We start from the raw sequence: 57,671 nt of genomic DNA, 5'->3' as shown, positions 1-57,671 counted from the left end.
TTTATTCGCATTCGATCGGGTATCTGATGAATCAGGATGATGCCGCAGTATGGCGTGGCCCGATGGCTTCCAAAGCGTTTCAGCAGTTGCTCAATGAAACTGAATGGCCGTCGCTGGACTATTTGGTGGTGGATATGCCACCGGGCACCGGAGACATTCAACTCACCTTGTCACAACAGATGCCACTGACCGGTGCGGTGGTGGTTACCACGCCTCAGGATTTGGCTCTTGCAGATGCACGGAAGGGGGTGGCGATGTTCGAAAAGGTTAATGTCCCTGTCGTCGGATTGGTGGAAAATATGAGTTATCACATCTGTAGTCAGTGTGGTCACCGGGAAGACCTCTTCGGCACCGGTGGCGCTGAGAAAATGGCGCAGGAGTACGGGTTGAGCCTGTTGGCGCAAATTCCGTTGCACCGACAGGTTCGTGAAGATATTGATACCGGTTGTCCGACGGTTGTGGCGCGACCCGAAAGTGAACATTCTCGTCTTTATCTGGCGATGGCTGAACGGATTGCCAGCCATTTGTACTGGCATGGTCAGGTGATCCCGGATGCAATCCCCTTCACTAATCTGAACTGAGTTTTGTATTGATTGGACAGAGATTGTCTGCGGTGCAGGCTACTTTGATGAAAGACAAGATAAATTATGCTTTTTTGCCTCTGTGAATCTGGTATCCGGCGGAGCTTGTCTCTATAATCACGCCGGCTTATCTGGTTTCTTTGTCAAATGTATCGAGTGAACAATCATGTCTGATCACAATCAATGCGTCATTATAGGAATTGCTGGCGCTTCTGCCTCAGGGAAAAGTCTTATCGCGAGTACCATATATCGTGAATTGCGAGCCAAAGTCGGGGATCACCAAATCGGGGTGATTACCGAAGATCGCTACTATAAGGATCAAAGTCATCTGAGTATGGAGCAGCGGGTCAAAACCAACTATGACCATCCCAGTGCGTTGGATCATGATCTGCTATGCGAGCATTTACAGCAATTGGTTCGGGGGGAGTCCGTCGATGTTCCCGAATATAGCTACACAGAGCATACCCGGACAGAAAATACCCATCATATGAATCCGAAAAAGGTCATTATTCTGGAAGGGATTCTGTTGTTGACTGAGCCGCGTCTGAGAGAATTAATGCACGCGACTATTTTTATGGACACCCCGTTAGATATTTGTCTGCTGCGTCGTGTGAAACGTGATGTTGAAGAACGGGGACGGACACTGGATTCAGTATTGAAACAGTATCAGGAAACGGTCAGACCGATGTTTTTGCAGTTTATCGAGCCGTCTAAACAGTATGCCGATATTATTGTTCCGCGTGGCGGGAAAAACCGGATTGCCATCGATGTATTGAAAGCACACATCGCTAAGTTGCTCAAATCCTAAGCTGAGCATCGTCACTGACTTTCTGTTGATACCGGAAATGGCACCAGACAGCGTGCCATTTTTTATTCCCTATCATGCATTTTTATTTCAAGATGATTTTATAATCGTGCATACGTGTCGATTGTGAAGCGTCATTGAGTCATGAATCTTTATTTCTTAACATGGCGCTGACATTGAGCGGAGAGGGACAGGGTGCATATAGTTGTTATTTGATTATAAAATACCTATCTTAAGAAACATTCTTATCTGTCAATGGTCTTAATTTTCTCTAAGTGATTAGAAAAATAAGTGTTCAGGAAAATGCCAATGAAAAAATTGTTCCTTGTGATTGTGATAATTTGTGCTGTGATTGCTGTCGGCATCGTCACATTAGTCACTGTTGTTGACCCGAATCAGTTCAAACCGTTGATTGTCGAACAAACGAAAAAAGCAACAGGGATGGATGTGGTAATTGGCGGCGATATCAGCTGGCAGTTTTTCCCCGCGATTGGTTTTCAGATTGACGATGTCTCCCTCAGAAACCCCTCTGGCTTTCAACGACAAAACTTACTGCATGTGTCGCATCTTTCTATTGATGTGGCGGTGATGCCGTTGCTGGATAAAGAGCTGGACATCGGCAGTATCAATCTTGATGGTGCCGACATTCAGATTGAAACGTTGCGTGACGGCACCACCAATTTAGATAGCTTGTTGAGTCAACAACAGGCCAACCAGCCATCAGATGCTGCACGGCAGGCTGACACGACCTCCGATGCACAGGCGCAGACTGATACTGCTCCGGCAACCGCGCAATCGTGGAAAATTCGTGTCGCTGGTGTAGATATTCGTGAGGCTCGCGTCTCTGTGCTCAATGAGGCTCAGCCTGAAAATCAACTGGCGCTGAACGATGTGAATCTGACCATCAGTGCTTTTGCACCGAACCAGTGGACAACGTTTTCTTGGTCGATTCAGGGGAAACGGGCTGTGCAACAGTTCTCGGCTGCGGGAGAAGGCGAATTTCGCTTATCCGATGATTATCGCCGCTACGCGCTACGCCAGATAGCTGTGAAGGGGAGTTATCAGGATAAAACCAACGATGTGCATTCTCTGACGCTGTCTTTACCGCAGTTCGAGATCGGTCAGGATGCACCGTTTGAGGTGGCTGTTGCCGGTAAACTTGCTGATAATGAGGTTGATTTTACCGGGAAAGGCACATTGAATCTGGATCAGCATTATCAGCAAATCCGGGTCAGCGGGTTGGATACTCAATTGAAGTTGACCGGAGCACAGTTGCCGATAAGCCCGTTACCGGTTGCTTTACAGGGAAATCTTCAGATGAACCTGCCTGCCAATCAGTTGGACTTGAACGATTTAACACTAAAAGTGGCCGATGTCGCGCTACAAGGTAAAACATCGCTTCATTTGGGAACCCGGCCTGCGATTCGTTTCCGGCTGAAAGGCGATCAGATTGACCTTACCCCGTTTTTGCCACCGGCGACAGAAACGGATTCTTCAGTGCAAGGTACAACATCCGCTCCAGCTTCGGCCGCTGTAAATTCCACTACGTCAGCACCGCAAACCGCGTCGAATCAAGAGCCTGATCTGACGGCTCTCAAAGCATTTGACCTCGATGGAACGTTAAATATTGCCGGGCTTAAGGCGCAGAAACTGGCGTTAAATAACTTAGGGATCAAAGTGAATCTGCGCCACGGTGTGCTGACGCTGTCTGAGTTACAGGCCGATTTATATCAAGGCCATTTACAAGGGCGCGGTGTTCTCAATGCAAGTGTGGCACCGGCTACTTATCAGATGCAGCAGTCCCTGCAGGGGATTCAAATCCAGCCGGTGCTCAAAGCGTTAGCTGATAATGATCGTCTCGAAGGGGCAGGGTCAGTCGAACTTGATCTGCGTGGTCAGGGATTGAGTGAAACACGTCTCAAAAACAACATCGAGGGGATGGTCAATGTTCAGTTGCGGGATGGTGCAGTCAACGGCATCAATATCGCGCAGATGATTCGCCAGGGCTACGCTAAGTTGAAAGGTAAACCATTGGATGACACCAAAGGGGTACAGAAAACAGACTTCAGTGCCGCCAGTGCGACTCTCCACTTAAACCAAGGTGTGGCAACCATCAAAGAGAGCGCGTTGCAGTCTCCGTTATTACGGGTTCATACCCAAGGTGATGTGAATTACGTGGCACAGACGGTGGATGTGGTTGTGCGGGCATCGATTGTCGGGACGTTGAAAGGTCAGGGTGGAAAAGATATCGATGAACTGAAGGATGTCACCATTCCGATTCAGGTCAAAGGAAACTGGACTCAGCCTAAATATAAGCTGGTGTTCGATGATGTTGCGAAACAAAAAGTGCAAAAAGAGCTTGATAGAGGTTTGGAAAAACTCGATGACAAAATCAAAGATGAGCACACGAAGAAAGCGTTGGACAAGTTGCTTAAGGGGCTGTTCTAGTATCGGCACAATGTTATTGATGATCAGTTGAACGATCGAAAAATAGGGACAGGTGAAAGCCTGTCCCTTATTTTTTATTGTTCTTATTTATTACGTTGTGCCCCGGGAGCTGTGCCGCGGTTTACCAGTCGATCCCTTGTTGCGCTTTCACTCCGGCCTGAAAAGCGTGTTTGACATTTTTTACTTCTGAAACGGTATCTGCCAGATCAAGTAGTTCCCGATGGGCGCCACGACCCGTAATAATGACGGTTTGCATCGGCGGACGTTGTTGTAGTGCCGTGAGAACCTCTTCCAACGGGACATAGCCATAACTGACCATATATGTGAGTTCATCTAACAACACCACGTTGAGCGTTTCATCTTGCAGCATTTGCTGGCATTTTTCCCACACGGCCTGTGCGGCAGCAGTATCTGTCGCTTTGTTTTGAGTTTCCCAAGTGAATCCGGTTGCCATAACATGGAATGTGACGCCTAATTTTTCCAGTAGGTTCCGTTCTCCGTTATCCCATGTCCCTTTTATAAACTGGGCAACGCCGCATTTCAGTCCGTGTCCGACGGCTCTGGCAACGGTACCGAACCCTGATGTTGATTTGCCTTTACCATTACCGGTAATCACGATCACAATCCCGCGTTCTTCGGTTGCTGATGCAATTTTCGCATCCACTTTTTCTTTGATTCGTTGCTGGCGAGCCTGATAACGATCAGATTGGTTATCTTCATATGACATAATGTCAGATTCCTATTTCATGGGCGCAATAAAAGTATCATAGCGTAATGCTGCGACAGCAAAAACCACAGCTTGAGTATGGTCAGGGCAAACAGATTGAGCCATTGGCAAATTTGGGAATTAGGTTGAAACCTGCTAAGTTGATCGAAGTATGATTGAATGTATAAAAGTTATTTGTCAAAAGTAATTCACATAAAGGACAGTCCATGAGTCAACGTAAACCATCCATTCTGGTAGTCTGTATGGGGAACATTTGTCGTTCTCCGACCGGAGAAGCGGTGCTCAAAGCAAAAGCCGCGCAAATGGGAATCGCCGTTGATGTCGATTCTGCCGGCACCATTGCCTATCACCAGGGGAATCCTCCCGATGCCCGGGCCAGAATAGCCGGTGAAAAACGTGGGTATGATTTTACCGGAATGGCCGCCAGACCAGTGACAAGTGATGATTTCGCGTGTTTTGATATGATTCTTGCAGCGGATCGTGACAACCTTGCTGATTTACAGGATAGATGTCCCGCTCAGTATCAGCATAAGTTATCGCTGTTTCTGAGTCATGGTCAGTCAGCAGCAGAAGAAATCCCAGATCCTTATTATGGGGGGGATGATGGCTTTGAACGCGTGTTAGATTTGCTGGAAGAGTCGGCAGAAGCGGTGTTGAGAAAATTGTGAGTGGTCCTTGACTAAAAAATCCGCCCTCAGGCGGATTTTTACGTTGGAGATCATATCCGGGCCGTCGGCCTTAGAAGCTTCGGCTGTATTGAAGCCCGAGCAGCACTGCATCTGCGTGCGTGGTACCGGTGATCTTACCAAATGTTTTATTATCTTCAGTGACGGATACATCTTCACCGATTAAGTAGGTGAAGCCAAAATCGATATTCGATTTTTCGTCCAGATGATAAGTGAAACCGGCAGAAAGCCACTGACGATCCGAGTCAGGTACAGAGATCGAGCGGATATTGTCTTGGGCACTGGTGTCATACATATAACCTGCACGCAGTGTCCAGGTCTGGTTCAGGAAGTAGGTGCCACCCAGAGAGTAATGCCAGCCATCTTTCCATTGATATTGGTTAATGATGCCACTGGTATCGGCTGCGAGCACATCGAATTCAGACCATTTAATCCACTGAATACTATAGTGAACTGCGTAATCGTCATTCAGACGATGATAACCGGAGAATTCGGCAAAATCAGGCAGCGGCATCACGACTGTATCAGAGATACTGCCACTGGCTTGGCTGTACTTTGCAGATTCAACATCGCCATCAGCTTTGAGGTCCGGGCTGTAGTGATAATCGACACCGAAACGGTTGTTCTCATTATATTCGTATACGGCACCCAAGTTATAGCCGACAGCCCAGCCGTCCGCATCAAGGTCAGTACCGACACCTGAGCTCAAGTTGAGTGCTTTCACCAAAGCTTGTGCCTGAGGGCTTAACGGGCGTTTAAACTTACCTTGCCCGTAGATCAGATCCAAACCGGCACCAAGACTCCATTGTTGATTGATTCGGTAGGAGCCGACGACACCGAAATTGAAACTTTTCACGTCGGTTTTACCACCGAATTCATAGCCGGCATAGCCGTTATCAAATTCAGTTTTGGTCCCGAAGTTAGAATAGGCGTTGAGTCCCCAGGCAAATTTTTCATTGATCGGAACGACGAGGTAGATATTCGGAGCAAACGATGTGTCACCGGCACCTGAGTAGTCGGCATTGGTTTGTTTAGAGCTATCGCGGTAATTAGTGTAAGTTGCATTGTCCACATCAATCAGTGTGGTGATACTTTCAACACCGAGTGAAAGGGAAACATCATCAAACAGAGCCATGGCGGCCGGGTTTTTCGCAATCACAGATGCATTGTCTGCAATCACGGCATCACCGGCGAAAGCACGACCGAGCCCGGTGGCTGATTGTGCGTTAAGTTGGAAACCTGCGGCAAAGGACTGCTGAGCGGTCACTGATATTGCCACTGCGATCAGGGTTTTCTGAAACAGGCGCGTGTTGTTCATAAGATAAATTTCCTTTTTTAACGGTCTCTAAATGGACCTTGTTCAGTAAATATCCCTATTATTAGAGCATTTACTTAGTTGGCGGCTGATACTAGTGACTAGTGTAGGGCATAGAAATCCGACCAGTTTAAATTCATGATGTAAAATTACTGAACTGGTAGCTATATGGCATGAATTTGGGTAAAAAAGTTGCTTTTTAGAGTATATGCTCTATCAAATTCAGGTGGTTTAATCATCAATTTGTCATATTTCTAGTGTCGAATGATAAGGTTATACTGATGGATATGTCACCCAGAGCAAAGACACTGAACAATGCGTATATGTGGTAAACTTTCATACATTTTCAGGGGTTTTTGCGTGCTTCGGAAAGAACTTAGGCTATTTTTCTGTAAATCAAAACAAAATTGATCTATTTCAAAAATTATTCACAGAAAGTCATTATAGTAGCTCATGTCATCTGGTTAGCCGTCAGGTTAACATGTTGAGCAAGATGACACTTCCTTTTGAAGGCTGACTTTACTTTCTCCTAATCAGGAAACTGATTTTTCAATTGGCGTAAGTTAATTGCTTTATACATTCCAACCACACAGTTCTGTGTGGTTTTTTTTTGGTTCCAATCCGTCGTACCGTGTCACCAAGAGCGAGCGCAAACACGGTTGCAATAATGACAGCGATGGCTTGTTTTGGACTATCACTCTGATTCATACGGCGCCTGTCCTCCATATTGTTGCCTCATTGGTTGTGAATTCAGTGCCGATGTATGTGCGCAATCACACTCCTTTGATCCAGTTTAGCGGCAAATGTGATTCAACCCGAATCCGGGAGAACTTTTGCAGAACTCTCGTACCATTCACCCGGCAATATTGATGAAAACGTAGATGTGAACTAAGTTTCATTGGGTTTTAACGTCGGCTTTTGGGTTCAGTATGTGTTTCTTGTTGTGATATCCACTTTTACGACCTGTCATGATGTAACAGGATGACTGCCACTCATCACTTTTCACCGCAGAGCAACCGGATTGAAAATGTGCTTAGTCACTCTTTTTGCATAAGAAAATAAAACGGTTGTTTGGCAGTTGTTAACAATTTAGCTACAATCTCAACAGGTCAGACCTCTACTCTAGAAGGACATCATATGGCGACAAAATTATGTCGGACACACGCAGGGGAGAGGGTCGCGATAGTGAGCGGTATTCGCACCCCTTTTGCCCGTCAGTGGACCGAGTACCGTCAGGTCACCGCGATTGAGTTAGGTACCATGGTGGTGAATGAGTTACTACAACGCACAGGGATTGATAAGCAATTAATCGATCAAGTGGTATTCGGGCAAGTGATTCAAATGCCGGAAGCCCCCAATATTGCCCGGGAGATTGTACTGAATGCAGGGCTGGATGTTCATACCGATGCCTACAGCGTAACACGAGCCTGCGCGACAAGCTTACAAGCCTTGACCGCAGCATCAGAAAGTATTCTGTGCGGTAACACGGATATTGCCATTGTCGGTGGTGCAGATTCTTCGTCTGTCCTGCCCATCGGTGTATCTAAAACATTGGCGTCTGCTTTACTGGCCAGCTCGAAAGCGAAAACCGTGACGAAAAAGATTCAGGCCTTTAAGCGCATAAAATTCCGTGATTTATTACCGGTTCCTCCTGCAATTGCCGAATATTCTACCGGTTTGTCGATGGGGGATACGGCTGAGCAAATGGCGAAGACCTATCAAATCAGCCGGGAGGATCAGGATGAACTGGCTTTCCAGTCGCATCAGAAAGCAGCCGCAGCGTGGGCATCAGGTAAATTGGACGCTGAAGTGATGACCGCATACCCCAAACCTTATCGCGAAGTGCTGGCTCAGGATAATAACTTACGGGCGGATACCTCCCGTGATGCATACAGCAAATTGCGGCCTGCGTTCGATCGTCGCTTCGGGACGGTTACCGCAGCCAACAGCACACCCTTAACCGATGGTGCCGCAGCGATGTTGATTATGCGTGAGCAGCGTGCGAAAGAGTTAGGGTTACCAATCTTAGGGTATTTACGTTCTTATGCTTATCAAGCCATTGCAGTCAAACAGGATATGTTGATGGGACCGGCACACGCGACACCACTCGCCTTAGAACGGGCAGGGCTGACACTAGCGGACATGTCACTCGTTGAAATGCATGAAGCGTTTGCATCGCAGGTTCTGGCGAACCTGAAAATGTTTGCCAGCCCCGGTTTTGCCAAGCAGATTGGTCGCAGCCAACCTCTCGGTGAGGTTGATATGACACGGTTTAATGTCTCCGGTGGTTCAATTGCGTATGGTCATCCGTTTGCGGCAACGGGAGCCAGACTGGTCACACAATTATTGCATGAGCTGAATCGTAGAAATGGCGGTTTTGGGTTGGTGACGGCGTGCGCTGCCGGTGGTTTGGGGTCAGCACTGGTACTGGAGGTTGATCATGACTGAGTTGCATCATTCTGAGCAGGGCAGTTTTCATCTGACGATTGAAGACAATCTCGCTTGGCTGGCGCTGGACGTGCCAGAAGAAAGCATGAATACACTGAAAGCATCATTTAGTGATGAAATTGAAGCAATTCTTACTGATTTGTCGCAATCGGAGCAGCGGGTGAAAGGCTTGGTGATTTATTCCCGCAAACCGGATAACTTTATTGCCGGTGCCGATATCACGATGTTCGAGCAGTGCCAATCGGCCGAGGATGCTGCCAAGCTGGCGAAAATGGGCCAAGATATTTTTCACAAAATAGAAGCCTTGCCGTTTCCGGTGGTTGCTGCGATTCATGGCGCCTGTCTGGGCGGCGGGCTTGAGCTGGCGTTAGCCTGTGATTATCGCGTGTGTAGTGATGACCCCGCGACGGCATTGGGTTTACCGGAAGTTCAGCTCGGCTTGTTACCCGGTTCTGGCGGCACACAACGACTCCCGCGTTTGATTGGGTTACTGCCTGCACTTGATCTGATTCTGACGGGCAAAAAAGTCCGGAGTAAAAAAGCATTGAAACTGGGTCTGGTTAACGCTTGTGTGGCAAAAGACGGGCTCTTGAATGCTGCGCGGATGATCATCGAAAAACCGACTGACTTTAAGATTCGCTCAAGCTGGAAAAAGCGGCTGACGACTGCTGTGCTGAAGCTAAAAGCGATCCGTCATTGGGTGATCGAACAGGCTCGTAAGAAAGCGCAGGCAAAGGCGAAGCATCATTACCCGGCGATTGACGCAATTTTGGACGTGATTCAACAAGGATTTGATGCCGGTATCAGCGTCGGGCTGAGCAAAGAATCTCAAGCATTTGGCCGCTTAGCGATGACCAGCGAATCTCAGGCATTACGATCGATTTTCCTCGCTACAACGGCGCTCAAACGGGAAATGAAAGCGGATGAGCGGGTAAAGGCGGTTCAGCATGTTTCGATTTTAGGCGGTGGGCTAATGGGCGCCGGTATCGGCTATGTTACGGTTGATAAGGCCAAAAAGCGGATCAGAATCAAGGATGTCAGTCATCAGGGCGTGCTGCATGCGTTTCAGTATATTTATCAACGTCTGAATAAAAAATGTCAGCGAAAGTATATCGCTGAAGCGGATGTCCGGGCTGCAATGGCGACCGTGTCCGGCGGGATTGATTTTTCCGGCTTTGGTGAAACCGATGTGGTGATTGAAGCGGTGTTTGAAGATTTACAACTCAAGCAAGAGATGGTGGCATCGGTTGAATCGCATACCGGGGAGCACACGATTTTTGCATCAAATACATCTTCTCTGCCGATTCATGCGATTGCGGCTCATGCCTCGCGGCCGGAAAATATCGTCGGGTTACACTATTTTAGTCCGGTCGAGAAAATGCCTCTGGTCGAAGTGATTCCTCATCAGGGGACGGCACCCGAAACAGTTGCGACGATTGTCCGGCTTGCCTACCGACAGGGGAAAACCCCCATCATTGTTCAGGATAGTGCCGGGTTTTATGTCAACCGTATTCTCGCGCTTTATATTAATGGTGCGGTGCAATGTTTGCTTGATGGTGAACCGATAGAGAAAATTGATCAGGCATTGGTTGATTTCGGTTTTCCGGTCGGTCCGATGACGTTGCTTGATGAAGTCGGGTTTGATGTGGCCTTTAAGATTTCACCGATTCTCGTACAAGAACTTGGTGAGCGCTTCCTCACGCCTTCAGCGTTGGAGACGCTCATCAGTGACGGAAGAAAAGGGCGTAAATCCGGATTGGGATTTTATCGATATAAAGGCAAGAAAAAACAGCCGGATCAATCGATTTACCGTCAGCTAAAAATTCGGGAACAAGCTTCGCTCAGTCATCACGATATTGCATTGCGCTGTGTACTGCCACTGTTGAATGAAGCGGTCATGTGTCTTGATCAAGCGGTGATTCGTAATGCGCGTGACGGGGATATCGGTGCCATTTTCGGAATCGGCTTTCCACCGTTTTTAGGCGGGCCTTTCCGTTATATGGATCAAGTCGGGTTACAGCAGATAGTCGGACAAATGCAGACTCTGGCCGGGGATCTCTGTCAGCCATGTCCGGCGTTAATGGCTCGTCTGGAAAATCAGCAGTCGTTTTATGCTGAGAAGTAGCGGTGTTATCAGCATGGTATGCAATGATGTGTCTGATCTCAGTCAATCGGCGCATTGTCAGATGTTGCGTCAGTAAGAGCGTTGGAGAGTCGATAAAGCTAGTGTATGCTAATCCGGACTGTCAAACTATGGGGAGTAAGGACGAAAAATGGATGCACTAGAGTTATTACTGAATCGCCGCTCGGTTGCGAAATTAGGTGCACCGGCACCCGAAGGCAAAGCATTGGAAAATATTATTCAGGCCGGGCTTCGGGCGCCTGATCACGGCGGATTAACACCTTGGCGTTTTGTGATTGCTCAAGAGCAAGGGTTAAAAAAATTATCCGATATTTTAGTGCAAGCAGTGATGGCAGATAATGGCGACGAAGCGCAGCTTGAAAAAGTCAAAAATGCGCCTTTCCGGGCTCCAATGGTGATAACGGTCATTGCCAAAGTCACACCGCATGAGAAAGTACCGGCGCTGGAGCAGCACTTATCGGCCGGATGTGCCGTTCAGGCGATGCAAATGGCAGCACAGGCTCAGGGATTTCAGGGGATGTGGCGCTCCGGTAAATGGATGTTTCATCCATCCGTTCATCAGGCTTTTGGTTTGGAAGGTGATGATGAGATCGTGGGTTTTCTCTACTTAGGAACACCGCTCCTTGAACCAATGAAAGTCCCTGACAGAAATTTGTCCCGTTTTGTTGAATACTTATAACATTCGTCTAACCACGATGAATTGACGAGCGTGAATCATCCTGATGATGTTGAGTCGGGGTGATTCACTGATGTCTGAATCGATCAGATACAATTCTAATCCATATGATATGACATGATGAAATCAATAAAGAGTCTGACCTTTTCAGGCAGATGATCTTTGTGATTGTAAAGCATATAGATATCTCTGGAGTTGGCGCTCCAGTCTTCCAGAATCTGAACCAATTCACCTGTCTCCAGATATTCTTTGATCATGACGTCCGGCATAAGCGTAATGCCCAATCCCTCAGAGCAGGCCATACGAACCATGTCCAGTGTATTTGCCTGAAAACGTCCCCGCTCATTGTTGGTCACGTGTTCGCCTTTGCTATTCGATAGCTGCCATTTGAGCAGCGGGTTGCCTTTAAGCAGCGAATGGTGGGTGAGTTCTTCTGCGTGATGCGGTGCCGGGTTTTTCGCAAGATAAGCCGGGCTGGCGATAAGAATATCTTTGACTTCATTAATTTTGCGGGCGATGAGTGAGGAATCACGTTGCGGTCCTACCCGAAAAATGACATCCCATTCAGTGGGATCAAGCTGATCAGCATGGTTACTGGTGGTAAGCTCAAGGTTGATTTCCGGGAAGCTACGCATGAAAGCCGTAAACATCGGCATCATCATTCGTTTGGTCAGATTCGAAGGGGCAGAAATTCTTATCTTGCCTGACGCGCCCCGACATTCATCACTGATTTCTTCTGCTGCCAGTGACAAGCGTTGTAATAGTGGAGAACACTCTTTGAAGAAACGCTCACCCGCTTCAGTCAGCGATAATTTGCGGGCATGGCGGTTGAGTAGTCTTAAATTCAGCGAATCTTCAAGTGCCTGAATGCGACGGGTAATGGTAGCCACCGGTATCAGGGTTCTCCGAGATGTCGCTGTGTAACTTCCATTCTCGACTACTAAGCGGAACAGATTTAAGTCATCTAATTTCATAGTTTCCTGACATAACGGTTAATTAACGGGTTTCACCTATATACACGGAACTGAATTGTCAAAGTTTGAGGCATATCAACATGTTTATCGAAAACTCATTTTCCAAACATAGTGTATATCCGTAAGAATGACAGTGAAACATAGAATTTGAAGCTCATTTTTGCGTTTAAAAATAATATTGTTGTGGTGCATAACTATTTGAACCGGTGTTTTAATGTATAGTATAAGATGCAAAGCGAAAGTGAAACGTTTGTACTAATAGCCCGAAGAGGCTACTTTTAGTAAAAGCTATTATAATTCTCAATAATAAATTCGTGATGAGGTGTTTGACCGAGCGAAGCTTTTGAACTCACTTTCTCCACATTTTGCGTTTGTGAGGCAGCTAGTATGTTTAAACCCGAATTTCCTGACTCAGAGACATGTTCTGGGCAAACACCGTTAAGTAATAAAGCGATCCTCATTGTTGATGACGACCCTGTGTTCCGGCGGATTGCCAGCGGCTATCTCCAGTCTCAAGGATGTACCGTTCATGAAGCTGAAGATGGTTTGGTCGGGTTAAGACAGTTGAGAGAGCAATGTCCTGATCTGGTGATCTGTGATATTTCGATGCCGGTTTTGAACGGGTTGGAATTTGTTGAAGAAGTGAGTCTGGCCTATCCCTGTTTACCAATGATTGTTATCTCAGCAACCGATGAAATGTCCGATGTTGCACGTGCATTGAAACACGGTATTAAAGATTTCCTTTCTAAACCGATCAATGATTATTCTCATTTAGGGCAAGCGATTGCCAACGCCTTGAGTGACACACATAGTCATGTTTCAGATCAACGTGATTTTTCCAGTCAGTGGTTTCAAGTCGAAGATGGTGGGGATATTCCGGAAGAACAAGAATTATATTGGCATCTGGAGTATTTACAGCAGAATTTGAGTGCCGCCCGGGAGCTGCTCAATGCACTATTGCCGGAAAACGATACCAGTCAAGGCATATGGCGATGTAGTTATCGTTTACTTCAGTCTGCCGAAACCATGCCTTTAGTATTCGATTATGCCTGGCTCATGAATGGTCAATATGCGTTCTATATTGTCGATTCAGGGTCTCAGTCGTGTGATGGCATTGCGACGACGTTATTGATCCGTGCTTTGTTCCATGATTATCTGCGAGGCCTGAAATCGATGGGCGCAGATTTGAAAGATCTCGCTGATATTTTAGAGAAGGGTATCAACTGTACTGAGTGCGCCTGTTCGATTTCAGCCATGATTGGGATTGCAGATCTCAGTGATGGAACCTTATCGGTTTTGCCAGCGGGCATGGATTGTTTCTGGAATAACGGCCAAAATAGTCAGCATATTGCCGGTGGTGTTTCTTTGGGCGACAACTGCCGGAAAAATTTCATCACACAGAATTTACCATTGCGCGAGAGTTCGGAGATCTCAGTCAGCCGTCTTGGAGTGAGTTCATTCTCACTGAATATCAGCCAGAAAACCGAATCATAAACAACATTAATTTTGTTTCTCATCATTGCATGATGCACTTTTCGCTGCATTCCGGTTGAAGACCCTGTTGCGAAGTTCGAAGAAAATCACTAGCATGAGCGGGAAGTGTGCCCACCCTTCGAGTGGGCGTTTGTTTTTTAGGCACCACCCATTTTGAGGTGGTATGCTTGTTTTTTACTGAAACCGTGCGAACTTCAATCAACAAGTCAGTTTGAGGCGGGCATCCAGACAAATAGACATAGATGATGACTACAGACACAATTTCACTGATTAAATCCAGCATTCAAAGTATCCCTGATTATCCGAAACCGGGCATTCTGTTTCGTGATGTTACCAGCCTGATGGAAGATGCGCAGGCATATCGGGCCACAATCCAACTGCTGGTTGAACAATATAAAGGCATGGGATTTACCAAAGTGGTCGGAACGGAAGCCCGGGGATTTCTCTTTGGTGCACCGTTGGCGATTGAGCTGGGAATCGGATTTGTGCCGGTTCGTAAACCGGGAAAACTCCCGAGAAAGACGCTTGCCGAGTCTTATGAGCTGGAATATGGTATGGATACGCTGGAGATTCATGTCGATGCGATTCAGAACAATGATAAAGTATTGATTATTGATGACTTACTGGCTACCGGTGGCACGATTGAAGCAACAACAAAACTGATTCGACAATTGGGCGGTAAAGCTGAACATGCTGGCTTCGTGATTAATTTGCCGGAATTGGGCGGAGACAAACGTTTAAAAGCATTGGGCTTAGAGGTTTTCAGTATTTGTGATTTCGAAGGTCACTGAGGTTGGCGATCATTCATGATCAGCAGAGATTGAAATGATGAACAGAAAGTGTAAACGGAATAATCGATGAGTTATCTAGCATTAGCAAGAAAGTGGCGACCAACGCAGTTTTCTGAAGTTGTCGGACAGGCACATGTACTGACAGCTCTGGAAAATGCATTGGCGCAGAATCGACTGCACCATGCCTATCTTTTCAGCGGTACGCGCGGGGTAGGTAAAACGACTATCGGGCGGTTATTTGCTAAAGGGCTGAATTGTGAAACTGGCATTACCGCACATCCTTGCGGGCAGTGTGCCGCGTGTCAGGAAATCGAACAGGGGCGTTTTGTCGATTTACTTGAAATTGATGCAGCGTCACGTACTAAAGTCGAAGATACCCGAGAATTGCTGGATAATGTCCAATATAAGCCGGCGAGAGGTCGGTTTAAGGTCTATCTCATCGATGAAGTTCACATGCTGTCTCGTCACAGCTTTAATGCATTGCTGAAAACGCTGGAAGAGCCCCCAGAATATGTCAAATTCTTACTGGCAACGACAGATCCTCAGAAATTACCCGTGACCATTCTGTCCCGCTGTTTACAGTTCCATCTCAAGCCGATTGGCATTGATCATATTGAGCAGCAACTCGCGTTCGTTCTCAATGAGGAACAGGTGACTGCCGAGCCCCGGGCTTTAGGGATGATCGCTCATGCAGCCGATGGCAGTATGAGAGATGCGTTGAGTTTGACGGATCAGGCGATTGCGCTTGGGGATGGAACGATTGAGGCGAATCTGGTTTCTCACATGTTGGGAACCATCGATACGGATCAAGCGCTCCATCTCTTACAGGCCTTAAGTCATAAGCAGCCTCAAACCGTGATGGCCTACGTTGATCAGATTGCAGCGAATGGCATTGCATGGGATGCGTTGCTGCAATCGCTTGCGACGCAGATCCATCGAATTGCGATGTATCAAATGCTGCCTTCAACGTTAGATAAATTGCAGCCGGATGCCGACAAAATTAAGCAACTGGCGCAAGACCTCAGTGCTGAAGATGTCCAGCTGTTTTATCAGATTGCCTTGAAAGGCCGGGAGGATTTGCCGCTCTCACCGACACCCCGCATCGGCCTGGAGATGGTACTGCTGCGTATGTTGGCCTTTCGTCCGGTTGCCGTGTCACCGATTCATGGTATCAGTACCGAGGTTAGTTCTGATGTTGCGACACAACAACCGGCAATCATGGCGAATGCTCCGACGGAATCAACGATAGCGCCTGCTACATCAGTGTCGCCTCAGGATCAGCCGGAATTTCAACAGACACAGTCGGAATCTCAACCTGAGACGTCTGAAATTATTCATACATCACCAGAGTCAGCGACTCATCCCAATCATGTTTCTCAGCCAGCCGCTGAAACCCAGTCTGCGGCTCCGGCCGATAGCGAAGTGCCAGCAGCTCCGCCGACAGCGCATGACACCCCATCTTCACCTCGCGTTGGTCTGAGACATCAGCTGCGTTCTCAGCGTCAGTCTGTTCAGTCGGGTGCATCGAACAAAGGTACATCAACAAAAAAGTCTGAAACGGCATCAACTCAGTCAGATTCGGTTTTTGATCGGCTGATGCAAAAGCGGAATGATGATCTTCTGATGCCGTCGGTCGTTGATTCTCAGTTGGATGCCGAGGATACAGACGGGCCTTATCAATGGCGTCCGACAATAGAAATGCCGGAAAAACCGGTTGATAAGTCTGTGACTCCGGCAGCGCTAAAAAAAGCGTTGGCACATGAAAAAACACCGGAAATGACAGCCAGACTGGCCGATGAAGTGATTCAAGAAGATGAGTGGGCTGCGATCATACCGCAGTTGAATCTGCCGAAGCTTATCGAGCAGCTAGCCTTGAATGCTTCCTATCAACTGGACGGGAATACGGTTCACTTATCGTTGCGCGAACATCAGGCTCATTTGAATACCGATAAAGCACAAGCTATTTTGAAAGAAGCATTAGAATACGTACTGGGAATGACTTGCGCATTAGAGATCCGGATTGGAGACGATGGGGTGACACCGTTGGAACGTCGGGAGCTGCGTTATCAAGCGAAACTGGAGCAGGCGTTTGCCAGTTTGCATGAAGACTCCAATGTTCAATTCATTCAGCAACGTTTTCAGGCGCAGTTAGATCAAGAAAGTGTCCGCCCAGTGTAAACCGTTGAATTTTTATCCTTTGTTGACGTAAAAATGAGCGTCAAAATCGGGTGTAAACCGTGGGCCGAAGAATGGGGTTGAATTTCCGATAGGGAACCCCCACAGTATGTGTAATATATCAATGACAGAGAGATAAACATGTTTGGTGGTAAAGGCGGAATGGGCAACCTGATGAAGCAAGCCCAGCAAATGCAAGAGCGTATGCAGAAGCTTCAAGAAGAAATTGCAAATATGGAAGTCACCGGTGAAGCGGGTGCAGGTCTGGTGAAAGTCACTATGACTGGCAGCCACAGTGTTCGTCGTGTCGAAATTGATCAAAGTCTGATGGAAGACGATAAAGAAATGGTTGAAGATTTGGTCGCAGCCGCTTTTAATGACGCTGCCCGCCGTGTTGAAGAAACTCAAAAAGAGAAAATGTCATCTGTGACGGGTGGAATGCAACTTCCTCCCGGTATGAAGATGCCATTTTAATGGTTTAGTCATACATGCGTACCAGTCAAATGCTGGAACATCTGATGGAAGCCTTGCGTTGTCTGCCCGGGGTCGGCCCCAAATCAGCACAGCGCATGGCTTTTCATTTGTTACAGCGTGATCGTCAGGGGGGGCTCCGTTTAGCGGATGCGTTGAGTCAGGCAATGACAGAAATTGGTCATTGTCAGTCATGCCGGACATTTACTGAAGAAGATGTTTGCCATATTTGCAAAAATCCCAAACGACAGGAAAATGGTCAGCTTTGTGTGGTTGAAAGCCCCGCGGATATTGCAGCCGTTGAAGCAACGGGGCAATTTTCAGGTCGTTACTTTGTTCTGATGGGACATTTATCTCCCTTGGATGGGATTGGCCCTGCTGATATCGGTTTGGATCTGCTCGACTTTCGCTTGCAGCAAGGTGATATTACCGAAGTCATTCTGGCAACTAATCCGACCGTTGAAGGTGAGGCAACGGCACACTACATTGCCGATTTGTGTCAGGCACATCAGGTTTCAGCGAGTCGTATCGCACATGGTGTACCGGTCGGTGGCGAGCTGGAACTGGTTGACGGGACGACGCTGTCTCACTCGATTATGGGACGCCAGCGATTCTCCTGATCTTATCTCATGTTTGAATGCGGATAGCTCTGCATTCAAACGCTCTCTTTATTCATTCTTATCGTGTGATTCAATGTGACCGTTTTGCTGGTGAATACGTGGTGTTTTCCAGCTCAGAAATAATGGTCAGCGCCTCTTGATTATCGGCGCCACAGATGGCCACATCACTTTTGAAATCACTGCATACTTGCGGGCGGCTATCTGAGCCGAACAGTTTACAGAGATTATTGTCATCTAATTGAACACAGCGAACACCGGCAGGTTTGCCGTCCGGCATTCCCGGAATCGGGGAAGAAATACTTGGTGCGATACAGCAGGCGCCACAGCCTAAGCGACATTCCATAAATCCTCTGAGAGACATCATTTTATTGTTCAAAACAATGGATCATAACAGACTGAATACCGATTAACAGGCGTTTATACTTGAACTCTGTGTTGAGGGCAGGTATAAACCGTATCCAGATCCATAACCACAGAAGTACAAGTATGACTATTCCATTCTGGCAAACCAAATCATTAGATGAGATGAGCGAAAGCGAGTGGGAATCGCTGTGTGACGGCTGTGGCAAATGTTGCTTGCATAAGCTGATGGATGAAGATACCGAAGCCGTATACTACACCAATGTCGCATGTAGCTGGCTGAACAGTAAAACGTGTGCCTGTAAGGATTACCCTAATCGTTTTCAATCCGGTGAAGAGTGCCTCAAACTGACTCGCGAGAATATCGACGAGTTTCACTGGTTACCGGAAACCTGCGCTTATCGCTTATTGGCTCAGCAGCAACCACTCCCCGAATGGCATCCGTTAATCACAGGCTCTAAATCAGCCATGCACGCTGCCGGAGAGAGTGTCCGCAACAAAGTGGTGTATGAGATTGATGTGGTTGACTGGGAGGAGCATATTTTGAATTATCCGACAGAATCCAACCAATAAGTCTTGATTTGTTCACCGAACCCAAGGAGTAATCCTCCTGCCAGACCGAGCAAATGCGCTTGAATGGCAACCGGCGCTTCAATGAGCGCCTGAGTTGCCTCGGAAGCGCCGAAACATTGCTCCCAGAGCACTTTGCCACACACTCCCGCAACGAGTAGCCAACTGCTCTTTCTGCCTTGTAAGGCTTCCCCCAGTGCGAAGCTGGCAAACAGGCCATGTAATATACCGGACAGTCCGACATAGAAATAAAGGTTGCTCCAGAAAAGCCCGATGCCAATCAACAGACTCAATAGCAGTAGCTGTTGCCAGAGCGCACGGGCTGCGGGGCGAAAAATCAAGGTAATTAGCCAGAGTGCAATTAGATTCATCGCCAGGTGGACTGTATTGGTATGGGTGAAGTTTCCTGTTACGATCCGCCACCATTGACCTTGTGTGATAGCATGTCTGTCCCAGACCAGAACACCCGCGAGCGGAGAGAATTGAGCGAAGATACACATGAAACTGATCAGACTAAGAGTGAGATAAAGATGGGATCGCGTTATTGTATTCAATGTCAAAAAGCGCATAAGGCCTGTCTGTGCTCCACGGTTGTCCCGTTGTCATCAGTGATTGAGCTTATCATTCTTCAGCACCCGACAGAAGTGCGTAAACCGACTGGGACGGCAAGTATTCTGACGTTATCATTAGGCAGCGCTATCTGTATGGTCGGAGAAAACTTCACGGAACATGAAGGATTGAATGGCTTATTGAGTGAAACGGATGTCACCCATTTTGTATTGTTCCCCGGTGACGGCTCTACGTGTGTCAGTGAGATCCTGCCGCCTTCACCGTCACAGCGCTATCGCGTTATTCTGCTCGACGGAACATGGAAGAAAGCGTATAAAATGTGGCAATTATCGACAAATCTGCATGATCTTCCCAGACTGCACTTACCTGAATCTCTTCAGAGTTGCTATCGGATACGCAAAGCCCCACGAGACAACTGCCTCTCAACCGTTGAAGCCGGATATCACCTGTTGTCGAGCTGGCAACCGCAGCAGGACTTCAGCCCGCTACTCCAGAGCTTCGAACAGATGATTCAGTTCCAGCTCGCACAGATGCCCCCTGACGTCAGGCAGCGGTATTAACTTTTTGCAGGACACACGGGACACACAAAGACAGCCGCGGACGTACGGAAGATAAAGCAGAAGATAAAGGACACACACTGTTCTCAGTAATCAATTGATGAGTGCGTTGTATGGATAGTATTGTGGATACGGGACACACAGGATAAGTAGAGGATAGTACTTGAGGAAGTGAGAGTCGGCGTGTGTCCCCATAAGTTCTCCCCATAAATTCCCGTCCCCCGTAAATTCAGGATGAACAGGACACACACGGACCTCAATCAATGAATGAGAGAATGTTGTACCTCACTCATCATCGTTCTAAGTTTTTAAATGGATTCTGGCAGAATGCGACTCAGATAAAGGGCTGGGGAAATGATCTGTGAAGTTGCGATTGTGGAATATGGCGCAAATTCGAGAATAAAAAGAAGGATCGAAACTGAGCGTTTCATATCGATTAAGAAATATGAATGCCGAGCATACGTTTTCGTTTGAGATAATGTTTAGCGAAGTTCAGCCGTTCTGATGAGCCAATCCAGAGTCCTGGTTTCTTTTCTAACCCAGAACAAAGAGCAAGACATGCCTGTTGAGACAGCGATAGCCGCGTTAAAATATTAGGCAGTTGAGGTGAGATATAACCATGTGTATCTGTTCTGATTTGCCGTCCGACCCAATCCACTAATTCGAGATAATCTATCAGCCGAAACGGAATTGTGTGTCTCTTTTCCTGAAGTATATCTCCTGTAAAGTCAGCCAATTCCGGCGTTTGGGTTTGGCCTCGCTCTAGTGCCGTGAGTCGTTTTTTCAGCGATGTATGTTCCGATTGTTCCGGTGTTTCAGCGATTCCGGCCCGAACCGGATTGAGATCAACATAAGCCATGGCTGCCAGTAAGGCTTTATCATCGAGTAAAGCCTGAGATTTGAAACGCCCCTCCCAGAAGCGTCCGGTGCACTGATCTTCTTGATTTGCGAGCAATGCAATCTCGTAATTGATTTCTTTCATCAACCAACTGAGTGAATAGAGCCGTTGGCGCCAAGTCTCAATGATTTTTTCACAAGCCTCCCGTTCCACTTTTGAGGTCAAACTGCCTGAAAGGAAACGCTGGATCAGCAGTGGCATCTTGTGCTCCGTACACCATCGTTCAACGACTTCACGTTGAGAAAGAGACAATGCTGTTTGTTTATCAATAAAAGCGACCAGATGATAGTGATTACTCATCACAGCATAGGCGCAGATACGAATGCAATAGATGGAAGACAAGGCCAGAATGCGAGACTCAACCCATTCACGACGATGTTCATACGATTGGCCACTATAACTATCGTATCCACACAGAAATGAACGACGGACACAACGAGAAACGCAATGGTAATAAGGTGTCACGTCAGGGCAGATAAGTTGTGAGCGAGCGGTTGTCATGGGCTAAATCTAAATGATGGCTGATGGATTTATCGTGTCGGAATGAATCAGTAAAGCAAAGTTGGGATCCGAACGATTTCGAGTGAATGCAAATTTATTTTTGGTTCGTCGTGAAATATTTCACAAAAATGGAGAGACGTGTTTAGGTGTGTGTCCGCTTCCCTCCTGCATGTGTGTCCTCGTAAGTTCAGCGTGTGTCCTCATAAACTCCTAAGTTTCCTCATGTATGTAAACCTTTCTTACAAAAGTTGTACAAAAAAAAAATTGTACAACTTTTCAAATTGCACTATCTTAATTAATAAGTTATACGGAAATTTTTCTTGTACAACAAAAATGAGGCCAACTCATGGATGTCCAAACCGTTGCGCTGTTCTATACTCAGCTCAACAAACACAATCTCGATACGCTTCACGATATTTATCATGACGCAGTTGTGTTTGAAGATGCGGCCCATCGTATTGAGGGGGTGACCGCTCTGTCTGACTACTTCATCAAGCTCTATCAAAACGTTGAACGCTGCAATTTTACGATTCATGAGCAGTATCCGACTGACAACGGTGGATTCCTGATTTGGACCATGCATTTGCAACATCCGAAGCTGCGCCATGGTCAATTGGTGAATGTACAGGGGACGACACATCTCCGCTTTCAGGATAACAAAGTCATTTACCACCGCGATTACTTTGATTTAGGTGAAATGTTGTATGAACAGTTGCCACTCCTCGGTCGTATTATTCGTTGGATTAAGCGGAGGTTAGGACAATGAGTCGTGTCTTGATAACGGGGGCAACGTCCGGTATCGGCAAACAGTTAGCACATGACTATGCACAGCAAGGGTGGCAAGTGATTGCTTGCGGCAGAAATGAAGCGGCACTGAATGAACTGCGTGATAAACACGCTTCGATTACCCCGTTGCAGTTTGATTTGACCGATATTGATCAAACACTTGCGATATTGAGTGAACTGCCGTTTACACCCACATTATGGATCCTCAATGCCGGGGGCTGTGAATATATCGATGATGGGGTGATGGATGCAAAACTCATGGCGCGTGTGATGCAGATTAACGTGCTGGGGCTAGCTAATACGATTGAAGCAATTCAGCCACATTTAAAATCGGGTCATCGTGTGGCAATTGTCGGCTCAATAGCCAGTGAACTGGCGTTACCTCGTGCTGAAGCTTATGGCGCATCCAAAGCTGCGGTCGGATATCTGGCAAGGTCGTTACGATTGGACTGGGCTCGCAAAGGCATTGATATAACTTGTGTATTTCCGGGATTTGTTGCCACACCACTGACTGAGAAAAACACCTTTGAGATGCCGATGATGATTTCGGTAGAACATGCCTCTCAGTCGATTCGCAAAGGTTTAGAGAAGGGTGTTGCGAATTTTTACTTTCCGGCTCGTTTTACTTGGATCATCCGGTTGTTGGGCATGTTGCCCTATGGTTGGCAATATCGGCTTGCGCGTCGGTTTTTTGCACCGAAAAGGACCACATCATGAAAATTGCGATTATAGGCACCGGGGTTTCAGGGCTAACGTGTGGTTACTACCTGCATGAGCAACATGATATCACGTTGTTTGAGGCGAACGATTATATCGGTGGGCATACTGCGACGGTGGATGTCAATGTGGCTGGTCAGCACTATGCCGTCGATACCGGGTTTATTGTTTATAATGATCGGACTTATCCTCATTTTATGCGCATGATGAACGAAACTGGGGTCAGAGGGATTCCGACACAGATGAGTTTCAGTGTGCGTAATGACGCCAACGGGCTGGAGTATAATGGACATACATTAACAACTTTGTTTGCGCAGAAACGAAATCTGTTGAAGCCCAGTTTTTACCGCTTTATCGGTGAAATTCTACGCTTCAATAAGCTTGCTAAAGCGGCAGCAGACACCCCTGAGTTGCAGTTGCAAACCCTCGGACAGTTTCTGGCCCATCATCGTTTTTCGGACTATTTCTGTCACAACTACATCTTACCAATGGGCGCTGCAATTTGGTCATCGACTTTAGCGGACATGCGCGCATTTCCGCTGATGTTTTTTCTGCGTTTTTTCCTCAATCACGGATTATTGGATGTCACAGACAGACCACAGTGGTATGTGATTGAAGGCGGATCGCGGGCGTATATTGAACCGCTGACTCAAGGCTATGTGGATCGGATTCGCCTTAGTACACCGGTCAAGCAAATAAGACGCAGTCCGCTCGGCGTCGAGGTCGAGACCGAACAGGGTATCGAAACATTTGATGAGGTTATTTTTGCCTGTCACAGCGATCAGGCGCTTACCATGCTTGGCGATGCCAGTCAGAACGAAACCTCAGTTTTGTCTGCAATGACATATCAGGCCAACGAAGTGGTGCTGCATACGGATACAAGTTTGCTTCCTAAGCGTCAATCCGCCTGGGCATCCTGGAATTACTGGTTGCATGGTCACGAGGGTGAAGAGATGAAACTCCCGTCGTTGACCTACAACATGAATATTTTGCAACACATTAAGAGTGACATAACGTTTTGTGTCACGCTCAACAGCACTGAGTATATTGACCCGGACAAGATTCTCCGACGGTTTGTCTATTATCATCCGGTCTTTACCGAATCTTCGGTTCGCGCGCAGCAGCGTAAATCAGAAATCAGTGGCATCAATCATACTTGGTTCTGCGGTGCCTATTGGCACAACGGTTTCCATGAAGATGGGGTCAAAAGTGCGCTTGATGTCATTACACAATTGCAATCCCAAGTGGTCAACAGAGATAAGGGTGTCGCATGATGACCGGCCAAACGGATGTTACACGTAGTGCATTAATGGTCGGCCATGTCCGTCACCGTCGTTTCACGCCGGTTACTCATTCGATTCATGCTTCGTTATTTATGCCATGTATCGATCTGGATGAGTGGCCGATACTCCGGCAACAAGTGTGGGGGCTGGGGGAGCACTGGTGGCACTGGGCACGTTTTCACCGGGCTGATTATCTGGGGGAAGGGGACTTGAAAACTGCCGTGCAGGATAAAGTGTTACAGCTCACAGGTGAGCAAGTGCACGGCAAAGTATTCGCGGTGGTACACCTGCGTTATTTCGGTCTCTATTTCAGCCCGGTGAACTTTTACTATCTTTATGATCAGCAAGGGACTTGGCGTTACTTACTTGCAGAGGTCAGTAATACACCTTGGAATGAGCGTCACTATTACGCGGTTCCGGCAGAACGTGGTGCGCAGGGCGAGAACTGGATACACGACAAGGCTTTCCATGTTTCACCATTTAATCCCGTTGAACAGCAGTATCAATGGAAACTGAAACCATTATCGGATGCCCTGATAGTGCACTTGGCATGTCATCGGGAAACCAAGGAATTTGATGCCACCCTGGCGTTAAAAGCACAGCCTTTTACCTCAAAAAGCTTGCTCAAATTGTTGATTCGGACACCGATCATGACGGTCAAGGTATTGACTGGGATTTATTGGCACGCCCTGAAGCTATGGCTCAAGGGGGCTCCGTTTTATTCTCATCCCAAATCCCGCCGACATGAGACCCATAAAAATAGCTAGGAGAACGCACAATGTTCAATTCGCCTTCATTAGAGATGCCTAAATCACTTACATCGTGGCAGCAAGGTGCTCGAACCATGGTGCTAAAATCTCTACGACTGATAAAAATCGGCAGCCTGACATTAGAAGAGAATTTTGCAGGACAGGCGCGTATTTCTGATGCTATACCACAGCAGAACAGTGTGGAACAGTTTGGGTTTGCACATGACGATCAGCCACAGGCTCATATTCGGGTGAATCATCCCGAGTTTTATGCCTGCGTTCTGAAAGGTGGCAGTATTGCTGCAGCGGAAGCATATATGGACGGTTGGTGGGACAGTCCGAACCTGACCGCTGTAACTGAACTGATGGCGCGTAATTTAAACGCACTGGATCAATTGGAAGCGCAAAGCAGCATTTTCGTCCGGATGATGCACAAAATCGGCCATTGGCTGAAACGAAACTCGATTGGGCGTGCCAAGCAGAACATTGAAGCGCACTACGATTTAGGCAATGACCTGTATCAGACGTTTCTCGACCAACGGATGCTGTATTCGAGCGCTCTTTATCTCAATACCAATGATTCACTGGAGCAGGCACAAATACAGAAAATGGATCGGTTGTGTCAACAGTTACAACTGACTGCCAATGACCATGTGATTGAAATCGGTACCGGGTGGGGGGCAATGGCGATTTATATGGCACAGCAGTATGGATGTCATGTCACGACCACCACGATTTCCGAACAGCAGTACACGTATGCGCAGGCAGAAATTGAGCGCTTGGGACTTGCTGAGCAGATTACCTTACTCAAACAAGACTACCGCTTGCTTGAGGGGCAGTTTGATAAGCTCGTGTCGATTGAGATGATTGAAGCGGTGGGGAAATCCTATCTGCCGTCTTATATCGCAAAGTGTCAGTCGCTGCTTAAACCCGGTGGACTGATGGCGATTCAGGCGATTACCATTGCCGATCAACGCTTCGATGACTACAGCAATAATGTTGATTTCATTCAGAAATATATTTTCCCCGGTGGTTTTTTACCTTCCATCACCGTTCTGACCCAAATGGCGACGCGTCACACCGATTTCATTGTCCGTAATGTATTCGATCTGGGGCTCGACTACGCTCAGACATTGGCTGACTGGCGTGACCGTTTTGAAGCATCACTAGATAAAGTGAAGTCACTGGGATATGACGAACGTTTTGTCCGCATGTGGCGTTACTATCTGTGTTACTGCGAAGGCGGTTTCAAAGCTCGTACTATCAGCACCATCCATATGACATTACAACGGGGACAATGATGCACCGTTTCCTGCTGGTTTCACTATGGTTTGAAGCGATTTGGCTACTCGCCGTATTGGGACAGGCGCGTTTGCAGTGGGTCACGATTGGATTGGTAACCGTCACGATGGCGTATACTGCATTACGCTATCCGTTGGTTCTCAGCCGCATCATTGCTGTGGCAGCTATCGGTATCACATTGGATTACATCAATCTATATAGCGGATTATTTGCCTTTCCCACGTCCTATCTGCCGATCTGGCTGATCGGGTTGTGGTTTGCCTTTGCTTGGTTTGCCAGCTTTGCCATACCGGCCGTCAGCCACTTACCGCCTTTACTTATTCTCAGCGCAACGGCACTCGGTGGGGCTCTGAGTTACTGGGCGGGCTATCGGTTTGGTGCCGTACACTTTGAATGGCCTGTTATAGGAGCGGTGTGTGTCCTGTTTTTGGAATGGTTCGGGCTATCATTATTACTGATAAAGGTATTTAGGAATGCAAACGCCACGTTTAACCGTAAAGTTTTATCTGATCGCGATCCTCTGGACCGCCACCGCTAACGGGGCTGACATGCAGGGACAGTCATCTAAACCGTGGACTGACTGGCCGGTTGTCGGTCAGGCAACCTTATCTTGGCTGTGGTTTGATATTTACTCATCACAGCTACGTACACCTGATGGTGACTATCATCAGGTAAAAGATGATGTTTCACCACATCCTTTAGCCTTAGAGATTCGGTATTTACGTGATATCAGCAGCAAAGAATTACTTGAGGAAACCCAAGCGCAGTGGGAGAGGCTGGGGTATGAAACGACGCAATCGGACGCGTGGCTAACAGTGCTGGCTGAAATGATGCCCAGTGTTAAAACGGGAGAGCGTCTGGCATATGTCTCCGATGGTCGTTCAGGGCAGTTGTATTACTTTCCCCTGCAAGGGCAGCAACGTCTGCTCGGCAAGGTGGCAAATAAACAGTTGAATGATGCATTTTTGTCGATTTGGCTGTCACCGAATGCTGAGTATCCGAAACTTCGCAATCAATTAATAGGAATGAAACCATGAGACATATGCTGAAAGTTCTGTCGCTGGTGATGGTGATGCTTATTGTCGGTTGTTCCGCCGACTTAAAAGAGTATCAGGCCAGCCAACCCGCTTTTGATCTGTTTGGCTATTTTCAGGGAGAGACTCATGCATGGGGGATGGTACAGGATTACAGTGGTAAACAGACGCGCCGCTTTGAGGTCAAAATTAAAGGGACAGTCAAAATTAAAGGGACAGTCACCGATGATACGCTGACCTTAGTGGAAGACTTTGTTTTTCATGATGGTGAAAAAAATCAGCGCATCTGGACGATTACCCGCAGTGCCGACGGACATTATGAAGGGCGAGCTGACGATATCATTGGCGTCGCGACAGGGCAGGAAGTCGGGAATGCGTTACAGTGGCAGTACGATTTTTTGCTTAAGACGGATGACAGTGAAATCACGGTGTCCTTTGATGATTGGCTGTTCCGTCAGGACGAAAAACACCTGTTTAATGTCACCAGTATTCGCAAGTTCGGTCTGGAAGTCGGACGTATTACACTGTTTTTTGCAAAGTAACCTTGCTTCGGAATCACATGAGTGATGGATTCAATCCCACGCCAAGATAACGTTAGTGCTACGATTTTTTGGCGTGTGTCCTCCTTAATCATCCTCCTTAATCACCCTTATAGTCATTCAATCAATGAAGGTGCCTGTCCCGCTAATTTCTTGTCCTTGTAAGAAAGAGTGTCCTCGTAAGGAAGTGCCGATTGATGGTGAAAGATGGTGCCTGTTCTCCTTATTTGACGGTTGATGGTGAAAGATGGTGTCTGTCCTCCTTATTTGGGCGTGTGTCCTTTATCCTTTCGTTTATATTAAGGCGTGTGTCCCCGTAATTTCTCCCCGTAGTTTTTAAACAATCACCTGTTTAATGATCTCGGCAAATTCGCGGCGGCTGTGGTCTTCTAATGCGTGGTGACCGTCTGCAATGCACTGTTTTCCCGCGACAAACACGTCTTTAATCAGGTTGTCATGACAGGCAAATAACCAGCGGTTGATGAGGTCTGGTGTCTGACTTGCCATCAATAGGGGATGTGTCGAATCCAGCACCATCAAGTCAGCCCGGCATCCGACAGAAAGCCCTAATTGAATACCGCAAGCTTGATTACCACCGTTTAATGCTTGGGTATAGAGATGATCGCCAACATGATTTTGTGACTGGCTGTAGAGACGGTTCCGCTGTTGGTCACGCAGCCGTTGGCTATATTCCAGCAGGCGTAATTCCTCTGTAGCAGACAAACAGACATGGCTGTCGGAACCAATACTCCACCGGCCGCCAGCCTGAGTAAATTCTACCCCGGGGAAAATACCATCTCCCAGATTGGCTTCGGTGGTCGGACACAAACCAACCGCGGCACCGCTGTCAGCGATCATCTGAATCTCGTTATGGCTGAGATGGGTGGCATGAATCAGGCACCAGCGATCATTGAGACCGATATGATTGTGCAACCACTCGACTGGCCGCTGCTGGCTCCAGTTCAGGCAATCGGTGACTTCCTTCTGTTGCTCCGCGATGTGAATGTGGATGGGCTGCCCGTGGTGGTCAAGGGCTGCCAGCACCTCTTGAATCTGCTGTTGATTCACGGCTCGTAACGAATGAAAGCAGATCCCCAGCCGATGGCGGCTATGGGCGTGTGTCCCCGAAAACTTTTCCGAAAACTCTGCCCTCTTCAGTTCACTGGCAAGCTGCTGTTGCAGTTGCAGATAACTGTCTGATGAATGGATGAAGCGCGCCTGTCCTTGATTGGGTGCCTGTCCTCCAAAACCGGCATAGCTGTACAGGGCTGGCAGCAGAGTCATGCCTATCCCCGAGCTATCTGCTGCATTCAGGAGCTGGTGGGCCATTTCAGCGGGATCGCGGTAAGGTTGACCGGACGGATCGTGATGAAGGTAGTGGAACTCACCAACCTGAGTATAACCGGCTTTGAGCATATCAATATATAACTGTGTGGCGATGACGTGAACTTGTTGCGGGGAGAGCCGTCCGACGATTTTGTACATTAAATCACGCCAGCTCCAGAAGCTGTCATCTGGGTTGAGGCTGACTTCTGCCATGCCGGCCATGACACGCTGAAAGGCGTGGGAATGCACATTGGCCAGAGTCGGCAGCACCGGGCCTTGCAGATGCTGCGCGCCATCTACTGGTGTGGTATTGGCCGTGACCTGAGCAAAGTGACCCTCAACAATCTCAAACAGCACATTGTGCTGCCAGCCGGTCGGGAGCCATGCCAGCTCAGCAAACAGAAAAGTGCTGTTTGATTGGCTTCTTTGTGGAGCATCTTGCTGAGTTCCTTGCTGGTTTGTCATCGCGTCTGTCCTTGTTACTGGTTACTGATCGCTCGCTATTGTGCGCGTGTGTCCTCGTTACCGATGTTCGGGAGTCTAGCAGAATTTATCTTGTCTATACAAGTTATGTTATTGTCTATGCCTGTCCTGTTAAGTGGTTCATTTTTCCGCTATAATCCGGTCTTTATACTGCCAGTGGATAGCTGTAAATCGATGGAAAACTCAACCACCCAGATGATGTACCACTTGTCGCAACTGATTGATGACGCCCCCGGCCCTATTTATGCCAAAGTGAAACAAGCGATTTGTCGTCAGATTGATACCGGAGAATGGCAACCGGATCAGCGAGTTCCGTCTGAGTCAGAGATGGTCAAAGCTTTGAATGTCAGTCGTATGACGGTTAACCGTGCGCTGCGGGAACTGACCGATGAAGGGGTTTTGCTTCGTCAGCAGGGGGTCGGTACCTTTGTTGCAAGGAAAAAATCCCATTCAGCGCTGTTTGAGGTACACAATATTGCTGATGAAATCGCCAGTCGTGGTCACCGTCATCACGCCGAGCTGATTGAAATCACGCTGGCGAAGGCGACGATGGAAGAAGCGATGAACCTTGGTGTGCGGACTAATCACCGGATTTTCCGGGCCACCATTTTGCATTTTGAGAATGATCTGCCGATTCAAATCGAGTATCGCGTGGTCAATGCCGAGCTGGCCCCGGATTATGATCAGCAGGATTTTCAGCACAACGGCGCCTACCATTATCTGATGAAAGTCGCACCGATGACCGAAGGAGAACATCTGGTCGAAGCGGTGCAGGCCTCGCCGGCAGAATGTGCTTTACTGCAAATTGATGCTGCGGAACCATGCTTGCAGATCAAACGTCGTACCTGGTGCCGTGAGCAGCTTGTCACCAACGCTCGTCTGATTTCGCCGGGGTCAAGGTTCCAGTTATTCGGTCACTTCGAGCAATGAGCATACCGAGCGGGTTTTGACACATGAACAGGATTTAAAAAGCGGGTAATGATTGTCTGACTGATTGAAGCAAGGGAATTCCTCCTTGCTTTTTTTATGCTTTTTGTGATGACTTCGGTGATCAAACACTTGCGCTTGCGAGTGTTTACTTTTATTGTTTGGTTAACTTGTATAGACATGTAATGTCATGATGACGTTGGTCAGTGTCAATCTGAAGCGTACGTGATGGAGAACAGCAGCTCATGCCAGAATTAACCTTACATCCCGGCAAGCTCACACTCAGTGAGCTACGTCAAATCAGCCGGAACCCCGTTAAAATATCACTCGACAAACAGGCCATTACGGCGATTCATGCCAGCACGGAAGTTGTCAATCGAGTGATCGTCGAAGACCAAGCGGTTTACGGAATTAATACCGGATTTGGTTTATTGGCCAATACGCGGATTGCCGCTGAAGATTTAGATGAATTGCAGCGCAGCATCGTGTTATCTCATGCGGCCGGGATCGGGGAGTTCATGCAGGACGCCACCGTTCGCCTGATGATGGTACTCAAAGTCAACAGCCTTGCTCGCGGCTATTCCGGTATTCGCCTGAGTGTGATTGAAGCGATGATCACCCTTATTAACAAAGAAATTTATCCGTGTGTCCCGCAAAAAGGCTCGGTCGGTGCATCGGGTGATTTAGCCCCGCTTGCCCATATGAGTGCGGTGCTGCTCGGTGAAGGACAGGCGCGTTATAAAGGCGAGATTATTTCCGGCCGGGCTGCATTGGCGATTGCAGGAATGGAACCGATCAAATTAGCGCCTAAAGAAGGGCTTGCGCTACTGAACGGAACACAAGCATCCACGGCATTTGCGCTTGAGGGGCTGTTTGCGACGGAAGATCTCTATGCCTCGGCCATGGTTTGTGGTGCGTTGTCTGTGGAAGCCGCACTGGGTAGCCGGCGTCCGTTTGATGAGCGGATTCATGCCGTGCGCGGCCATCAAGGCCAGATGGATGCGGCTGCGGCCTACCGGCACCTGCTGACGGAGCAAAGTGAACTGGGTGAATCACATGCCAATTGTGAAAAAGTGCAAGACCCATACTCACTGCGCTGTCAGCCTCAGGTGATGGGGGCCTGCTTAACGCAGATCCGCCACGCCGCAAGTACGTTGCTGGTTGAGGCAAACGCGGTATCGGATAACCCGCTGGTATTTGCTGAGCAGGGGGATATTGTCTCCGGAGGGAATTTTCATGCCGAACCGGTGGCATTTGCGGCGGATAATCTGGCACTTGCCATTGCTGAAATCGGCAGCCTGTCAGAACGACGGATGGCGTTGCTTATCGATAGTCATCTGAGTAAGCTGCCGCCATTTTTGGTCGAAAACGGTGGTGTTAACTCCGGCTTTATGATTGCGCAGGTCACTTCGGCGGCACTTGCCAGTGAAAATAAAACCTTTGCTCATCCGGCATCGGTCGATAGCCTGCCAACCTCGGCCAATCAGGAAGATCATGTCTCTATGGCAACCTTTGCTGCACGACGGCTCAAAGATATGGCGGAAAATACCCGCGGTATTCTGGCTGTTGAAATACTGGCAGCGGTGCAGGGGCTGGACTTCCGCGCCCCGTTGAAATCAACGGAACGACTGGAGCAAGCCCGCGCTGATCTTCGTGCCCGCGTACCGTTCTACGATAAAGATCGCTATTTCGCGGCAGATATCGAGAAAGCTAACGGTCTGTTAGCAGAAGCGGCACATAATGAATTGATGCCCGCCGGTTTACTCCCAAGTGTCACAAGTGATTATCATGAATGAACAACTGAATTTTGATTCACTATGGTACGGTTTTAATGCCGCGACCATGGTGAATGGTCAATATAGTGCTATCGAAAATGCTGCGATTGGCGTCCGGGACGGGCGAATTGCATGGATTGGCCCTCAAGGTGATTTACCTGCCTATCACGCTGCGCAAGAACACCACCTTCATGGCGGATGGGTTACGCCCGGCTTAGTTGATTGTCACACCCATTTGGTTTTCGGTGGTAATCGCGCCCATGAGTTTGAACAGCGGCTCAACGGGGTCAGTTATCAGGCGATTGCTCAGAGTGGCGGCGGCATTGCAGCGTCGGTGCACGCCACTCGTCAAGCGACCCCGGAACAGTTGTTTATTTCTGCATCTCGACGGCTGAAATCTCTGATGCGCGATGGGGTAACGACGCTGGAAATTAAATCCGGTTACGGCCTCTCGACCGAACACGAAATGAAGATGCTGGAAGTCGCACGGCAACTGGCGGAACACTATCCGGTTGATATTTGTACCACTTGTCTGGCCGCTCATGCCGTGCCGCCCGAATATCAGGGGCGTACCGATGCTTATATCGATTATCTGTGTGATGAATTATTGCCGGAGATTGCGCAACGTGGTCTGGCAGATGCAGTGGATGCATTTTGTGAAACCATTGCATTCAGTCCTGAGCAGGTGGAACGCTATTTTCAAACCGCCCACGCTTTCGGGATACCGGTGAAGCTCCATGCAGAGCAGTTGTCGTCGCAGGGGGGAACAACTCTTGCGGCGCGTTTTCAGGCACTGTCTGCGGATCATCTGGAGTTTATGACGGAAGGGGATGTCGCTGCGATGCGTGAGTCCGGTACTGTTGCGGTGCTGTTACCGGGGGCCTATTTCGCCTTGAAAGAAACTCAGCGTCCGCCCGTGGATTTGCTGCGTCGCTATCAGGTGCCGATGGCGGTTGCCACGGATATCAATCCCGGCACATCTCCGGTGCTTTCTTTACGTCTGATGATGAATATGGCGTGTACGCTGTTCGGCCTGACCCCGGAAGAAGCTTTGGCCGCAACCACCATTCATGCCGCACGTGCTTTGGGATTAACTGAAACTCACGGACAACTGAGTGTCGGCAAGGTCGCCGATTTTGTCTGCTGGGATGTGGAAAGTCCCGGAGAACTCAGTTACTGGTTGGGCGGCGACCTGTTGAAAACACGCGTTAAAAAGGGAGAGAACAGTCATGTCGATACCCATTGAGCAACCATTTCATTTTCGTCAGGGGCAGAGCCCGCTGTTGGTCAGTATGCCACACTGTGGGACTGCGCTACTGCCGGGGATGGCAAATCAATTGACCTCTGAGGCTCAGGCGCTGCCGGATACCGACTGGTACTTACCTGAACTGTATGATTTTTTAGCAGCGATGGATGTCAGTGTCATTCAAGCTCACTATTCTCGTTATGTGGTCGATCTCAATCGTCCGATTGATGACCAGCCACTATATACCAGTAAAACCACAGGCCTGTTTCCTGACATCTTATTCTCTGGTAACCCGGTGTTTGTCGAGGGGGCTGGCTTTGATGAAGTGACTCAAGCCCGGATCAAAGCAGAAGTCTGGCAGCCTTATCATCAACAAATCACGGCAACGCTCGCACAGATTCGGGAGCGATATGGTTACGCGATCCTGTTTGATGCGCACAGTATTGCTGCCCGGGTGCCGATGTTGTTTGACGGCACGCTGCCTGATTTTAATCTCGGGAACAATGCCGGGCTTGCCTGCTCTCCGACCTTACTGAATCAGGTGGCTAAACTGGTTGAGCAAAGTCCGTATAGCCATGTATGCAACGGGCGGTTCAAAGGGGGATACATCACCCGTCAATACGGACAGCCCTCGGCGCAGATTCATGCGCTGCAACTGGAGCTTTCTCAAACCACCTACCTCACCGATGAAACTCAGACAACTGCATCAGACTATCAACTGGATCCGGAGAAACTGCAACGGGTTCGTCCCGTTCTGCAACAGTTGATTCAATCACTGTTGGCGCATGGTCATCCCTCGGATGAAGCACAATAAAGATTGAAGCAGGGAATACATGAAGGACAATGATATGACATTTAAAGCCAAGATCTTAGCCGGGATTCCGGATATCCTGCCGCCCAAGCGCGAACGCAATGAGAACCTCAGTCATGCACCGAAAAGAAAAGCGATTCTGAGCCGGGAAGAGAAAATCCTCGCGGTCAGAAATGCGCTGCGCTATTTCGATCAACGGCATCATGCGGAATTAGCTCCGGAGTTTTATGAAGAGCTGGAGACCTACGGCCGGATTTATATGTATCGCCTGATGCCGGATTATCCCATCACCGCACGCTCGATTGATACGTTTCCGCATCAGTCAAAGCAGGCTGCCGCGATTATGCTGATGCTCAGTAATAACCTTGACACAGCGGTGGCACAGCATCCGCAGGAACTGATTACCTATGGCGGTAATGGCGCAGTGTTCTCCAACTGGGCACAGTACCGTCTCACCATGAAATATCTGGCGGAAATGACCGATGAACAGACACTGGTGCTCTATTCCGGTCATCCGATGGGGCTGTATCCGTCACATCCCGATGCACCGCGGGTGGTGGTGACCAACGGCATGATGATTCCCAACTACTCAAAACCGGATGACTGGGAAAAATTTAATGCATTAGGGGTGACCCAATACGGTCAGATGACGGCAGGCTCGTTTATGTATATCGGCCCGCAAGGTATTGTGCATGGCACGACGATTACGGTGATGAATGCGGTGCGGATGAAACGCGACCGGGATCCAAGTAAGTTACCGCTGTTTGTTACCTCCGGGCTGGGCGGGATGAGTGGCGCGCAGCCCAAGGCGGCGGTGATTGCGCAAACCATTGGCGTGGTGGCTGAAATTAATCCCAAAGCCGCTTATAAGCGCCATGAACAGGGATGGGTCGATGAAGTTCACCCTGATTTAGACGCACTGATCGCACGGATCAAGCAGGCGCAAATCGATAATCGACCAGTTTCTCTGGCCTACCTGGGCAATATTGTTGACCTGTGGGAACGACTGGCCGCAGAAGATATCCACATCGATTTAGGTTCAGACCAGACCTCACTGCACAATCCGTGGGCGGGGGGCTATTATCCGGTCGGTTATAGCTTTGAACAATCCAATACGATGATGGCCAACGAGCCGGAACAGTTTCGTGCGGCGGTACAGGCAACCTTGAAGCGCCATGTGGCGGCGATTAATCAATTGACCGCCAAAGGAATGTATTTCTTTGATTACGGCAATGCATTTCTGTTGGAAGCAAGCCGGGCAGGGGCTGATATTCTCAAGGCCGATGGTTCATTTAAGTACCCCTCTTATGTGGAAGATATTATGGGGCCGATGTGCTTTGATTACGGCTTCGGGCCTTTCCGCTGGGTGTGTTCATCATCGGATCCGCACGACTTGGCGGTCACCGACCAGATTGCCGCAGAGATTCTGGAAGACATGCATCAACAGGCGCCGGCAGAGATTCGTCAGCAGATTGCCGATAACCTGTCATGGATTCGGCAGGCTAAACAGAACAATCTCGTTGTCGGCTCACAAGCGCGGATTTTATATGCTGATGCCGAAGGGCGGATGCGGATTGCAGCGGCTTTTAATCAGGCGGTTAACAGCGGCAAAATCTCTGCGCCGGTAATTCTCGGACGCGATCATCACGATGTGTCCGGCACCGACTCACCGTATCGGGAAACGGCCAATATTTATGACGGGTCACGCTTTACTGCCGATATGGCGATTCACAATGTTATCGGTGATGCGTTCCGCGGTGCAACGTGGGTCAGCATCCATAATGGTGGTGGCGTCGGTTGGGGGGAAGTGATCAATGGCGGTTTCGGCATGGTCTTAGACGGTTCTGAGGCATGTGATACCCGACTGAAATCGATGCTCCACTGGGATGTGAATAATGGGATTTCGCGGCGCAGCTGGGCCAGAAATGAAGGGGCGGTATTTGCCATTCAACGGGCGATGGCGCTTGAGCCACGGCTCAAAGTGACCATTCCGGAGCAGGCCGATGACGCGCTGTTGAATGCGGTCGTGAAATAACACGGGTGAAATTAAATCGGTGCAATCACAGCCGGAACAATGATAGCTTGCGCTGAGATGCGCATATTTACCGACGACAGGCTCACCGTTAACAATCAGCGCTGCAATTGCAGCGCTTGGTGATCGTCGGGGGCATCGGTGCCGGTGTGACAATTCAGCCGGAAATCTTATCGAAAGTGGTAGTACAGCTTTCGCAGAACACATCCATAAACACCGCGACTTCGGGCATGGTCGCGGTCAGTTTTTCAATCGTTTCATCGAGCCCTTCTTTGACATGTACAAACTCATCATTGTGAAAGCGTAACTCATTCAAGGTCTTGATATAGGCAGCCAGGATATCGGCGGCTTTAACAATGGTTTTATACTCGGCATCGACATGTTTCTGCACCAGCAGACCGGTGAACTCGTCACGCAGATCTTCCGGCAGGGTATCCAGACATTCCTGCTCGGCAATATCCTCTAATTTTTTAAAGGCCGCGGTAAATTCCGGGCTGTGGTACTTGGTTTTAGAGTTGATATCCTGCAGTTTGGTTTCTGATATTTCATGATAAATTGCAATCACTGCCGCTCTTTCCGGGTTCAGAGTGCCGCCGAAGCGTTTATTTTTAATCACGGTCAGCAAGTGGGCGATCACGGCGACTTGATGTGAGTGTTCCGACACATTCTCTTCCTGAAAGCAATGCATCAGTGCCCAGCGTTTGATCAGCGGCATGCGTGTCACCCATGCCATAAATGTGCTTTGTTTTTTCTTCACAGAATTATCCTTTACCACTCGGTTATACTCTCGATGAGAACATCGCATATAGACCATGGTACATGATTTGAGTGAGGTACGTCTCATTGTGTTTCATCAAATATATGGCATCAAACCCGGTGAATGAACAGGGAGTAAAATAAAAAGGTAGGAAGGCAGAAAAGACTTTGTGAAAAAAGTGTAAGAAAAATAAATCAGGAAATAATAATAAGCTGATGAGGCCTTATTTGTGTCATCTTGATTGTTCGCCCATTTTTTATTGGTTATTAATATGAAATTGGTTGAGTTATTTGTATTTCTAAATATTGATCGCAGATAAAAAACAAATTTTTTTATAAAAAATAATGTAGCAATATTGAGAATGATATTGCTATTGATTCTTTTGTAACCTAAAATCCGCTCCCAATAAAAAATAATAAGAACCTCCCTTATCGGGATCCATATTTATGCTAGGTTGTTCCCTGAATGCGAAAACGTAATTTTCAGCAGTTTGTGCTGTCTCAATATTTATTCCTTGCTTGTTGTATTTATTTTGTTTCTTTTGCTGCCTATAGCAATAATGGCAATGTTGCTATTTCTCCTGCGACGCAGGCGAGTATTGAGCAGGAGCAGCGGGAGCGTTTACAAGAGATAGAACGAGCCAAACAATCCGTACAGCAACTCAATGTGTTGCCGACGTTACCGGCACCTGAAGCCAGCCAGACTCAGCAGTGTTTCCCTGTGCAACAGGTTGTTTTTTCTGGTAATACAGTCTTTTCTGATCAGCAACTCTTGGCGTGGATTGATTTCAAACCAAGCTGTCAGGGACTGCCACAAATCAATGAATACCTGCGTGTGATTACCAATCAATATATCGGGGCCGGATATGTCACCTCGCGGGCTTATTTAGTCCCTCAGGATCTCAGCAGCGGTCAATTAAAGATTGTTATTCTTGAAGGTAAACTGGAAGCTCTGAAATTTAATGGTCGGGTGGAAGGGTTTCTGAATAATGCTTTTCCGGGATTAATTGATCATTTATTTAACCTGCGTGAAATCGAGCAAGGTCTCGACCAAATAAACCGCCTGTCCCGCTATAATGCCCAAATTAAAATCAGACCGGGTACCAAACAGGGATACAGTATTGTTGATATTCAGAGTGACACGCGATTTTGGGGGAATACCTCTGTCGGTGTTGAAAACTCCGGTCAGAAATCAACGGGTGAAACCCAATTTCGTTACGCCCTCAATGCTGAAAATATAATTGATGCGCTCGATCAGTGGTCTTTATCCGGCAGCCGGAGCCTTGATCCGCCGACCGGTCATGCTTCGGAAAGTCTGAGCCTGAGTCTGGACGTTCCCTACGGACGCTGGAATACCAATTACCGCACCACCTACAGCCATTATGAAAGTGGCTTTGTCAGCAACGGGTTTGTGTTCGGCACTTCGGGCAAAACCAACAGCCATGATGTAACGCTGAAACGGCTGCTGGCCCGCGATGCTGAAAGTAAGTCTTTTGTCACGGTCGGGCTCAGTCACCGCCGCGAAAAAAATCATCTGATGGACAGCCTCATCATTTCCAGCTCACGCAATCTGTCCTCGGCTTATGTCGGGCTGGATTACAGCGCCCGGCTAGGCTCGGGTTTTATGAGCGTGTCACCACGGCTGACTCTGGGCTCAGACCTGTTCGGCGGGGAGCGCAATCAAGCGGGGTTTCCCAAAGCGCAGTTCCGTAAAGGGACACTCACCGCCAGTTATACCCAGCCGTTTCAGTCCGGCCTGATGTTCACCAGTACCCTGTTTGCCCAGTGGAGTAACGACACGCTCTACGGCAGCCAGCGCGTCAGTATCGGTGGTGAGTATTCGGTGCGCGGGTTTAAAGATGTTTCGATCAGCGGTGATCAAGGGTACTACTGGCGCAATGATCTCAGTTATCCGCTCGGCACACTCCCGTATATCGGTCAGATCAGCGCCCAGTGGGCCGTGGATACCGGGTCAATTGTCCGGGATAAAAATGATGAGCTGGAGCGCGGATCGCTGATGGGCAGCAGTCTCGGGATCCAGACCCACAGTCGTCGAGTCAGCAGCAGTCTTGCCATCGGTGTGCCACTGGATTCTCCCGGTGCGCTGGATGCGGATCACTACATCGTCAATTACCGTGTGAATATTGCAATTTAATCAGCAGTGAAGGGATGAAAAACATGATAAAACCCGTGACTTTCTGGCAGCGTGCGTTGGTCTACTTTATCTGCTGGACATTCAATATTCAGCCGTTGCTGGCCAATGTGATAGTGGACAACAGCCAGCACAATACTTCGGTGAACCGTGCCGGGAACGGGGTTGAAGTGGTCAATATCGCCACACCCAACGCCAATGGTTTATCCCATAACCAGTACCAACAGTTTAATGTTGACCCGTCAGGCTTAATTCTCAACAACTCGACCGCGCAGGTCGCTCAGTCACAACTGGGCGGCTACTTGCAAAATAACCCCAACCTGCATGGTCAGGCCGCAACGGTGATCCTCAACGAAGTCACGGGTGCGAGCCGCAGTCAGTTACAGGGGTATACCGAAGTCTTCGGTCAGGGTGCTCCGGTGATCCTGACCAATCCGTACGGGATTACCTGTAATGGCTGTGGTTTTATCAACACGCCGCGAGTGACCTTATCGACCGGTAACCCATTGATTGAAAATGGTAATGTCACCGGGTTTGATGTGTCTCAGGGCAGTGTCAGCATTGAAGGGCTCGGGCTTGATGCCACGCATCAGAGCTATTTTGACATCATCACCCGCACCGCGCAGCTCAATGCCGATATTCATGCCAATGACCTCAGCATCGTGACGGGGAAAAACCGGGTCAGTTATCAGAGTAATCAAGTCACGGCCACCACTGCCGACGATAAAGAAGCCGCCCCGGAGCTGGCGATTGATTCTTCCAATTTAGGCGGCATGTATGCCGGGCGGATTGCCTTGGTGGCAACCGATGCCGGAGTGGGAGTCAATGTCGGTAACCTGTCGGCGAGTCAGGGTGACATCCGCATCAGCGCAGACGGACAGATCACACTGGGTAAATCCAGTGCGCAGAACAACCTGACGGTCAGCAGCCAGTCCGGCGTGACTCTCAAGGGAAGTCAGTATGCGGGACAGACGGCTTCGCTATCAGGACAGCGTATCCATGCCGATAGCAATACGCTTGCTGCCGGTCAAAACGTCTCACTGACTGCCACCGATACGGTGACACTCAACCAGAGTCTGGTTGAAGCCGGTGTGGATGCCGACGGCAAGCAACAGGCGGGCGGGGTTGTCGATGTGCAGGCGAATAACCTGACCCTGAATGCCGGTAACCTGATTGCCGGTCAGCAACTGACGACAGCAGTGGACCATATCACCGTAGACCAAGACAGCCTGATCTACGGTCAGAAGATGGCGCTCAATCAGCTCAGCAAACTTGATAACAGCGGTACGGTTGCGGCCAAAGATCAACTGAGCGTAAAGGGGACAGACGCGAGTCTGGTCGGTCATGGCAATATGACCGCCTCAGAGATTACGATGGATAGTGACCGTCTGACTCTGGATACCCACATTACCGCTCAAACACTGGCGGTACAGGCGAGTCAGAATCTGACCACCGGTGAGCAGAGTGAGGTGAGCGCCACCGATAAACTGACGGTGACGGCCGGGACGCTCAACCAGCAAGGTCAGCTGACAACCCGCGGAGACATGGATATCAATGCTGCGGATGCAATCTTAAAAGGGGACGTGGCTGCACAAGATATACAGGTAAAAGCACAACATCTGACTCAGGAAAGCGGCACGTTACAAGCAGGACAGACGCTGCATATCACCGGTGATACGGTGACACTGTCGGGTGCCAGTGCCGGTAAAACCAGTGTCGGGATTGATGCCGGGCAATTGACCCTGAACGGGACACTCCAGTCCGGTGGGGATACCCGTCTGACCGTCGTCAACGACATGCAGACCCGTGAGCAAAGTCAGTTGGTCACGCAAGGCTCATTACAGGCGAAGGTCGGTTCGCTGACTCAGCGTGGCAAGATGCAGTCCGGTGAGGATGTCACGTTAACGGGACACACGCTCAAGAACGAGGGGCTCGTTTCAGCAGTCGGCAATACTCATCTGACGGCACAGGCACAATTGACCAACCGTGGCACCGTGACATCCGGGCAGCAGCTCACCACGAATGCCGGTGCGGTGACCAACAGCGGTGAGTTGTCGGCTCAGCAGAAGGTTGCCATGACTGTTGCCGGTCAACTGGATAATCAAACCAACGGTCTGATCTCCGGACAGGTGACCACCGTACAGGCAGGCTCGGTGAATAATGCCGGGCAGTTACAGTCGCTGACAGATTTAGGGCTGACCGCAGATGCGCTGAATAATAGCGGGACACTCGCGGCACTCAGTGATACAACGCTGAATGTTACCCATGATTTAACCAATCGCGGCGCGGTTTCGGCAGGGCATGATGTCCGTTTACTGACGGATAACCTGACCAACAGCGGTCAAGTGATTGCCAGCGATAATCTGTTGATTGCCAAAGATCTCAATCAGACCCGGAACACGTCATTGAATAATACCGGTGGGAGTCTGGATGCCGGATCCGGCAGTCTGACGATCGCAACCCAAGGCGATCTACAGGTCAGTGCCGGTCAGCATCTCTTTGCCGGTAAGGATCTCACCGTTACTGCCGCAACGCTGAACAATAGTGGGGAAATCGCTGCTCAGAACAAGACCCGCCTGACTCTGGACGGTGTCACAACCGGCCAGACTGTACTGACCAATCAAACGGGCGGGCTGATTTCCGGTCAGAGCACCAGCATTGACGCACAGTCGGTTGCTAACCACGGGCAACTTCAGGCACTGGAAGATTTAGGGCTGACGGCAACATCGCTGGCGAACAGCGGCACCTTAACCGCGCTGAACACCACGTTGGCCGTCCACGATCATCTCTTGAATACGGGAACCGTCTCCGCTGTCGAGAATATCAGCTTGCTGGCCGATCAGGTAGACAATCAGGGCCGGGTCTCTGCCGGTACTCATCTGCTGATCGCAGCCGATCAGGACAACAAGCGCAGCGACAGCCTGAATAATGCCGGTCGGGTTGAAACCCGCAATGGTGATATTGAGATTGTTACTGATGTCATGACCCAACAATCAAGCGGTCATATGATTGCCGGACATAATTTCCGGCTCGATGGCAATCAACTGGACAATGGCGGGGAACTGGCGGCAACCGGTAAGACCGATCTCCTGCTACATCAGCAACTGTTGAATCAGCAATCCGGTCTCATTTCCGGTCAGGTGACGGCCATTACGGCTCAGTCGGTGAATAACCAAGGACAGCTTCAGTCTCTGAGCGATCTCGGTCTAACCGCTGACTCTTTCGGCTACAGCGGGGTACTGGCCGCGCTGGATAACACTTCGCTCCATATTAGCCACGATCTGACCAGCAGCGGTTCGATTCTCGCGGGTCATCAGATCGTATTGAATGCTGAGCAGCTTGATAACCGGGGACGTGTCTCGGCCGGAGATGCTGCGATTGCAACACCGGCAACCGGACAAGATGACAGTCTGATCGTGACCGCAGATACGTTGACTAACAGCGGTGAACTGCTGGCACGAGGTCGCAACCAACTGACGCTGAATATGCAGCTGACCAACCAAACGGATGGTTTGATTTCCGGTCAAACCACTACCGTTAACACGCAGTCAGTGACCAATCACGGTCAGCTTCAGTCCCTGACCGATCTCGGTTTAACCGCAGATGCACTGGCAAACAGCGGCACACTGGCGGCACTCAGCGATATGACGCTGAACGTCGTACACCAATTGAGCAACAGCGGTACTGTGTCAGCCAATCATGATGTTAGCCTGTTGACCGACAATCTGACCAATACCGGCAAGATGTTTGCCGGGAGTAACCTGCTGATTGCCAAAGATAGCGAGCAGACTCGCAATACCATATTCAACAATACCGACGGCAGCCTCACAGCGAAAGCGGGTCAGCTCACCATTGCGACCCATGGTGATGTGATGGTCAGTACCGGGCAGCATCTGACTGCGGGACAGGATGTGATCCTGCAAGCCAGCAGCCTGACCAATGACGGGGAGGTGTCTGCACAAGGCAAGACCGCGCTGACACTCGACAACGCCCTGACCAACCACGGTTTAGTCTCCGGTCAGCAGACGACACTTGCAGCGCAGTCGGTCACCAACACTGGTCAGCTTCAGTCCCTGACCGATCTCGGTTTAACCGCAGATGCACTGGAGAACAGCGGCACACTGGCGGCACTCAGCGATATGACGCTGAACGTCGCACACCAACTGAGCAACACCGGAGCGGTTCTCGCAGGCAGCAACATTCATCTGAATGCCACGAAGATGGAGAACCGAGGCCGTGTTTCGGCAGGTGATCAGGCCTTGATGACAGCGGATCAGCAAGCCGCCGGTCGGACGGATGCCAGCCTGATTGTGAACGCGGATACGCTGACCAACAGCGGTGAATTGCTGGCTCAAGGCAGTAATCAATTGACGCTGAATACGCAGCTGACTAACCAAACGGACGGCTTGATTTCCGGTCAAATCACCACCGTCAATGCTCCTGTGGTGACCAATGCCGGTCAGCTTCAGTCCCTGACCGATCTCGGTTTAACCGCAGATGCACTGGCGAACAGCGGCACACTGGCGGCACTCAGCGATATGACGCTGAATGTGGCGCACCAGCTGAGTAACAACGGAGCGGTGTCAGCCAATCATGATGTCAGTCTGCTGACCGACAATCTGACCAATACCGGCAAGGTGTTTGCCGGGAATAATCTGCTGATCGCTAAAGATAGCGAGCAGACTCGCACCACCACGTTCAACAATACCAACGGCAGCCTCACAGCGAAAGCGGGTCAGCTCACCATTGCAACGCATGATGATGTGGTTGTCAGTAGCGGGCAGCATCTGACTGCCGGGCAGGATCTGTCCCTGCAAGCCAACAGCCTGACCAATGACGGGGAGGTGTCTGCGCAAGGTAATATGTCGCTGACACTCAATAACGCTTTGACCAACCACGGTTTAGTCTCCGGTCAGAAGACCACGCTTGCAGCACAGTCGGTCACCAATACCGGTCAGCTTCAGTCCCTGACCGATCTCGGTTTAACCGCAGATGCACTGAATAACAGCGGTACTCTGGCGGTACTCAGCGATATGACGCTGAACGTCGCGCACCAACTGATCAACAGCGGTGCTGTGTCAGCTAATCATGATGTCAGCCTGTTGACCGACAATCTGACCAATACCGGCAAGGTGTTTGCCGGGAATAACCTGCTGATTGCCAAAGATAGTGAGCAGACTCGCACCACCACGTTCAACAATACCGACGGCAGCCTCACGGCGAAAGCGGGTCAGCTTACCATTGCGACGCATGATGATGTTGTTGTCAGTACCGGGCAGCATCTGACCGCCGGACAGAATGTGACCCTGCAAGCCAACAGCCTGACCAATGACGGGGAGGTGGCTGCACAAGGCAAGACCGCGCTGACACTCGATAACACTCTGACCAACCACGGATTAGTCTCCGGTCAGCAGACGACACTCATAGCGCAGTCGGTTACTAATCACGGCCAGCTTCAGTCCCTGACCGATCTCGGCTTAACCGCAGATGCACTGGAGAACAGCGGCACACTGGCGGCACTCAGCGATATGACGCTGAACGTCGCGCACCAACTGAGTAACAGCGGAGTGGTGTCAGCCAGTCATGATGCCAGCCTGTTGACTGACAATCTGACCAATTCTGGGAAGGTATTTGCCGGGAATAACCTGCTGATTGCCAAAGATAGCGAGCAGACTCGCACCACCACGTTCAACAATACTGACGGTAGTCTCACGGCAAAAGCCGGACAGCTTACCATTGCGACACATGATAATTTAGTTGTCAGTACCGGGCAGCATTTGACTGCCGGACAGGATGTAACTCTGCAAGCCAACAGCCTGACCAATGACGGGGAGGTGTCTGCGCAAGGTAATATGTCGCTGACACTCGATAACGCTTTGACCAACCACGGATTAGTCTCCGGTCAGCAGACGACACTCATAGCGCAGTCGGTTACTAATCACGGCCAGCTTCAGTCTCTGACTGATCTCGGTTTAACCGCAGATGCACTGGCAAACAGCGGCACACTGGCGGCACTCAGCGATATGACGCTGAATGTGGCGCACCAGCTGAGTAACAACGGTGCTGTCTCAGCCAACCATAATGTTAGCCTGTTGACCGACAACCTGACCAACACCGGGAAGGTGTTTGCCGGCAATAACCTGCTGGTAGCCAAAGATAGCGGGCAGACTCGCACCACCACGTTCAACAATACTGACGGTAGTCTTACAGCGAAAGCGGGTCATCTTAGGATTGCGACCCATGATAATTTAGTTGTCAGTACCGGGCAGCATTTGACTGCCGGACAGGATCTGACCCTGCAAGCCAACAGCCTGACCAATGACGGGGAGGTGTCTGCACAAGGCAAGACTGCGCTGACACTCGACAACGCCTTGACCAACCACGGCTTAGTCTCCGGTCAGGGGACGACGGTGACAGCGCAGTCTGTGAATAATACTGGTCAGATGCAGGCGCTCACTGATTTGGGATTGAACGCTGATGTGTTAGCAAACTCAGGGACTCTGGTTGCCGGGAATAATGCAGTGTTCAATATCATTCACACGTTGACCAGTAACGGCAATATTTCGGCTGGTAATAATGCCAGTCTGTTGGCCGATCAGGTGAATAACCAGAATAAAATTTATGCCAGAAACAGTGTGCTGATCGCTAAAGACAGCACGCAAACCCGAAGTAGCTCACTGACCAACAGCGGTCAGATTGATGCCAAACACGGCAGTATTTCGATTGCGACTCACGGTGATTTCACGGTTGGTGCCGGGCAGCATCTCTCTGCCGGGAAAGACCTGACTCTTGTGGCAGATGCACTGACCAATGACGGTGAACTGTCTTCACAAGGCATAACCACTATCGGCGTTGACGGGACACTCACCAATCATACCGCCGGGATTATTTCCGGTCAGAATACCGTGCTGCGTGCCGGAGCGACCACCAATCAGGGGCAGTTGCAGGCACTCAATGATTTGAACCTGACCACCGGCTCTCTGACCAACAGCGGTTCATTGGTTGCGCTGCATGATATGACGCTCAATGCGACGGGGTATGTTGATAACCACAGTTTGCTCTACGCCGGCCATGACAGTAATCTGTTCTCTGATACCTTGACCAACTACAGCGATATTGTGGTGGGTAACGATCTGCTGATTGCCAGAGATAGCAATAAAACCCGCAGCCGTAACCTGACGAATAGTTCAGGAAATATTGAATCACTTAATGGTGATATTTCGATATATACAGAATCGTTAATCAATAAGCGAACGATGATTCAGTATAAAACTTTTAACATTACTGCCGATCCTGAAACGGCTCTGGCGAATGGTATTGAGGATAGTACTACTGGGTTAATTTGGCATGAAGAGTTTAGAAGAGGTCAAGATGTTTCTGATGCCAGTGCATCATCTAAAATTAGAGCCTCATCAGATATGTACATTAACACTAACGAATTAAATAATGATGCAAGTTTGATATATGGTGAAAATGTAGGCATTGATGCGAAAAAAATCAAAAACAATGGATATAAATCAGAAGTATATATCAATTATTCTGCACTCAGGGAGTACAGGGATAGTGGTAACTGTGAGGGAGGAGAAACTCTAGATTGTGATATTGGATGGGAAATTGTTACACGAGAAGTTAAAACAGAAGGGGAAAACAGTCTCTCATCGTCAATTATCGCTCAAAATAATCTTATTATTCATTCAACAACCTTGAATAACACGTCTGTTATTCAAGAAAATATGCGGATTGAATCCGTGAATAATCCGACTTATTCTGCAAAAAGCACACATGTTTTATCTGATGCTACACCGGTGGTTCGTTCAACTCAACCAGCCCCCGATATAGAGCCAAATTTACGAATTACCCAACAGACGAAAGATTCTAGAAAAAACTTTATATCTGTCCATAGTGAGACGACTATGGGAGAGGATGTTCTTACAACACAAGAGCCATCAGATGCCTCTGGCACAGTCCAAGCGCATTCAGCGACAACACACAGCATCGAGCTGACCTCGCAGGGCAGTGATTCGGGCGCGGCCGTTCAGGCCGGGCAGACGTCGACCGGTTCAGGTTTGGCCGCGCAGTCGGCACCGAATCTAACCTCGGTCGCCCGGACAGCCCCTCAAGGAAAACCGACTACGACGGTAACGCTCAGTAACAGCAGCACTGTCACGGCACCGACGGTCAACTTACCCAATCAGAATCGCATCCCGTTCCCCGATTATCGGTTGCCGACCAGTCCGCATGGCTTGTTTGTTTTCTCTGACGGGCCGCAAAGCGATTATCTGATTGCCACCAATCCTGCGGTGACCAATCTGAATGATTTCCTCGGTTCGGATTATTTCAAAGACCAGTTAAATTACGATCCGGAGCGGAAGGAGAAGTTCCTCGGTGATGCGTATTACGATACCAGAACTATCTCGCAGGAAATTTTTGAGCAGACCGGTAAACGCTACCTGAATGAGGATATCGGCAGCGATCTCGCGCAGATGAAGCAGCTGATTGATTCGGCAGCACAGGAAAAAACTGCCTTAAACCTGAAAAATGGCGTGGCGTTAACCGATGAGCAAATTGCCCGTTTGAGTCACGACATCATTTGGTATGAACCGATTGAAGTGAATGGTCAGACGGTGATGGCACCGAAACTGTACCTGTCTTCTGCCTCGCAAGACAATATTTCAAATGGCGCATTGCTTGCCGGCCGCAACGTCAATGTCACGACGGGTGACTTCGCCAATAGTGGTGCAGTGGCCGCCCGGGAAGATTTGAGTATTGCCAGCCGCAATGGGATCAGCAACACCCACGGCACGCTCAGTGCCAATGATGATCTGGCGCTGATCGCCACTGGTGATATTGTCAACCGAGGGGGGATTAAGGGGAAAGATGTTTCTGTTATAAGTACTGAAGGAAGTATTATCAATGAAGCACAACTAAGTCAGAGTAAATTTTCAGCGCATAATCTTGTTGGTGAGATAACGTCTCTTGGTCAAACAGCAATAATTCAGGCTGATAATAGTATACGGCTTCAGGCGGGAACATCTATCCGGGATACTGCTGGTATTATTCAATCCAATGGTGATGTAACGTTAAGTGCAGAAGATGATATCGTATTTGATACAATCGAAGACCGTATTGAAATCAGCACACTTTCTGGGAATTTTACAGCCGGAAGTTCGAGGTATATTGGTTCAATCTTTGAATCTGGAGGTCATGCGGAGGTTCAGGCTGGTCATAATATTCAGGCGACAGCAGCTGATGTTTCTGTACTGAATAGCCTGTCTCTGAAAGCTGGGCACGATATTACGTTAAAGGCTGCTGTTGATAACACTAATTGGAACTATAACGGTCAGTCATTCAAAAAGATAGTCAAAACCACAACTAACCAAGGCAGCAACCTGTCGGGTCGTGATGTCTTGCTGCAATCCGGCAACGATACCACACTGGTTAATGGTGGAATTCAGGCATCCGGCAATGTTGCCCTGAATGCCCAAGGTGATGTCAATATTCTGGCCGCTAATGACAGCCGCTATGAATACAGTAAATCAACCCACAAAAAATCGTTCGGCCGTTCGAAAACCACCATTCATGAAAGCCTGAAAGAAACCGTCCGTGGTAGCTCGATTGCAGCCGGTGGTGACATCACCATCAAGGCGCAAAAGTATAGCAACGCCAAGTTAGCCAACGGGCATAGCGATATTCAGGTGGTCGGCTCGAACCTCAATGCCGGTGATGCAATCAACCTCAGCGCTGACGGGGATGTGATTCTGTCAGCGCAGCAGTACCGCGAGTATCAATACAACCAGACCATCAAAAAAGGCTTCGGCGGCCTGAGTGGCAGTAACCGCGGTAATCTGGACGACGCGACGTTGCTCGAAGGTGCCAATACCATCGCGGCCAGCCATATCAATATCAACTCCGGCAAAAATATTGGCGTGATTGCCAGTACCGTCAGTGCCGGTGGTGATGTCAATATGCAGGCGCTGGATGAAGTGCTGGTAACCGCAGATAACATCCTGCGCCAAACCCAGCAGTGGGATGAAAAGAGCAGCTTCCTCAGTGGCGGACATCTGATGGAGATGTCATCAGACCGCGAAGGAATGCAAAGCAGTACCGCGCAGGGCAGCCAAATTGCCTCACACGGCAATGTCAACATTCAGGGCGGCAGTGTGGCACTGGTCGGCTCCGATGTGGTGGCCGGTGAAAACACGGTGCTCAAAGCCGATACCGGTCATCTGGATATCCGCTCGGCACAAAACAGCCTCCGCAAAACGTCACAGCACAAGCAAGTGAGCGTGGATTTTCCGGCGTTTGAGCTGTTAGGCCACCCTGAATCAGCACTGCAAATTACCGATGGTCAAGTACGCTTCCGCATTGGTAAAGCGACGTATGATCAGGTGGAGAATCAGACAACTGCCACGACGCAGACCGGTTCGACGGTTCTTGCCAACAATGATGTTTCACTCAGTGCCGCCGGCGATCTGACGGTGACGGGCAGCCGGATCGCGGCAGACCAAGATGGCAGCGGTGCGGGCGATTTGAGTCTGACGGCAGAGAATATCCTGATTCAGGAAGCCAAAGAGACCGAGCAGACGCAGAGTCAGGAAGTTCACGGTAAAGCTGAAGCGAGTCTGGTGGTTCAGCACCAAGCCGTGGAAGTGGCAAAAGCCGTGAAAGGATTGCAACAGGCAACCCAAGCCCTGAAACAGGCCAAGCAGGATTATCAACAGTACAAAAAACAACTGGCGTCACTGAAAGGTACGCTGGAGACGCTGCAAGCAGACTATGCAGCGAAAAAGCCGGGCGTCACGTTTGAGGATATCGAGGAGTTACAAGACCTCGTCTCAGACCTCAAGGGGGATGAAGCGTGGTATGCCGCTGGCATTGCGCTGGCTGCGGAGAATGTCACCTCAAAAACCACGTTGTTGGCAAAACAAAGTGATGCTGCGGTAAACAGTATCACTTCCGGTGCGTTTGGTTTTGATGCCGGGCTGCATCTGGATATTGATGCCGATAAACAAAACAGTCAGTCACAGCGGGTGACGTCGGTCGGCTCCCAATTGTCGGGGCAGAACGTCACCATTGAGGCAGGCCATCAAACCGGCCAGTCAGCGACGGTTCAGGGCTCAGTCATTCATGCAGATGACACCCTTGCTGTGAGCGGCAATCAGGTGAACCTGCTGGCGTCGGATGAGCAAAGCAGCAGCACCAATGGCAGCGAGTCCGCGCATGTCGGTGCTTCGGTGACGTTATTCGGGGCGGACAGCGGGGTCAATCTCGATGCCAGCTATAGCCGCAATGAAAGCGTCTCCCAAAGCCAGACTCATACCAATAGTGTTCTGAGTGCCGATCATATCCGAATCACCTCAGACGGGGATACCGATGTGAACGGTGCCGACGTTGCGGCGAATGAGCAACTGGATATATCCGTTGGCGGTGACCTGAATGTGGCTTCGGTACAGAACCGTTACAGCAGCACCAACCACGGTGGCTCTGTCAGTGGCGGGGTGGGCCTCTCCGGTGGGGATGTCGGCAAAGGTGGGGCTGTGAGCGGTTTTGACCATGCCGGGAACTTACAGGGCGTGAATAGCGGAGTGAACCTCTCAAACGGGCGTTCACATAGCCGGGAAACCATGCTGACCCGTATCACTTCCGGTGGTGATGCCAATATCACCGTGGGTGGCAATACCGATATCAAAGGCGCGACGATTGCGACGGTTAACGAAGACGGCAGCGACGCCGGTCGGCTTCACCTCGAAACCGGCATGCTGAGTTATACCGACCTGAGTAACACGCGTGATACCAGCAGCCGCAATGCAGGTGTCAGCTCGAGTGTCAGTATCGGCCCGGATAAGGATGGTGCGACTCAAATAGACGCGTCCCGTAATTCATCGAGATATCAGTACACCAATCAAAGTGGTTATCACAAGAGTAAAACGCTGGCGACGGTCGGACAGGGCGAGCTGCGTATCGAGGACACACACAACAGCGATGATACCGAGCGTCTGAACCGGGATGTCACCAGCACGACTAAAGACCTGTACTCAGTGGATCGTCAGCAGGGCAACTTTGATGTCACGGTGGACCACCGGTTGCTGAGTGAGACCGGGTGGAAGGAGATTGCTGAGGACGCTCTCATTACTGACATGATGCGTGAAAGTCTGGAAAGAGCCATCACGACTGATCGAGTCGAGCTGACAGATATCTTGAGTGAGACGGGAAAACAGCTTGATATATATAAAAGTGTGAAACAGGCAATTATCGATGATCCGCAATTAGCTGCGAGGCTGAGAGATCCGAAGTTAAGTGCTGATACGAAGCAAGTCATACTTGATCAACTGACTCATGCCGCAATGCAGTCATTGGGCTATAACCCAGAAGGATATGAGAACAAGATTATTGCGAAAGACAATGATGCTCGCAAAGGTTTCTATTCAGAAGAGACCCAAAAATCTTATATCAATGATCAGAATGCCAATAATACCGAAGAGTTAGTCCTCATTGCCGGACATGAGATGAGTCATGCGGTTGATGATAAAACAGGAGATGTGAATCGATATTCTGAGCAGGATCGGGAAATCTATGCAAACAATATCGGAGAAGACTTCACGGACTATACAGATACAGCACTGGGTGTGACTGGGAACGGCAGCATGGCGAGTAGTAATAGTCATGTGGGTAATACAGGAAGTACAGTGGCTGGTAACAATCAGGTGTATAGCGGATTAGATAAGCGTCAAGGTGATAACTTAATACCTTTAGTCATACCCGCAGCGGTAGCGATAACGACGATTACTGCCGCTGCAATAGCAGATCCTAAGGTGCAGCAGGTTACCAAACAAGCACTGACGGATGCGATGGCAGGAGCTAAAGATGTCGGCAATGGTATTTTAAATTTCTTTGAGCCGGATGCTCAGTACACAGATGAAGAGCTTGATATTGCGGCCAAAGCTTATCTTCAGATGCAGGAATACAGAGATTCGAGTACTGAAACGGGCGATTGGGTCGAGATGGATAACCTGATGCAACAGGTTAGCGCGGAAGTCGTTGCCAGAGCTAATGCAATGAGTGAAATGGCGGATACAATTGATGCATCAACTTCTCTACCTTCTCATGAGGGATATGATGCGTCCACTGTTACTGAAGTAAGTGATAGGATTGATGCCTCAACAGAAACTGTAGCAACAATTGAGCAAGGATTAGGTAAGACTGAGTCGCCTGTTGAATCTGGTGTGGATCCGTTGTTGGTTGTAGATTCTAAAAACAGCAGTTACGAGCCGAATAAAGGTGCGATTGGTAAAATGGAAGACTTCTTTAACCAACCTGGATTTGGTTCAGATGTAATGTCTATAACTAAGAAAAGTCCGAAAGTATATGACGGTCAACGAGTATTCGATGTAACCAAGAGATATGGCAGCGCTTTAAAGAAAGGGGATCAGGTATACTTAGATGGTCAACATAAAAACCATTTAGAAGTTTTCGATAAGCAGGGAAACTTTAAAGCAGTATTAAACCTAGATGGTACATTAAACATCGCGAAGACAGCTCAAGCAAAGAAAACAGGAAGAAGGCTACCTAAATGATTGAAGATTTAAAGTTCCTAATTAAGTGTTTAGAACGAATATCTGATAGCAAAGACATCGATACGAAGAATTTAAAGTTAGAAATTGAAGATTGTTTTCATGATATTGAAGTTTTAAAAGAAAGAGTCAGTGGATTGGCTGGTGCTATAGAATGTAAGGAAGAGTTATCAACGCTTAGTGCTCTAATGCTGGTAGGTATGAGTATACAAGATTTATGCACTGCTTTTTCTAACATAACAGATGAGCTTAACCCAGTAGCAGTGGATAGTCACTGGGCAGATTTTCCTGAAACAGAGCAATATGAAACTGAAAGTAAAAGAGAATATTACTGTAAAGTTGGTGAAAAAGTTAGAGAAAAATGGTCAAGTAAATGTCGATGATTGTACATCGTAATTTAAGAGACAAACGAAACTAGCTACAACTCTGGTGAACACAATTTGAAGGTAAAATAATGATTAAGCTAAATAACTGATCCTAATTAGGGACTGTTCATTATTCTGTGTCACGCCCATGTTTATAAATCCAGATATGGAGTGAGTCGGCCTTCATAGTAGACGTTGGGCGGAGACCACGTCAGGTTTCAGCTCTGCACCCTCTCTAAACAAACCCGTTCCACCAATCTTTTCAACCGCTGCACTTCACTTTCCAGAAATTCCAACTCCTCAACCGTAATTTCATAATGCTCCGAATATCGGGCCTCGATATAGGCGCGTTGCAGACGACGGAAGCAGCGGCGGTGGAATTTGTTGTCGAGCGGGAAAATCGTTGCAAATTCAGCATCGATTTGGGCGCATAGTTTCCCCAGTTTTTCGATATTGTGGGATTTGGGTAAATAATTGGTGCAGGTGAGTAGCGTGCAGGCGAAAAAACGTTCCGTCGATTGATGTAGGAGAAAAGCTGATTGCTTCAACCATTGCCGCTTCATTCCATCTTGAAAGAATACAAAGAGCTGTTCTGCACTTTCAAACCACTGCTCATAATGCTTACGGGCAATTTCCTGCTTTTCTGCTTCGGTTAGATCCCCCGGCTCTGCCAGCGGTTTTGGGGTGGCGGCAAACAGTTCAATCCCTTCTTCACGGATATCTTTGAAGAAATAATGCCCCTGTTGTAGCCGCTCGTTGACTTCCTGCAAATCATGGACAATCAATCCCAGCGGTGCCGAAGTGACTTTACGGTCGATCTGCTCTTTGGCGCGTTGCCAGACGACATCTTCTTCAACCAGCGCGGCTTTATTCACAATCACCAGAATATCATAATCACTGATATAGCCATTGACCGGATCGTTGACCCATGTGCCTTTGGCATGGCTGCCGAACAGGATGATTTTCACAATCCGAAACTCGCTTTTACTCGCTGTTTTGCCTTGAAGATAGTCTTCCAGCGTATCGCGCAGAATGGTCGATATGGTGGCAAGCTCTTGCTGTTTGGATTCAGGCAAATGGTCGAGAGATGTTTTCATAAAGCAATATTCGGTCGGTGTGGATTGAATGGCTCATAGGATAAAAGAAGCGAGCGGCAAAAAACACTGTTTGTCATGGTTTTAGTGGTGTTGCCGGGGGAAATGCGACGGGGTTCGGTTTTATTGATTTGTCTGGTGATTCTTATCGGCTTTGGCTTCGGGGCATAACGCACAATTTCTTTTTCCTATGGTTTGCTTGAATTGAGGAAGGTTATCGACTCCATTTTATGGTGTGTGTCCTGATAAGATTCTGAAATTCCAGATTGGGTGCCATTTAACGATTCAATGTCGAATGAGCAAGCCATTGAGTTTGTAAGAAGAGTGAACAGTGCAGATCAGGAATATATAAATACGCATACCTCGCTCTCGGATAAAGTTCTGCCGATCGTATCAGACCCGGAAGTGCAGTCTGGGCTCTTAGCCGGAGCAGTTATTGTCAAAGACCTGACTTCAGCTGTATCAAATGGCGCAAAAAAACTTTTTGGGAATGCAGGAAAGGTTGTAACATCAGAGGCGAATGCTGGTTCTTCATCATTGGTGGCAGAGGGTGAAGGGACGGTAGTGGTTGGGAACCGTACTAAATATATTCAATTTAGTGGGGGTAAACCAGCCATAATTTCTGATGTTCATAGTCCAGAAAAAGTATCGTTCAGGACCATTGAGAATCGTAATTTATATGGTTATCAAGAGGGAGGAAGCTATGCAGGGAGTTTTAAGCGACCAGAGGTTGATGATCAAAAATTACAAAATATAGTAAATGATGTTTATAAAGGGGATAAGTTTTCTTCATATGAAGGGACTGGCAGTACCGCTGATGCAGCTCGATGGGAATATAATTCTGGTGGTATGTTAAACGGCGCAGACCATTTAAATAATAAAGCTCCTCAAGTTATAACAAGACTTGAGAAGTGGTTGAAACACAATTCATCAGCATCTCTTTCAGATAGGCATGCTGCTCAGGAAATGTTGAAAGACTTTCGCAATGCTATAGATGGTAAGAATAATAAATGATGATAGATACACCAGACGAACTACTCAAATTTTTTATATATATAGCTCCCAGCTTTATTGAAAGATGGAATTCTGACGATAATTATAATATTGAAGATAATGGTGATTTTACATTCTGTGGTGTATGCAATGAATTTGCTCATTTCTTTATTGATCAAAGTCAATTTAGACGTAGCCCCACTACTATAAAAATTGAGCCTGATTGGCAAGAGAATATCGATGTTGGAAAAATGGTAGAGTTATTTGACTTTATAGAGCATAGCTTAACCCATTCTAACACCTTGTTAGCAAATTCTCTTAAATCTTGCTTTTTAGAAGATATAGCTCAGACGGCAGCGGGTGAATATGCTAGGTCGTTTATGGGGGAAAAGTCATTAAATTTTTTCTCCCAGTGGCATAGAGATATAAGACATTAACTCTGGTTCCAAGGCTAAATTGTTCATTATTTAGCCTTGGAACCGAGACTATTCATCATTCTATGTCACGCCCATTTCCACAAACCCAGATAGGGCAGCGCCCCCAAGCTGGAACCACCCGGTTCCAGCCCCTTCACCCAACCCTCTCCAAACAAACCCGTTCCACCAATCCTTTTAACCGCTGCACTTCACTTTCCAGAAATTCCAACTCCTCAACCGTAATCTCATAATGCTCCGAATATCGGGCCTCGATATAGGCGCGTTGCAGGCGACGGAAGCAGCGGCGGTGGAATTTGTTGTCGAGCGGGAAAATCGTTGCAAATTCAGTATCGATTTGGGCGCATAGTTTCCCCAGTTTTTCGATATTGTGGGATTTGGGTAAATAATTGGTGCAGGTGAGTAGCGTGCAGGCGAATAAATGTTCACTTGCTTGATGGAGTAAAAACGCAGCTTTTTTCAACCAATGGTTTTGCATCGTTACTTGGTGTAAAGCAATAAACTGAACTGCACTTTCAAACCACTGTTCATAATGCTTACGGGCAATTTCCTGCTTTTCTGCTTCGGTTAGATCCCCCGGCTCTGCCAGCGATTTTGGTGTGGCGGCAAACAGTTCAATCCCTTCTTCGCGGATATCTTTGAAGAAATAATGCCCCTGTTGTAGCCGCTCGTTGACTTCCTGCAAATCATGGACAATCAATCCCAGCGGTGCCGAAGTGACTTTACGGTCGATCTGCTCTTTGGCGCGTTGCCAGACGACATCTTCTTCAACCAGCGCAGCTTTATTCACAATCACCAGAATATCATAATCACTGATATAGCCATTGACCGGATCGTTGACCCATGTGCCTTTGGCATGGCTGCCGAACAGGATGATTTTCACAATCCGAAACTCGCTTTTACTCGCTGTTTTGCCTTGAAGATAGTCTTCCAGCGTATCGCGCAGAATGGTCGATATGGTGGCAAGCTCCTGCTGTTTGGATTCGGGCAAATGGTCGAGAGATGTTTTCATAAAGCGATATTTGGTCGGTGTGGATTGAATGGTTCATAGGATAAAAGAAGCGAGCGGCAAAAAACACTGTTTGTCATGGTTTTAGTGGTGTTGCCGGGGGAAATGCGACGGGGTTCGGTTTTATTGATTTGTCTTATTGTAGCCTCCGGCTCCCAGATTTGACGCACAATTACGTTTTTCGGTTTCAGAGGCATCAGTGCTCAGTGCGCCAGTTACTCTTGCCAAGATGCAAGAGTAACCTATATGGTCACTCCATCTAAATCAAAGTATTTTTCAGACTTCCTCAATGTATTTATTCATCTCATAAATTCACCATCGACGGTTGTTCCTGAAAATGAAACGCGGCCTTAAACATATATCCGGCGTCAGTTTGATACTCTATGTATCGCGCCCAAATGAGATCCAAAAAGTCTTGCCCGCCTAATCAGAAAATATGCCTCACTGGATGGGCAGGTTAACTCCCGAGGTTCAAGG

The 57,671-nt window shown here is 48.6% G+C and carries 42 protein-coding genes (1 of these 42 running past the window's edge); 32 read left to right on the top strand and 10 right to left on the bottom strand.

Going from position 1 to position 57,671, the window contains the following annotated elements; translation table 11 throughout:
* The 3 genes from apbC to VR7878_RS10725 form a co-directional block, all read left to right on the top strand.
* On the top strand, nucleotides 1-581 hold the 3' portion of the coding sequence (gene apbC / locus VR7878_RS10735) for an iron-sulfur cluster carrier protein ApbC (RefSeq protein WP_077336042.1). Its footprint begins 490 nt before the window's first position; only the last 581 of its 1,071 coding nucleotides appear in the window; its start codon lies off the left edge, out of view; the stop codon is at nucleotides 579-581.
* Between the two features lie 166 nt (nucleotides 582-747).
* A complete protein-coding gene (gene udk, locus VR7878_RS10730) occupies nucleotides 748-1,389 on the top strand; it encodes a uridine kinase (RefSeq protein ID WP_059120332.1) in 642 nt (213 codons plus the stop codon).
* Between the two features lie 306 nt (nucleotides 1,390-1,695).
* Entirely contained in the window at nucleotides 1,696-3,834 is a 2,139-nt protein-coding gene (locus tag VR7878_RS10725) for an AsmA family protein (RefSeq protein ID WP_159440452.1), read from the top strand.
* A 121-nt stretch (nucleotides 3,835-3,955) separates the two neighbouring features.
* On the opposite strand, the gene cobO is transcribed toward VR7878_RS10725, so the two are convergent.
* Nucleotides 3,956-4,561 carry a cob(I)yrinic acid a,c-diamide adenosyltransferase gene (gene cobO / locus VR7878_RS10720; RefSeq protein ID WP_077336038.1) on the bottom strand — a complete coding sequence of 202 codons (606 nt, stop codon included), beginning with the start codon at nucleotides 4,559-4,561 and terminating at the stop codon, nucleotides 3,956-3,958.
* A 206-nt stretch (nucleotides 4,562-4,767) separates the two neighbouring features.
* On the opposite strand from cobO, the gene VR7878_RS10715 reads away from it, so the two are divergent.
* Nucleotides 4,768-5,229: a low molecular weight protein-tyrosine-phosphatase gene (locus VR7878_RS10715; protein WP_077336036.1), complete on the top strand. Its 462-nt coding sequence runs from the start codon at nucleotides 4,768-4,770 to the stop codon at nucleotides 5,227-5,229.
* A gap of 70 nt (nucleotides 5,230-5,299) precedes the next feature.
* Here the strand turns inward: VR7878_RS10715 and VR7878_RS10710 are convergent, their stop codons facing one another.
* On the bottom strand, nucleotides 5,300-6,565 hold the full coding sequence (locus VR7878_RS10710) for an outer membrane protein transport protein (RefSeq protein WP_077336034.1): 1,266 nt from the start codon (nucleotides 6,563-6,565) through the stop codon (nucleotides 5,300-5,302).
* Between the two features lie 1,134 nt (nucleotides 6,566-7,699).
* Between VR7878_RS10710 and fadI the strand changes: the two genes are divergently transcribed.
* The 3 genes from fadI (at nucleotide 7,700) to VR7878_RS10695 (ending at nucleotide 11,832) form a co-directional block, all read left to right on the top strand.
* Nucleotides 7,700-9,010: an acetyl-CoA C-acyltransferase FadI gene (gene fadI / locus VR7878_RS10705; RefSeq protein WP_077336032.1), complete on the top strand. Its 1,311-nt coding sequence runs from the start codon at nucleotides 7,700-7,702 to the stop codon at nucleotides 9,008-9,010.
* Entirely contained in the window at nucleotides 9,003-11,135 is a 2,133-nt protein-coding gene (gene fadJ / locus VR7878_RS10700) for a fatty acid oxidation complex subunit alpha FadJ (RefSeq protein ID WP_077336030.1), read from the top strand. Before fadI ends, fadJ begins: the two co-directional genes overlap by 8 nt.
* A 148-nt stretch (nucleotides 11,136-11,283) precedes the next feature.
* Nucleotides 11,284-11,832 (top strand): NAD(P)H nitroreductase, encoded by a 549-nt coding sequence (locus VR7878_RS10695; RefSeq protein ID WP_077336028.1) that lies wholly within the window; start codon nucleotides 11,284-11,286, stop codon nucleotides 11,830-11,832.
* 95 nt (nucleotides 11,833-11,927) lie between these two features.
* Here the strand turns inward: VR7878_RS10695 and VR7878_RS10690 are convergent, their stop codons facing one another.
* Nucleotides 11,928-12,803 carry a LysR family transcriptional regulator gene (locus VR7878_RS10690; RefSeq protein ID WP_077336026.1) on the bottom strand — a complete coding sequence of 292 codons (876 nt, stop codon included), beginning with the start codon at nucleotides 12,801-12,803 and terminating at the stop codon, nucleotides 11,928-11,930.
* A 387-nt stretch (nucleotides 12,804-13,190) separates the two neighbouring features.
* On the opposite strand from VR7878_RS10690, the gene VR7878_RS10685 reads away from it, so the two are divergent.
* The 5 genes from VR7878_RS10685 to recR all read left to right on the top strand — a co-directional run bounded on the left by VR7878_RS10685 (nucleotide 13,191) and on the right by recR (nucleotide 18,354).
* The gene (locus tag VR7878_RS10685) at nucleotides 13,191-14,297 is read left to right on the top strand and encodes a response regulator (protein ID WP_077336024.1); all 1,107 of its coding nucleotides are present in this window, start codon (nucleotides 13,191-13,193) and stop codon (nucleotides 14,295-14,297) included.
* Nucleotides 14,298-14,542: 245 nt separating this feature from the next.
* Nucleotides 14,543-15,088 (top strand): adenine phosphoribosyltransferase, encoded by a 546-nt coding sequence (apt, locus tag VR7878_RS10680; protein ID WP_077336095.1) that lies wholly within the window; start codon nucleotides 14,543-14,545, stop codon nucleotides 15,086-15,088.
* 66 nt (nucleotides 15,089-15,154) lie between these two features.
* Complete coding sequence (dnaX, locus tag VR7878_RS10675; protein WP_077336022.1) at nucleotides 15,155-17,266, top strand: DNA polymerase III subunit gamma/tau; 2,112 nt, start codon at nucleotides 15,155-15,157, stop codon at nucleotides 17,264-17,266.
* Nucleotides 17,267-17,404: 138 nt separating this feature from the next.
* Nucleotides 17,405-17,737, top strand: coding sequence for a YbaB/EbfC family nucleoid-associated protein (locus tag VR7878_RS10670; RefSeq protein WP_077336020.1), 333 nt, complete (start codon nucleotides 17,405-17,407; stop codon nucleotides 17,735-17,737).
* A 14-nt stretch (nucleotides 17,738-17,751) separates the two neighbouring features.
* A complete protein-coding gene (recR, locus tag VR7878_RS10665) occupies nucleotides 17,752-18,354 on the top strand; it encodes a recombination mediator RecR (RefSeq protein WP_077336018.1) in 603 nt (200 codons plus the stop codon).
* A 70-nt stretch (nucleotides 18,355-18,424) separates the two neighbouring features.
* Here the strand turns inward: recR and VR7878_RS10660 are convergent, their stop codons facing one another.
* Nucleotides 18,425-18,697, bottom strand: a complete 273-nt coding sequence (locus VR7878_RS10660; protein ID WP_077336016.1) for a YkgJ family cysteine cluster protein — start codon at nucleotides 18,695-18,697, stop codon at nucleotides 18,425-18,427.
* Nucleotides 18,698-18,840: 143 nt separating this feature from the next.
* Between VR7878_RS10660 and VR7878_RS10655 the strand changes: the two genes are divergently transcribed.
* On the top strand, nucleotides 18,841-19,287 hold the full coding sequence (locus VR7878_RS10655; protein ID WP_077336014.1) for a YcgN family cysteine cluster protein: 447 nt from the start codon (nucleotides 18,841-18,843) through the stop codon (nucleotides 19,285-19,287).
* On the opposite strand, the gene rrtA is transcribed toward VR7878_RS10655, so the two are convergent.
* Complete coding sequence (rrtA, locus tag VR7878_RS10650) at nucleotides 19,263-19,853, bottom strand: rhombosortase (RefSeq protein ID WP_077336012.1); 591 nt, start codon at nucleotides 19,851-19,853, stop codon at nucleotides 19,263-19,265. The genes VR7878_RS10655 and rrtA overlap by 25 nt on opposite strands.
* Between rrtA and VR7878_RS10645 the strand changes: the two genes are divergently transcribed.
* On the top strand, nucleotides 19,815-20,414 hold the full coding sequence (locus tag VR7878_RS10645) for a tRNA-uridine aminocarboxypropyltransferase (RefSeq protein WP_077336010.1): 600 nt from the start codon (nucleotides 19,815-19,817) through the stop codon (nucleotides 20,412-20,414). The genes rrtA and VR7878_RS10645 overlap by 39 nt on opposite strands.
* Before the next feature lie 433 nt (nucleotides 20,415-20,847).
* Here VR7878_RS10645 and VR7878_RS10640 read toward each other — a convergent pair whose 3' ends face one another.
* Nucleotides 20,848-21,810, bottom strand: a complete 963-nt coding sequence (locus VR7878_RS10640) for a transposase (protein WP_077336008.1) — start codon at nucleotides 21,808-21,810, stop codon at nucleotides 20,848-20,850.
* A 346-nt stretch (nucleotides 21,811-22,156) separates the two neighbouring features.
* On the opposite strand from VR7878_RS10640, the gene VR7878_RS10635 reads away from it, so the two are divergent.
* The 8 genes from VR7878_RS10635 to VR7878_RS10600 are packed head-to-tail and all read left to right on the top strand — an operon-like array spanning nucleotide 22,157 to nucleotide 28,223.
* Nucleotides 22,157-22,576 carry a nuclear transport factor 2 family protein gene (locus VR7878_RS10635; protein WP_077336006.1) on the top strand — a complete coding sequence of 140 codons (420 nt, stop codon included), beginning with the start codon at nucleotides 22,157-22,159 and terminating at the stop codon, nucleotides 22,574-22,576.
* Complete coding sequence (locus VR7878_RS10630) at nucleotides 22,573-23,313, top strand: SDR family oxidoreductase (protein ID WP_077336004.1); 741 nt, start codon at nucleotides 22,573-22,575, stop codon at nucleotides 23,311-23,313. The genes VR7878_RS10635 and VR7878_RS10630 overlap by 4 nt, the downstream gene beginning before the upstream one ends.
* Nucleotides 23,310-24,587 (top strand): NAD(P)/FAD-dependent oxidoreductase, encoded by a 1,278-nt coding sequence (locus tag VR7878_RS10625; protein WP_077336002.1) that lies wholly within the window; start codon nucleotides 23,310-23,312, stop codon nucleotides 24,585-24,587. The genes VR7878_RS10630 and VR7878_RS10625 overlap by 4 nt, the downstream gene beginning before the upstream one ends.
* Nucleotides 24,584-25,363 (top strand): DUF1365 domain-containing protein, encoded by a 780-nt coding sequence (locus tag VR7878_RS10620; protein ID WP_077336000.1) that lies wholly within the window; start codon nucleotides 24,584-24,586, stop codon nucleotides 25,361-25,363. Before VR7878_RS10625 ends, VR7878_RS10620 begins: the two co-directional genes overlap by 4 nt.
* A gap of 11 nt (nucleotides 25,364-25,374) precedes the next feature.
* Complete coding sequence (locus VR7878_RS10615) at nucleotides 25,375-26,646, top strand: SAM-dependent methyltransferase (RefSeq protein ID WP_077335998.1); 1,272 nt, start codon at nucleotides 25,375-25,377, stop codon at nucleotides 26,644-26,646.
* Nucleotides 26,643-27,185, top strand: a complete 543-nt coding sequence (locus VR7878_RS10610; RefSeq protein ID WP_235862868.1) for a DUF2878 domain-containing protein — start codon at nucleotides 26,643-26,645, stop codon at nucleotides 27,183-27,185. The genes VR7878_RS10615 and VR7878_RS10610 overlap by 4 nt, the downstream gene beginning before the upstream one ends.
* Nucleotides 27,121-27,684, top strand: a complete 564-nt coding sequence (locus VR7878_RS10605; protein WP_077335996.1) for a chalcone isomerase family protein — start codon at nucleotides 27,121-27,123, stop codon at nucleotides 27,682-27,684. Before VR7878_RS10610 ends, VR7878_RS10605 begins: the two co-directional genes overlap by 65 nt.
* A 5-nt stretch (nucleotides 27,685-27,689) precedes the next feature.
* On the top strand, nucleotides 27,690-28,223 hold the full coding sequence (locus tag VR7878_RS10600; protein ID WP_077336091.1) for a DUF3833 domain-containing protein: 534 nt from the start codon (nucleotides 27,690-27,692) through the stop codon (nucleotides 28,221-28,223).
* Between the two features lie 333 nt (nucleotides 28,224-28,556).
* Here VR7878_RS10600 and VR7878_RS10595 read toward each other — a convergent pair whose 3' ends face one another.
* A complete protein-coding gene (locus tag VR7878_RS10595; protein ID WP_077335994.1) occupies nucleotides 28,557-30,011 on the bottom strand; it encodes a formimidoylglutamate deiminase in 1,455 nt (484 codons plus the stop codon).
* A 90-nt stretch (nucleotides 30,012-30,101) separates the two neighbouring features.
* Here VR7878_RS10595 and hutC point away from each other — a divergent pair, with 90 nt between their 5' ends.
* The 5 genes from hutC to hutU all read left to right on the top strand — a co-directional run bounded on the left by hutC (nucleotide 30,102) and on the right by hutU (nucleotide 36,823).
* Complete coding sequence (gene hutC / locus VR7878_RS10590) at nucleotides 30,102-30,959, top strand: histidine utilization transcriptional repressor HutC (RefSeq protein ID WP_235862867.1); 858 nt, start codon at nucleotides 30,102-30,104, stop codon at nucleotides 30,957-30,959.
* Nucleotides 30,960-31,201: 242 nt separating this feature from the next.
* A complete protein-coding gene (gene hutH, locus VR7878_RS10585; RefSeq protein WP_077335992.1) occupies nucleotides 31,202-32,752 on the top strand; it encodes a histidine ammonia-lyase in 1,551 nt (516 codons plus the stop codon).
* Nucleotides 32,745-33,977 (top strand): imidazolonepropionase, encoded by a 1,233-nt coding sequence (gene hutI / locus VR7878_RS10580; RefSeq protein WP_077336085.1) that lies wholly within the window; start codon nucleotides 32,745-32,747, stop codon nucleotides 33,975-33,977. Before hutH ends, hutI begins: the two co-directional genes overlap by 8 nt.
* Complete coding sequence (gene hutG / locus VR7878_RS10575) at nucleotides 33,961-34,791, top strand: N-formylglutamate deformylase (protein WP_139344076.1); 831 nt, start codon at nucleotides 33,961-33,963, stop codon at nucleotides 34,789-34,791. Before hutI ends, hutG begins: the two co-directional genes overlap by 17 nt.
* A 19-nt stretch (nucleotides 34,792-34,810) precedes the next feature.
* The gene (gene hutU, locus VR7878_RS10570; RefSeq protein WP_205409451.1) at nucleotides 34,811-36,823 is read left to right on the top strand and encodes a urocanate hydratase; all 2,013 of its coding nucleotides are present in this window, start codon (nucleotides 34,811-34,813) and stop codon (nucleotides 36,821-36,823) included.
* A gap of 154 nt (nucleotides 36,824-36,977) precedes the next feature.
* Here the strand turns inward: hutU and yfbR are convergent, their stop codons facing one another.
* The gene (gene yfbR, locus VR7878_RS10565) at nucleotides 36,978-37,577 is read right to left on the bottom strand and encodes a 5'-deoxynucleotidase (protein WP_038181747.1); all 600 of its coding nucleotides are present in this window, start codon (nucleotides 37,575-37,577) and stop codon (nucleotides 36,978-36,980) included.
* A 465-nt stretch (nucleotides 37,578-38,042) separates the two neighbouring features.
* Here yfbR and VR7878_RS10560 point away from each other — a divergent pair, with 465 nt between their 5' ends.
* The 3 genes from VR7878_RS10560 to VR7878_RS10550 are packed head-to-tail and all read left to right on the top strand — an operon-like array spanning nucleotide 38,043 to nucleotide 53,682.
* A complete protein-coding gene (locus VR7878_RS10560) occupies nucleotides 38,043-39,731 on the top strand; it encodes a ShlB/FhaC/HecB family hemolysin secretion/activation protein (RefSeq protein WP_077335989.1) in 1,689 nt (562 codons plus the stop codon).
* Nucleotides 39,732-39,745: 14 nt separating this feature from the next.
* The gene (locus VR7878_RS10555; protein WP_077335987.1) at nucleotides 39,746-53,302 is read left to right on the top strand and encodes a two-partner secretion domain-containing protein; all 13,557 of its coding nucleotides are present in this window, start codon (nucleotides 39,746-39,748) and stop codon (nucleotides 53,300-53,302) included.
* Nucleotides 53,299-53,682, top strand: a complete 384-nt coding sequence (locus VR7878_RS10550; RefSeq protein ID WP_077335985.1) for a hypothetical protein — start codon at nucleotides 53,299-53,301, stop codon at nucleotides 53,680-53,682. Before VR7878_RS10555 ends, VR7878_RS10550 begins: the two co-directional genes overlap by 4 nt.
* Nucleotides 53,683-53,882: 200 nt before the next feature.
* On the opposite strand, the gene VR7878_RS10545 is transcribed toward VR7878_RS10550, so the two are convergent.
* Complete coding sequence (locus VR7878_RS10545) at nucleotides 53,883-54,761, bottom strand: HEPN domain-containing protein (RefSeq protein WP_077335983.1); 879 nt, start codon at nucleotides 54,759-54,761, stop codon at nucleotides 53,883-53,885.
* A 285-nt stretch (nucleotides 54,762-55,046) separates the two neighbouring features.
* Between VR7878_RS10545 and VR7878_RS10540 the strand changes: the two genes are divergently transcribed.
* Both VR7878_RS10540 and VR7878_RS10535 read left to right on the top strand, forming a co-directional pair.
* Nucleotides 55,047-55,772, top strand: a complete 726-nt coding sequence (locus tag VR7878_RS10540) for a hypothetical protein (protein WP_077335981.1) — start codon at nucleotides 55,047-55,049, stop codon at nucleotides 55,770-55,772.
* Entirely contained in the window at nucleotides 55,769-56,188 is a 420-nt protein-coding gene (locus VR7878_RS10535) for a hypothetical protein (RefSeq protein ID WP_077335979.1), read from the top strand. Before VR7878_RS10540 ends, VR7878_RS10535 begins: the two co-directional genes overlap by 4 nt.
* A 133-nt stretch (nucleotides 56,189-56,321) precedes the next feature.
* Here VR7878_RS10535 and VR7878_RS10530 read toward each other — a convergent pair whose 3' ends face one another.
* Nucleotides 56,322-57,197 carry a HEPN domain-containing protein gene (locus tag VR7878_RS10530; protein ID WP_077335977.1) on the bottom strand — a complete coding sequence of 292 codons (876 nt, stop codon included), beginning with the start codon at nucleotides 57,195-57,197 and terminating at the stop codon, nucleotides 56,322-56,324.
* Nucleotides 57,198-57,671 lie beyond the last annotated feature (474 nt).

The organism is Vibrio ruber DSM 16370, assembly GCF_900163965.1.
GTDB classification, from domain to species: domain Bacteria; phylum Pseudomonadota; class Gammaproteobacteria; order Enterobacterales; family Vibrionaceae; genus Vibrio; species Vibrio ruber.
Note: the sequence above shows the minus strand (reverse complement) of the source record. Positions and strands in the feature narration are given on the sequence as shown.

Coding starts and splice junctions, on each gene's coding strand:
- VR7878_RS10545 (WP_077335983.1), bottom strand. CDS start 54,761: ATGAAAACATCTCTCGACCATTTGCCTGAATCCAAACAGCAAGAGCTT.
- rrtA (WP_077336012.1), bottom strand. CDS start 19,853: ATGCGCTTTTTGACATTGAATACAATAACGCGATCCCATCTTTATCTC.
- fadI (WP_077336032.1), top strand. CDS start 7,700: ATGGCGACAAAATTATGTCGGACACACGCAGGGGAGAGGGTCGCGATA.
- VR7878_RS10560 (WP_077335989.1), top strand. CDS start 38,043: ATGCGAAAACGTAATTTTCAGCAGTTTGTGCTGTCTCAATATTTATTC.
- VR7878_RS10660 (WP_077336016.1), bottom strand. CDS start 18,697: ATGGAATGTCGCTTAGGCTGTGGCGCCTGCTGTATCGCACCAAGTATT.
- VR7878_RS10610 (WP_235862868.1), top strand. CDS start 26,643: ATGATGCACCGTTTCCTGCTGGTTTCACTATGGTTTGAAGCGATTTGG.
- apt (WP_077336095.1), top strand. CDS start 14,543: ATGACTACAGACACAATTTCACTGATTAAATCCAGCATTCAAAGTATC.
- hutH (WP_077335992.1), top strand. CDS start 31,202: ATGCCAGAATTAACCTTACATCCCGGCAAGCTCACACTCAGTGAGCTA.
- VR7878_RS10615 (WP_077335998.1), top strand. CDS start 25,375: ATGTTCAATTCGCCTTCATTAGAGATGCCTAAATCACTTACATCGTGG.
- VR7878_RS10635 (WP_077336006.1), top strand. CDS start 22,157: ATGGATGTCCAAACCGTTGCGCTGTTCTATACTCAGCTCAACAAACAC.
- VR7878_RS10670 (WP_077336020.1), top strand. CDS start 17,405: ATGTTTGGTGGTAAAGGCGGAATGGGCAACCTGATGAAGCAAGCCCAG.
- VR7878_RS10715 (WP_077336036.1), top strand. CDS start 4,768: ATGAGTCAACGTAAACCATCCATTCTGGTAGTCTGTATGGGGAACATT.
- VR7878_RS10535 (WP_077335979.1), top strand. CDS start 55,769: ATGATGATAGATACACCAGACGAACTACTCAAATTTTTTATATATATA.
- recR (WP_077336018.1), top strand. CDS start 17,752: ATGCGTACCAGTCAAATGCTGGAACATCTGATGGAAGCCTTGCGTTGT.
- VR7878_RS10690 (WP_077336026.1), bottom strand. CDS start 12,803: ATGAAATTAGATGACTTAAATCTGTTCCGCTTAGTAGTCGAGAATGGA.
- fadJ (WP_077336030.1), top strand. CDS start 9,003: ATGACTGAGTTGCATCATTCTGAGCAGGGCAGTTTTCATCTGACGATT.
- hutU (WP_205409451.1), top strand. CDS start 34,811: ATGAAGGACAATGATATGACATTTAAAGCCAAGATCTTAGCCGGGATT.
- VR7878_RS10620 (WP_077336000.1), top strand. CDS start 24,584: ATGATGACCGGCCAAACGGATGTTACACGTAGTGCATTAATGGTCGGC.
- VR7878_RS10600 (WP_077336091.1), top strand. CDS start 27,690: ATGCTGAAAGTTCTGTCGCTGGTGATGGTGATGCTTATTGTCGGTTGT.
- VR7878_RS10555 (WP_077335987.1), top strand. CDS start 39,746: ATGAAAAACATGATAAAACCCGTGACTTTCTGGCAGCGTGCGTTGGTC.
- hutG (WP_139344076.1), top strand. CDS start 33,961: ATGTCGATACCCATTGAGCAACCATTTCATTTTCGTCAGGGGCAGAGC.
- VR7878_RS10540 (WP_077335981.1), top strand. CDS start 55,047: ATGTCGAATGAGCAAGCCATTGAGTTTGTAAGAAGAGTGAACAGTGCA.
- dnaX (WP_077336022.1), top strand. CDS start 15,155: ATGAGTTATCTAGCATTAGCAAGAAAGTGGCGACCAACGCAGTTTTCT.
- VR7878_RS10725 (WP_159440452.1), top strand. CDS start 1,696: ATGAAAAAATTGTTCCTTGTGATTGTGATAATTTGTGCTGTGATTGCT.
- VR7878_RS10695 (WP_077336028.1), top strand. CDS start 11,284: ATGGATGCACTAGAGTTATTACTGAATCGCCGCTCGGTTGCGAAATTA.
- VR7878_RS10605 (WP_077335996.1), top strand. CDS start 27,121: ATGCAAACGCCACGTTTAACCGTAAAGTTTTATCTGATCGCGATCCTC.
- cobO (WP_077336038.1), bottom strand. CDS start 4,561: ATGTCATATGAAGATAACCAATCTGATCGTTATCAGGCTCGCCAGCAA.
- VR7878_RS10550 (WP_077335985.1), top strand. CDS start 53,299: ATGATTGAAGATTTAAAGTTCCTAATTAAGTGTTTAGAACGAATATCT.
- VR7878_RS10595 (WP_077335994.1), bottom strand. CDS start 30,011: ATGACAAACCAGCAAGGAACTCAGCAAGATGCTCCACAAAGAAGCCAA.
- VR7878_RS10710 (WP_077336034.1), bottom strand. CDS start 6,565: ATGAACAACACGCGCCTGTTTCAGAAAACCCTGATCGCAGTGGCAATA.
- VR7878_RS10685 (WP_077336024.1), top strand. CDS start 13,191: ATGTTTAAACCCGAATTTCCTGACTCAGAGACATGTTCTGGGCAAACA.
- VR7878_RS10640 (WP_077336008.1), bottom strand. CDS start 21,810: ATGACAACCGCTCGCTCACAACTTATCTGCCCTGACGTGACACCTTAT.
- hutI (WP_077336085.1), top strand. CDS start 32,745: ATGAATGAACAACTGAATTTTGATTCACTATGGTACGGTTTTAATGCC.
- udk (WP_059120332.1), top strand. CDS start 748: ATGTCTGATCACAATCAATGCGTCATTATAGGAATTGCTGGCGCTTCT.
- VR7878_RS10645 (WP_077336010.1), top strand. CDS start 19,815: ATGGGATCGCGTTATTGTATTCAATGTCAAAAAGCGCATAAGGCCTGT.
- VR7878_RS10530 (WP_077335977.1), bottom strand. CDS start 57,197: ATGAAAACATCTCTCGACCATTTGCCCGAATCCAAACAGCAGGAGCTT.
- VR7878_RS10630 (WP_077336004.1), top strand. CDS start 22,573: ATGAGTCGTGTCTTGATAACGGGGGCAACGTCCGGTATCGGCAAACAG.
- VR7878_RS10655 (WP_077336014.1), top strand. CDS start 18,841: ATGACTATTCCATTCTGGCAAACCAAATCATTAGATGAGATGAGCGAA.
- VR7878_RS10625 (WP_077336002.1), top strand. CDS start 23,310: ATGAAAATTGCGATTATAGGCACCGGGGTTTCAGGGCTAACGTGTGGT.